The sequence below is a fragment of the Pseudomonas sp. AC463 genome, assembly GCF_979253585.1.
This window is the reverse complement of the sequence record NZ_CEEDDZ010000001.1, coordinates 166,571-224,241: the sequence shown is the minus strand read 5'-3', so window position 1 is coordinate 224,241 and position 57,671 is coordinate 166,571. Positions and strand designations below refer to the sequence as shown.

The window sequence follows — 57,671 nt, the reverse complement described above, 5'->3', positions numbered from 1 at the left end:
ATGGCGTCGCGCACGCGCAACGACAGGTTCTTCGCCGGGCCGCTCTGGATCACGTATTTGGCTTCCACATCGGTTTCATGGTGCGCGCCATCCGCGCCGTAGTCGCCGGCATAGGCGCTGCCAACCGGGGTGTGCGTGCCGTTGATGTCGGAGCCGTTGATGTAGCGGGTCATGAAACTCAGCCCCGGCACGCCATAGCTGGCCATGTTCAGGTCATAACGAATGCCCCAGGACTGTTCGCCCGGGCCGTTGAAGTCGCCCCATTGCACCGAGTTGGCCAGGAACACCGAGTCGCCGCCTTCACCTGCGCCGTTATTGCCAGTGCCGATGTAGTCAAAGGGCGTGTCGCCGTGCACCTTCTGGAACGACAGCGTCAGTGTATGCGCCTGCAGGAACGAGTACGCCGCCGCCAGCGAATAGGTGGTGTTGTTGATCGCACCGGCCTTGGCACTGCCGGTGTCGAGGGTGCGATACAGGTTGCCGTCCAGGGCCAGCGACTGGTCATGGCCCAGCGGGATCACGTAGTTGAGGTTGGTGTAGTACTGGCGCCAGATGTCTTCCAGCTCGCCGGCGTACAGCGTGGCGCTCAGCGACGGAGTGAAGGTGTATTTGCCGCCGACAAAGCTTGCACTGTTGGCGGGGATATTCGCGTAGGTGGCGTAGATATCGTGGTCATGGTTGCTGGTCATGCCGCTGTTGGTGCTGGTGAAATGCCCGGCCTCCAGGTCCAGGCCGGCGATTTCGCTGCTGGTCAGGTCAAACCCGGTGGCGGTTTGCGGCAACAGGCGGGTGCCGCCGGTGGCGAACACGGGCGCGGTGGGCTGCATGTCGCCGAATTTCAGCTGGGTCTTGGAGATCTTAATCTTCACCGCCGCGCCGACGGAGCCGTAGGCGTCTTCCGGGTCGCCATGCCGATCGGTAGGCAGGTTGCCGGTGCCGGCATCGGCGTGGGTGGCGTCGAGTTTCAGCCCGCCGTAGGCGTAGGCGTCCACGCCAAAACCGATGGTGCCCTGGGTGAAACCCGAGGCGTAGTTGAGCATTGCGCCTTGGGTCCAGTCGATGTTGTCGGCCCGGCCGCCTTCGCGGTTGCGGTTCATGTAGTAGTTGCGCAGCAACCCGGTGACGCTGCTGCCCTCGATAAAACCCTTGGCGTCGGCCTGGTCCGAAACGGCGTCGGCAAACGCGACTTGGCTGATACTGGCGCACACCGCCAGCGCTAACAGGCTGCACTGTTTGATCATGTTCTTATTTCCCCGGAATAATTAACGCGCACAGAAACACCGCACTTATTGGATGGCGCACAGGTTGTTTGGGCAGGGTTTTTCAGGTGAGGTGCTACAGGTTTTTATTGTATTCGACGTATTTGTCGAAGCTGATTGCAGGCACAGTTTGCGCGGGCTGCAGCCGGGTGCGGGATGAAACTCGATTAATTAAACTTCACATTATTTAACCGCCCAGCGGTGTAGCGTTGAGTCCGTCTTAGCCGCTCTGCTTCGACAAAACCCTTTGGTTGCCGCCGCAGATTCTGCGGCGGATTTTTTCGTGGGGAGTTTTTGATCTGCCGGTTAGTTGAACTAACGGGGGAGGAGGGCAGAGGGGTGATCGCCCCCCTTTTAGCGCCCGGGTATTACTCTTTTACGTCCATGAACTCTTCGGCCCAGGCCACGTAGCTTTCCGGCAACGTGTAGGTGTGCGTCAGTTCGGTGGCGCTGAGGTTCGAGGTGCTATGGGTCAACTGGCGCTGGGCGCGCAGGCTGTCGTAGGTGGCCTTGATCGCGGCAAAGTAGGCGCCATGGCCGGCAACCACCACACGCACGCCCAGGCTGGCGAGGCGTTGGCTGTCATTGAGCTTGGGGTTGCCGTAGGTGACGAGCATCAACGGGACGGTGAGGTGTTCGGCGATCTTTTCCAGGTGCTCGAAATCGCTGACACCGACCATGCAAATCCCGTCGGCACCGGCTTTCTGATAGGCCAGGGTGCGTTCGATCACCGCTTCAGTGGGCAGCACACCGGCGTTGGTCCGCGCAATGATCGACAGCTCGGGGTCGACACGCGCTTCCAGCGCCGCGCGGACTTTGCCGATGCCTTCGCCGATGGAGATCAGGTCGGTGGATTTGCGCCCGAATTGCGCGGGCAGCAAGGTGTCTTCGATAGTGAGTGCCGCGACGCCGGCGCGCTCGAGTTCTTCAACGGTGCGCATCACGTTCAGCGCGTTGCCGTAGCCGTGGTCGGCGTCGGCTATAAAAGGCAGTTGGGCAACGCGGCCGATACGGGTGGCCTGTTCAACGAACTCACTCAGTGTGATCAATGCAAAATCGGGTGCAGCCAGTACCTGCAACGAGGCGACGGAGCCTCCCAGGATGCCAACCTCAAACCCCAGGTCGGCGGCGATACGCGCCGACATCGGGTCAAATACAGAAGCGGTTTCAACGCAGGCGGGTGTTGCAAGCAATTCACGGAAATTACGGCGCAGCGCTGAGTGAGATTTTTTCGGCATGTTCTTTCCTGGCTCTGGTCATCGTCATGTGACGATCTATGTCTATTCGTGGTCGCGCGAGATTACCATGCAGGCGGGCCGGGGATTATGACGTTTGAGAATGGGCTATGCGTAAATCACATACGCTCAGTGGCCGGGTGGGGCCGATGGCGACTCTATAGACCTGCGTGAAACTGCTGCACGTTTGCATGGAGAGTGGTAAGTTGTCCTACAACTTGTCCAATTTTTACCAGTACGAGCGCATCCAGAATAAACATAAAAGGAGCTCCAACGGTCTTATTCTGGAATCACGATGCACAGTATTTCCGCAGTACTCGCTCAAGCATTAATCAGTGGTATAGGGCTCGCTCACCTTGACCCCACCCCGTCTCAGCCGACTTTCGCAGGAGCGATTGCGAACCTGTCGGGCGGCGCACAACAAATCCCCCTCGATGAACTCAACGAGTTTTTCCTGCAGGTTCAACGGCGCAGCGGGGGAGAAGACATTGGCTTGCTGGCCTATCAGAAGGCGCATCCCGGTAATTTGGGGGTTCTGGGCTTTGCGATCATGTCGAGCGCGACGATTCATAGCGCACTTCAATGCATCATCGATTTTTACCCCACCGTGGGCACTGGCTTTTGCCTATATATCGAGGAGCAGCGCGCACAGTTGAGATTTGTCGGAACGTCGGCCGACGCCTCAGGGCCGCCACTGCCCAGGGTGTTTATCGACGCGATCGCGTCGATTACGATGGGCCTGTTGCATTGGCTTACGCCGACGGTACGCATCATGCCGACATTGGCAGAGTTCACCTATCCCGCCCCTCAAGACACCCGGCAACTGCAACAGATGTTCGGGCCCAACCTGGTGTTCTCTTCGACCGTCAATGCGTTAACGTTTATGCGCTGTGACACTGACCTGCCCCTGCCGACATTTGATGCCACCCTGCAGCAAATGCACCATGAATACCTCAAGCGCAAAACCCGTGAGTTAGCCACTGACAGCATCTCCATGCGGGTAAAACGCGTGGTCTTGCAGCACCTGCACCAGACCAGGCCGGTCACGGTCGACGAGGTTGCCCGCGCCCTCAACCTCTCGACACACCAACTGACCCGCGCCTTGGAAATGTCCGGGGCAAGCTTTCAAAAACTGCTGGACCAGGCCCGGTGTCAACAGACGCATCACCTGCTGGTGAATACCGCACAACCCCTCAAGCACATCAGCTACAGCGTCGGTTTCAAAAGCCAGAGTGCGCTCAACAAAGCCTGTGAGCGCTGGTTTGGGATGGCACCGGGGCGCTACCGCCTTTCAACCGCCTCGACCGAACCTACCCACGGTTGACATTGTTTATCCCCATCCCGCTTTCATTTGTCCTCAAGGCCTGATCGTCAAAAGCGCCGACAAAAGCAGAGGAGAATTCGTTTCAAGATTTCTCAAGCGCGGATGGAACAGTTGATGTGGTTAAGACGATTCAGATTGGCAACACGTATGCGTGTGTGTTTTGCCGCAGTGATCCTGACGTTGATCGGCGTGGGCGCCTTCGCCATGCTGCAGTCCCAGGAAATTCGCAACGCCAGCCTGGTGGTTGAAAACGATGCACTGCCGGGGATCGCCCTGGGTGACGACATCACCCTGGCCTTTACCAAAGTGCGATTCCGCGCCCTCAGCCTGCTGACCTCGACCAAGCCTGACGACCTGCCGGCACTGTACGCCGCGTTTACCGCCGAAACCCAAGAGTTCGTCGCCGCCCAGGAAGCCTATCGGCCCCTGATCACCAGTGAGCACGAACGTGATCTGTTCAACACTATTAATGCACTGTATGAAAAGTATCGAACACTCGCCCAACAGGGCCGCGACGCGCTTGGCCAAGGCCTGACCGCACAAGCGAATGCCTTGGTGAGCGGCGACATGGCCAAGGTCGCGCAGGACATGAACAAAGCCCTGGGTGAGCTGGAGCGCCTCAACGACGACGCGCAACGTGTCGCCAGCGCTGCGGGGCAGAAAGCGTACGACACGGCCTTGAGAATCACCCTGATCACTATCGTCCTGGCCGCCTTGGGCGCTACGCTCATCGCCCATCGCCTGACCGTCAGCATTGCCCGGCCGATCACGCAGGCGCTCGAGTGTGCCAACGTGATCACCTCCGGTGATTTGCGCAGCGTCGAGCTCGATGCCGGTGGCGACGATGAAGCGGCGCAACTGCTGCGCGCCATTGTGGTGATGCGTGACAACCTGAGCGACACGCTCTCCAGCGTTTACCAGGTGGCTAACCAATTATCGAGTTCGGCTGAGGAACTGAGTGTGCTGGTTGCCAGCAGCAACACTGATCTTCAACTGCAAAACAGCGAGATCGAGCAAGCCGCCACGGCCATCACCGAGATGAGCCAAGCGGTGGAGGAGGTCGCCCACAACGCGCTGGGGGCTTCGGATGAATCGCGGATTTCGTTGAATCTGGCAAAAGATGGTCAGCAGGAACTCGATTCGACCATGAGTGCCATTGCCCGACTTGACGTTAGCGTCAGCAGTGCTTCAGAGCGAGCGACGCAATTGGCCTCCAACACGTTGGAGATCAGCAAAGTCCTGGAGGTCATTCGGTCGGTGGCCGAGCAAACCAACTTGCTGGCGCTTAACGCCGCGATAGAGGCCGCGCGCGCCGGCGAGGCGGGGCGCGGATTTGCCGTGGTCGCCGATGAAGTGCGCTCATTGGCCCACCGTACCAGCACCTCGACGATGGATATCGAGCGCATGATTGTGCACATCCAAAGCGGTACCCAGGAAACCGTCCGGGCCTTGAGTGACAGCTCGGACCAGGCCACCGCGACGCGTCAGCAAGCCGACTCGGCGAACACCGCATTACTGGGCATTACCAAAACCGTGAGCAACATCGATGAGCGCAACACGATGATTGCCACCGCATGCGAAGAGCAGGCACTTGTCGCCAAAGAGGTGGACCGCAGCATTATTCGTATCCGCGATCTGTCCATTCATTCTGCCGTGCGTTCCGACCAGACCCGTGCTGCCAGCGAAGACCTCGCGCAGATCGCGGTGGACCTTAAACAGCGCCTCGATGGTTTTATCTTCAACTGATCGGTCAACGGAGCCAATAATGACGCCGCCTGAAAGCCCCCTGATCAAAAGCATGGCCAACCTGCGCGACAGTTTCGCCCAGCGCGCCCATGAAATTGACGCCAAACAACAACAAGCGCTGCTTGATGCACTGCACCAGCTGTATACCTCGACCCAGAGCTTGAGCAACCAGTTGCAGAGCCTGGTCAGCGAGCCGGCAAAACCCGCGCGCCCGCCACGCAAGTTGTATCTGGTGAAGTGAGAGGCACCGAAGCCCAGCATCCGTTGGGGGCTGGGTAATACGTCTGGAAGTGCGTGCTAGAGTGCGCATCAATGTCGCGTAATGATGTGAACCATGAATCCTCCGCTGTTTGTTTCTCTGGATGGGCCCAAGGGCGTCGGCAAAACCACGCTGTTGGAGGCCGTTACCGCTGTACTGAGAGCAGACAATAAAAAGGTGATCCGGCTAAGCGAAAGCAAGCGCGATCCCTATAGAGCACAAACCATGGCCATGGTTAATCAGTGCGCCAGAGATCCCAGCCGCGCGTTGGAGGTGCAGGTGTGTGAGCGCCTCGCTGACAGCCGTGCCTGGATCTCCCAACACGTGCTGCCTGAACAGCCGGCCGACAGTATTATCCTGATCGATCGCTGGTATCCGTCGGACGCAGCGTTTCGCCGGGCAATCACGTTCGCAGAGATTCTGCAAATGAACATGGATCGAAACGTGCGAGTGCCAGACCTGCATGTTGGCGTAGTGACCGCGCCGGATATTTCATGGATGAGGGCAGCGGCTCGGAATCGTGGGCTGAGCAGTACGGTGATCCATGAACTGGAGCAACATGTGGCGTGTACGGAGGCGTTCGAGCGCGCGGTTGCAGAGCAGGGTTGGTTTTTATGCCGCAATGAAGGAACACTTGAAGACGCAACGATGCAGGTGGTTGCTGAGATCTATGGCGTGCTCAAGCAGGAAAGGTGAGCGGTAGCCTGATACATAATTTAACATAATATACATTATGCGTAATGTCTTGTTACGTAATCAGGGGCGGTGCCAGTCAGATTTCAACTGGCAAAACCCCTGCCGGATTCACACTTGTGCAAACCCTCCATCCACGAACATTTCACTGCCGGTCATGAAGCTGCTTTCATCCGATGCCAGGAACAACGCCGCCGCTGCAACTTCTTCGGGTTTTCCGATGCGGCTCAGTGGAACCTGGGCCGTCATGTCGTCGATGATTGCATCCTTCTGGCCCGTGCTTGAAAGCGCGTGGTCCAAACCGGGTGTCGAGACCGGGCCTGGTGAGAGCACGTTGACGCGAATCCCTGTGCCTTTCAGGTCCAGCGCCCAGCTTCTGGCGAAATTGCGCAGTGCCGCCTTGGTGGCGCTGTACACGCTGAATGCTGGCGTGCCCATGGTGCCTGTCGTCGAACCCGTCAGGATTACCGAGCTGCCTGCTTGCATCAACGGCAAGGCTTTTTGTACGGTGAACAGCGTACCTTTCACGTTGATACCGAACGTGCGATCAAACGACTCTTCTGTGATCGATCCGATCGGTTGGAAATCCCCCAGCCCGGCATTGGCGAACAGCACGTCGATGCGGCCTTTGCTGGCCTTGACCTGAGTGAAGATGCGATCAAGGTCATCCAGGTTCGAAATGTCGCCCTGGATGGCGATGGCCTCAGGGCCGATCAGGTGCAGGGCCTTGTCCAGTTCGTCCTGCCTGCGTCCGACGATAACCACCTGCGCGCCTTCCGCGGCGAAACGAATGGCGCTTGCCAGGCCAATGCCGCTGTTGCCGCCGGTAACCACTGCAATTTTTCCGCTGAGCCTGCTCATGGTGAACTCCCAAGAATGTGAGGCGCAACTGTAGATCCAGGCTATTCTTTTGAATAGTATGCACCTTTTAGTAAGTACCCCCGAGCGAGTCATAACCATGGCGAATAACAGCTACAATTGCGGGCTCGAAGCGGCTCTGGCGGTGATTGGCGGCAAGTGGAAACCCTTGGTGCTCTTCCACCTGGCGCAGAATGTTCACCGTTACGGCGAATTGCGCCGTGCGATTGGCAGCGTGACGGATAAGGTTTTGATTCAGCAGCTTAAAGAGCTGGAACGCGATGAAATCATTGCTCGCGTCGACTTCCAGGAAATCCCGCCCAAAGTCGCGTATTCCCTGACTCCCTTCGGGCGCTCCCTGGCAGCTGCACTGGGAACGCTGTGCCAATGGGGCACGGAGCATATGCAGACGGTTGAACGCATCAGTGCGCGACGTGCGTCTGCCCTCTCCCCACCCTGAGCCCCTGCCCTGAAATCCAACTCAACTAAATGACTATTTAGTTGAGTTAAATCAATAGGTTATATATTCAAAGCTGAAAACGCCCGACCGATTGCGACAGCTTGCCGGCCAAACCGGCCAACTCGTCGGTGGTCGAGGCTGTCTGCCCTATCACTCGACTATTGTTTTCCGACATGCCCGCGATCATCTCCACTTGATGCGCGATTTCATTACTGGCCAGGCTCTGCTCGCCAATCGTGCGCGAGATATCATTCACCAACTCCGTGGTGTTCAACGTGGCCTGCAGAATTTCGCGGATGGCCCGTTCAACCTCGGCGGTCACGGCCATGCCCTTGTCCACCTGCGCCACGCCCTCCTCCATGCTGGTCACCGCTTCGCGGGTGTTCTGCTGGATACGCCCGACCATGCTGGCGATTTCCTGGGTCGAGGCACTGGTGCGCCCCGCCAGGCTGCGCACTTCATCGGCGACCACCGCAAAACCGCGCCCCTGTTCGCCGGCCCGGGCGGCTTCAATCGCAGCGTTCAGGGCCAGCAGATTGGTCTGGTCAGCGATGCCTTTAATCACCTGGATAATGCTGAAGATCGCCTCGGATTCCTTGTCCAGCGTGCGAATCACCAGGGCCGACTGCTGCGCTGAACGAGCAATGCCATCCATGTCCTTGACCACCTGGTGAATCACCCGGCCGCCATCCTTGGCCAGGGTTTCAGCCTGGTTGGCCATGTCCAGCGCGCGCCCGGCGTGCCGGGTGATTTCCTCGATGCTGGCGGTCATTTCACTCGCTGCGGCGGCCATGGTGCTGGCGGCGGCGCTTTGCTGCTGGCTGCTGCCGGCAACTTCATGGCAGCCGTGGCTGAGTTGCTCGCTCATGCTGTTGACGCCCTGGGCATTGCCGCGCACCACTTCGATCATGCCGCGCAGATCCCGCTGCATCGTGGCCAGGCTGCGGATCAGTGCGCCGGCTTCGTCGTTGCGTTTGGGTTCGACAATCGGCTCGCTCAAGTTGCCCCGGGCAATGCTTGCAGCAATGCGGCTGGCGGTTTGCAGCGGGCCCATGATGCTCAGGATCACCCAGCGGCCCTGCGCCAACAGCAGCAAGAGGCTGGCGATCAGTACGGCGCCGAGGGTGAAATTGGCGGTGCTGAGGGTCTGCCGCGTGGCGCTGCTGGTCTGTTGCGTGTTGGTTTCGATCAATTCACTGAGGGCCGCCATCTGGTCTTCCAGCGTGCTGAAGGCCGTATTGAAGGTGTCCAGTTCGCCGCGCGCGGCCTCGGGATTGTCCAGGGCCAGCGCAACAATGCGCTCACCGGCGCTGATGTAGGTATCGAGGCTGGGCTTGATTTTTTCCAGGCTGGCCTTGAGCGTGTCGTCCAGCGGCAGCGTGAGGTTGTCGCCCAGTACCTGGCGGAAATGCTCGGCATGTTCCTTGAGCGAGCTGCTCACCTCAGCCCGGGTGCTGGTGCTTTTGCCCAGGCCCACCAACATCGCCGACAACACATCGGCGCGCAGCGCGTCGTGCATCATGTCGGCTTCCATATGGTTGCGCAGCACCGTCATGCTCACCTCATTGGCCTGCACGGCGTCGCCCATCCGCGTATTCCCCAGGTACCCGGCCAGGCTCATGACCAGCGAAGCCAGCAGCCCGGTCGCAATCAATAGCATCAAGCGTAATCTGATCGTCATGCTGGTATCCCCGTACCTGGACCGCTGGTTGGAAACCCAACCACTCATAACGTTATCGGCGCAGTGCTGTATTAGTGAAGCCCAAGTTTGCGGATCGGCGTGGATCCCTTAAGCTGACCGGCTTCTGCGCTGCCCGGAACGTCCTAATGTCTCGAAGTATTGCCCATCTGGCCCTGCTGCTGGGGTTGATCACCGCCGTCGGCCCCTTTGCCATCGACATCTACCTGCCCGCGCTGCCAACCCTCGGCGCCAGCCTGCACGCCTCGCCGGCGGCGGTGCAGATGAGCCTCACGGTGTTCTTCATGATCATTGGCGTGTGCCAGCTGTTCTATGGCCCGCTGAGTGATGTATTCGGGCGCAAACCGCCGATCTACGCCGGGCTGGTGATCTTTGCCATCGGCAGTGTCGGCTGCGCGTTGGCGCCAACCATTGAAGTGTTGATTGCGTTTCGCGCCGTGCAGGCCTTCGGCGCGTGCGCCGGCATGGTCATCCCCCGGGCGATCGTGCGCGACCTGTATACCGGCCACGAAGCCGCACGCCTGATGGCGTTGCTGATGCTGGTGATGAGTGTCTCGCCGATCCTCGCGCCGTTGGCCGGCAGCCTGGTGATCGCGCTGTGGAGTTGGCGCGAAGTGTTCGCCGTGCTCGCAGTGGTCGCCGTGGCGTGCCTGGTGATGACCATCGTGCAACTGCCGGAAACCCACCCGGCCGAACGCCGCCTGGGCAAGACCCTGGGCACTGCGTTCAGCAGTTATGGGGCGTTGCTGCGTGATCCGGTTTTCATCGGCTTGTCCATCGTCAGCGGGTTTGGCCTGGCCACCTTCTTTGTGTTTATCGGCAGCGCGCCGTTCGTGTACATCGAATACTTCGGCCTCACGCCCACGCAATTCAGCCTGTGCTTCGCACTGAATGCCGCGTCGTTTTTTGCCATGAGCCAACTCACCGCACGTCTCAGTGCACGCTTTGGCCTGGCGCCGCTGATTCGCTGGTCAGTGATGGCGGTTGCCGCCGTCATGGCCCTGCTGGCGGCCACCACCCTGTTGGTCGACAGCCTGGCCCTGATGATGACGTTGCTGTTTATCGGCTTCGGTTTCCTTGGCCTGCTGTTGCCCGCGGCCGGTGTGTTGTCCCTGGAAGATCACGGCGCAGTGGCAGGCTCCGCCTCGGCCCTGCTGGGCGCGATTCAGATGATCACGGCGGCGGTATCCATGAGCCTTGTCGGTGTATTTGCCGACCACACGCCCGCGCCCATGCTGATCGGCATCGCGCTCTGCGCGGTGGCGGCGATGCTCACGGTTCTGTGGACGTTGCGCCGCCTGCCGGCCCACTTGGCGAGCGCCCCGCCCTCCTCCTGATACCACCGGCAGGCCCGACGGGAACCGCTCGTCGGGCCTCAACCGCATCCATTACAACTATCGCCAAGCCCATCATTACTAAACCCATAGCGCCTTTGAAAACCTATGGAGATCGCAATGACTGATTACCCACGCCCGCCATTCGCCCCCCAGGCCCAAGCCGTACCCGGCACCCAGAAAAAAATGGACCCGTACCCCGACTGCGGCGAAAAAAGCTACCAGGGCTCAGGCCGCCTGGCCAACAAGATCGCGCTGATCACCGGCGCCGACAGCGGCATTGGTCGTGCGGTCGCCATCGCCTTTGCCCGCGAAGGGGCCGATGTGGCTATCGCCTATCTGGATGAGCATGAAGACGCCAGGGAAACCGCGCGTTGGGTCGAAGAAGCCGGGCGCCAGTGCCTGCTGTTGCCTGGCGATATTGCGCAAAAGGCCACCTGCCAGGCGTTGGTGGACAAGACCGTCGAGCAGTTCGGCCGCATCGATGTGCTGGTCAACAACGCCGCGTTCCAGATGACCCACGAAACCCTCGAAGAGATCGAGGATGAGGAATGGGTGAAGACCTTCGATATCAACATCACGGCGATGTTTCGTATCAGCAAGGCCGCGCTGCCGCATATGAAGGCCGGCAGTTCAATCATCAACACCAGTTCGGTCAACTCCGACATGCCCAAACCGACCTTGCTGGCGTATGCCGCTACCAAAGGCGCGATTGCCAACTTTACTGGTGGCCTGGCGCAGTTGCTGGGCCCCAAGGGCATTCGCGTCAACAGCGTGGCACCCGGCCCGATCTGGACGCCGCTGATCGTGGCGACCATGACCGATGAAGATGTGAAGAGCTTTGGCAGCGAAACCCCATTGGGTCGTCCGGGGCAGCCGGTTGAAGTGGCGCCGATCTATGTGCTGCTGGCCTCGGATGAAGCCAGCTACATCTCCGGCTCGCGTTACGCCGTGACCGGCGGCAAACCAATACTCTAAAGCCTTATACAAAACCAATGTGGGAGGGGGCTTGCCCCCGATAGCAGTCTGTCAGTTGATAAATACATTGACTGATCCACCGCTATCGGGGGCAAGCCCCCTCCCACATTTGTTCAGTTAAACGTTGCAGCGGCACTACAAGTCAAACCTGTCCACCGCCCGCCGCCGCTCATTGTCGTCGCGCACGTCATAGCTGGCAGTGGTCTGGATATTGGTGTGGTGCGCCAGTTTCTGCGCGATCGACAGATCATGCTCCTCAATCACCCGCGTGATGAAGGAGCGGCGAAAGTCATGGGGCATGATCTTCACCCCTACCTGTTCGCCACGCTGGCGGGCGATGTAGTAAATCGCGTGTTTGGTGATGCGCTCGCGGGTGATGTGGCTGCCCCGGCGGATGCGGTTGAACAGGAAACTGTCGTCCTGCTCGCCCTCTTTGAGCTGCTCACGCCGAAACGCCAGCCACGCCTGTAACTTGGCGAAGGCCCAGTCGGGCGCATATTTGATCAGTTCCTTGTTGCCCTTGCCGATCACCCGCAAGCTGCGCTCGTCGAAGTTGACCTGCGCCAGGTCGAGGTTGACCGACTCGGACTTGCGCATGCCCGAGCCATATAAAATCCCGATCACCGCCGCGTCGCGCAGGCCCTGGGGGCGTGGGTCGGCGGCGCAGACCTCCATCATTTCGCGGATCAGCGTGCGCCGCAGGTTGCGGCCCTGGCCCAGGCGGCTGCCGGCAGCGGCCTTGACCATGCGCATGCGCAACAGGTGTTCCTGGCTGATCAGGCTCAACCGCCAGGCTTCATTCATGACCCCGCGCACCGCATTCACGTACAGCGACGAGGTATTCGGCGCATAGCCGTCCTCGCGCAAGGCGGCCACCAGGGCGATCACGTGTTCGGGTTGCAGTTGGTGCCAACCGATGTCTTCAAGGTTGATGTCTTCGAAGCCCAGGCGGTCGGCGGCATCCTGCAGCACGTAGCGCATGGTCAGTTGGCTGGAGGGCGCCAGGCGGGTGAGGTAAAGGGTCAGCGGGTTGCGGATAGACTCAGTCAATGTAGATCAGCCTTTGGATTAAATACCTCGAACAAGCCATTGTTTAATCGAGGTATTTAGTGAATTGGCGAAGGCTGAGTCTATCCCAGGAGCAGCCTCGCTACCAAATCACGGCGCGATGTCTTCTTCCTCGACGGGGTCTTGCGGCTGGGTTTGGGTCTGGCTCCACTCGGTGTCCTGCTTCTGCATCAGCGCGAACCAGTGCTGGCGCATAAAGGTCAGGTAAGCCTGCGGGGCCTTGGCAAAGTCCTTCTCATCGCCATAGCAACCCGGCAATGGCAGCTCGGTGCCCTGCTCCTTGTACTGGCTCACCAACGCCTGCTGGCCGGCAATGCTGCAATCCTTGGGCAGCGGCATGCCGCGCAGCGCACCGGCCTCTTCGTCCCACCAACTTGCGCCGACCCGGTCGACACCACGCAGGCGATACTTCTGCGACTTGCCCACATGCATGATCAGCTTGAATTCATTCGGGCTGACATCACTGGTGCAGGTGCGCGAATAGCCCACGGTGGCCTGGGTGATGCCATCGCCGCTGAGGTCGGTGACTTTGGTGGCGGCCATGTCGAAACGCAGCGACGCGTCGAACTCGCAATGCTGCACGTCGTCGTAGAGCATCCACACGCGCTTGGGGCGATTGCCGTCGATGAGATACTGGGCCGCGTAGACAAACGCCGACTGGGTGCCGTCGTCATCGCGCTCGCTGACTTGTTCGGCGAGCACCAGCAGGTTCTTGCCCTGCTGATCCTCCCAGGTATAGGCCGCGACTTGCTTGCCGCGCACTTCAACGCCGTCCGGCACCTGATCGATGCTGGTCAGCGCTACCGCGTCATCGGCGCGCACCGTGGCGACACACGCCACGCTCATCAACAACCCCATCAACACTGGCCGCAACTGGCCGCGTAAAAGCTGCACGCTATTCATCCGACTACCCTGGCAAGAGACGGCTTACTTTACCGGCACTTGAGGCGCATTGCAGAGAAGATTCTTGAATAAAATTTGCCGGTGCTGGCGCCTTGGCGCCGTTGAACCAAATACCCTACAGACAGTTCCTACTGTGCTGTGCAACTAAAGGCCGTAATGCCTTAGTTATCTAGCTGAACCCTAGCTGTCTACCTGTCAAATAAACGAGTTTTTCATCTGCCTTTCATATCTGTTCCACATTTTTACGCTTAATCTTAAACACAGCACTTCATGGCAAACTCCGCTTTACCGACTAACCTTTTGATTATGCTTCACCTTTCACGCCGCCTTTACATTTGCGGGCTGCCTGTTTGCCCAATGATTGCTGCTGTTTTCACGCGCCAAGTTGCTCTAACCCCGAGGTCTTGAATCTTTGAAACCCTACCCTATTCATTGCGTGTCGATCGTTATACCGGTCTACAACGAACAAGACAGCCTGCCTGAATTGCTGCGCCGCACCACGGCAGCCTGCAAGCAGTTGGCCTACGAATACGAAATCATCCTGGTGGATGACGGTAGTCGCGACAACTCCGCCCAACTGCTGGAAGACGCCGCCACGCAAGACGGCAGCCACGTGGTGGCGGTGATCCTCAACCGCAACTACGGCCAGCATGCGGCGATCATGGCCGGTTTCGAGCAATGCCGGGGCGAGGTGGTGATCACCCTCGACGCCGACTTGCAAAACCCACCCGAAGAAATCCCGCGCCTGGTCGAACAAGCCGCCCTGGGTTACGACGTGGTGGCCACCGTACGCAACAACCGCCAGGACTCGGCCTTTCGCCGCTGGCCGTCGCGCCTGATCAACCTGGCCGTGCAACGTTCCACCGGCGTGGCCATGACCGACTATGGCTGCATGCTGCGCGCCTACCGCCGCACCATCGTCGACGCGATGCTCGCCTGCCGCGAGCGCAGCACCTTTATCCCGATCCTGGCCAACGGCTTTGCCCGCCACACCACCGAGATCCTGGTGCACCACGCCGAGCGTGAACACGGCGAATCCAAATACAGCGCCATGCGCCTGATCAGCCTGATGTTCGATCTGCTCACCTGCATGACCACCACCCCGCTGCGCCTGCTGTCCATCGTCGGCTTCAGCCTGGCGGCGCTGGGCATGCTGTTCGCCTTTGCGCTGATCGTGCTGCGCCTGGCCTTTGGTGCCGAATGGGCCGGCGACGGCATGTTCGTGCTGTTTGCCGTGCTGTTCGTGTTCACCGGTGGCCAGTTCATCGGCATGGGCCTGCTGGGTGAGTACCTGGGCCGCATGTACAGCGATGTGCGTGCGCGCCCGCGGTTCTTTATTGAAAAAGTGCTGCGCAACCAACCGGCAGCACCGGCACCTGTGGTCGTCGTTGACGGCCTGACGTCCTCCCATACCTCCACCTCTTCCGATCAGGTTCAGTCATGAGTTCAAAAGCTGTTGTATTCGCCTACCACGACATTGGTTGTGCAGGCATCGAAGCCCTGCTCACTGCGGGTTACGAAATTGCTGCCGTGTTCACCCATGCCGACGACCCCAAGGAAAACAACTTCTACGGCTCCGTGGCCCAACTGTGCGCGCGCAACGGCATCCCCGTGCACGCTCCGGAAGACGCCAACCACCCGCTGTGGATCGAGCGCATCGCCAAGCTCAACCCGGACTATCTCTTCTCCTTCTACTACCGCAATCTGCTGAGCGAGCCGCTGCTGGCCACCGCCAGCAAAGGCGCGTTCAACCTGCACGGCTCGCTGCTGCCCAAATACCGTGGCCGTGCGCCGGCCAACTGGGTGCTGGTCAATGGCGAAACCGAAACCGGCGTGACCCTGCACCGCATGGTCAAGCGTGCCGATGCCGGCGCCATCCTGGCCCAGCAAAAAGTCATCATCGAGCGCAACGACACCGGCCTGAGCCTGCACGCCAAGCTGCGTGACGCGGCCACCACGCTGCTGCGCGACGCTCTGCCGCAACTGGCCCAAGGCAAACTGAGCGAAACCGCCCAGGACGAAAGCCAGGCCACCTACTTCGGCCGCCGCAGCGCCGCCGATGGCAAGCTGGACTGGAAACAACCGGCTGAAGCGCTATTCAACATGGTCCGCGCCGTGACCCAACCTTACCCAGGCGCCTTCTGCGCGGTGGGCGAGCACAAGCTGATCGTGTGGAACGCTGAAGTCGTCAAAGGCAACGAAGGCCTGGCGCCAGGCCGTGTAATCAGCGTCAACCCGCTGCGCATCGCCTGCGGTGAAGACTCGCTGGTGGTCAAGTTCGGCCAGCGCAACGCCACCGGCCTGTACCTGGCCGGCCCGTCCCTGGCCGATGAGCTGGGCCTGGTCGACGGTTCGGTACTGCGCGGCGCCGAGTCGGGCCGCAAGCCTCGCCGTACCCGCGTGCTGATCCTCGGCGTGAACGGCTTTATCGGTAACCACCTGTCCGAGCGCCTGCTGCGTGACGACCGTTACGAGGTCTACGGCCTGGACATCGGCTCCGACGCCATCGAACGCCTGCGCAGCCACCCCAACTTCCACTACGTGGAAGGCGATATCAGCATCCACACCGAGTGGATCGAGTACCACATCAAGAAGTGCGACGTGGTCCTGCCGCTGGTGGCCATCGCCACGCCGATCGAATACACCCGCAACCCGCTGCGCGTGTTCGAGCTCGACTTCGAAGAAAACCTCAAGCTGGTGCGCTACTGCGTCAAGTACAACAAGCGCGTGATCTTCCCGTCGACCTCCGAAGTCTATGGCATGTGCCAGGACCAGTACTTCGACGAAGACACCTCCAACCTGGTGGTCGGCCCGGTCAACAAGCAACGCTGGATCTACTCGGTCTCCAAGCAACTGCTGGACCGGGTGATCTGGGCCTACGGCGACAAAGGCCTGAAGTTCACCCTGTTCCGTCCGTTCAACTGGATGGGCCCGCGCCTGGACCGCCTGGATTCGGCGCGTATCGGCAGCTCCCGTGCGATCACTCAGCTGATCCTCAACCTGGTGGAAGGCACGCCAATCCGCCTGTTCGACGGTGGCGAGCAGAAGCGCTGCTTCACTGATATCGCCGACGGCATCGAAGCCCTGGCGCGCATCATCGATAACGACAATGGCGTGTGCGACGGCCAGATCATCAACATCGGCAACCCGGAAAACGAAGCCAGCATCCGCCAGTTGGGCGAAGAGCTGCTGCGTCAGTTCGAAGCCCACCCGCTGCGCGGCAACTTCCCGCCGTTTGCCGGTTTCCGCGACGTAGAAAGCAAGGCGTTCTACGGCACCGGTTACCAGGACGTGGCGCACCGCAAGCCCAGCATCGAAAACGCCAAGCGCCTGTTGAACTGGGAGCCGAGCGTGGAGATGAGCGAAACCATCGGCAACACCCTGGATTTCTTCCTGCGTGAAGCCATGCTCGAAATCGCGGACAAAAAGTAATGAAAGCAGGCTTGCGCATCGACGTCGACACCTACCGTGGCACCCGTGAAGGCGTGCCGCGGCTGCTCGAAACCCTGGATGAAGCGGGGGTGAAGGCGACGTTCTTCTTCAGTGTCGGCCCGGACAACATGGGGCGCCACTTGTGGCGCCTGATCCGCCCGCAGTTCCTGTGGAAGATGCTGCGTTCCAACGCCGTGGGCCTGTATGGCCTGGATATTTTGCTGGCTGGCACCGCCTGGCCGGGCAAACCGATCGGCCGCGACCTGGGCCACCTGATGCGCCAGGCCAAGGCCGCCGGGCACGAAGTCGGCCTGCATGCCTGGGATCACCATGGCTGGCAGGCCAACACCGGGCGCTGGAGCGAAGCGCAGCTGATCGAACAGATCCGACGCGGCGTCGACACCCTGAGCGACATCCTCGGTGAACGCGTCGATTGCTCTGCGGCCGCCGGTTGGCGCGCCGATGAGCGCGTGGTGCAAGCCAAGCAAGGCTTCAACTTTCGCTACAACAGCGATTGCCGGGGTACCAGCCTGTTTCGGCCGACATTGGCCGATGGCAGCGCCGGTACGCCACAAATTCCGGTAGACCTGCCGACCTTCGACGAAGTCGTCGGGCCGGTAGTGGCTGCCAAGGACTTCAATGACTTCATCCTCAATCGCTTTGAGGAAGACAAGCTCAACGTCTACACGATCCACGCAGAAGTAGAAGGGATTCTGATGGCCAATGATTTCCGCCAGTTGCTCGCCCAGGCCGGGCAGCGCGGTATTGACTTCACTCCGCTGGGCGATTTGCTGCCTGCCGACGTCACCACCCTGCCCCGGCAACAGCTGGTGCGCGGAGCCTTGAGTGGTCGTGAGGGTTGGCTCGGAGTGCAACAGGCATGATCCGCCGCTGGGCGCTGCCCCTGCTCCTGCTGGCCTTTGGCGTGTTTTATCTGCTGCCGCTGGCCACCCACGGCCTGTGGATCCCGGACGAAACCCGCTACGCGCAAATCAGCCAGGAAATGCTGCTGACCGGCAAATGGGCGTCGCCGCACTTCATGGGCATCCGCTACTTCGAGAAACCGGCGGCCGGTTACTGGATGATCGCGCTGGGCCAGGCGATCTTCGGGCAGAACCTGTTCGGCGTGCGCTTTGCCTCGGCCTTGAGCACTGGCTTGAGCATCTTGCTGGTGTACCTGGTGTCGCGCCGGTTGTGGAATGACCCGCAAAAAAGCCTGATCAGCACCGTGCTCTACATGAGCTTCGTCAGCGTGGCGGCGTTGGGTGGCTATGCCAACCTCGACCCGCAGTTCACCTTCTGGGTCAACCTGACCGGCGTGGCCCTGTGGTTCTGCTTCGACAGCTCCACCCGCAATGGGCGTCTGGGGGCCTGGGCGTTGCTGGGGTTTGCCTGCGGCATGGGCTTTATGACCAAGGGTTTCCTGGCGTGGCTGCTGCCGGTCCTGATCGCCCTGCCCTACGCGATCTGGCAGAAACGCTTTCGCGAACTGCTGGGCTATGGCCTCGTGGCCGTGGTCGTGGCGATTGTGGTCAGCCTGCCGTGGGCCCTGGCCGTGCACCTGCAGGAACCGGACTACTGGAACTTCTTCTTCTGGCATGAGCACATCCAGCGCTTTGCCGGCGAAGACGCCCAGCACAGCGAGCCATTCTGGTACTACCTGCCGCTGCTGGTCGCGTTCTGCCTGCCGTGGGTGGCGCTGCTGCCGTCGACCCTGAAACAGGCGTGGCTGCACAAGCGCACGGCAAAAACCGGCTTTGTGTTGCTGTGGCTGTTGATGCCCCTGGCGTTTTTCAGCCTGGCCAAAGGCAAGCTGCCCTCCTACATCATGCCGTGCCTGCTGCCCCTGGCCTTGCTGATGGGCTCGACGCTCGCCGACAAACTCGCCGAGGGCCGTGGCCGCGTATTGCGCATCAACGGCTGGCTTAACCTGATCCTCGGCATTGTGGTGTTGCTCGCCCTCACCTGGTTCCAATTGAAGAAGCCGGTGTACGAACACGGCCAGGAAACCCTCAGCCTGGTGCTGGTGTTTGCCTTTCTGTTCGGCTGGATCATCGTCAACCTGCTGCAGGCCGCACGCCCGCTGAAACTGTGGGCTGCACCGGCCATCGGCGGCTGGCTGATGGTCGCGCTGCTGCCGGCCGCCTTGCCCCATTCGGTGGTCTACAACAAGACCCCGGATCAATTCATCATCGACCACCTGCAAGCGCTGCAGCCGACCACCGCCCTGCTCAGCAATGACCTCGGCGCGGCTTCAGCCCTGTCATGGCGCCTGGGGCGCCCGCAAGTAACGCTCTACAACACCGTCGGCGAAGTGAAATACGGCCTCGCCTACCCGGATGCCGGCCATCACAAGGTGGACACCAGCCAGGTTCAGCAGTGGATGAGCGAGGCGCGCAAAAAAGGTTCGGTTGGCGTGGTGATGCGCGTTAAAGGTGACGACGAAATTGCCGAAGTCGCTTTGCTGCCCGATGACGGTCAGCGCTATGAGCAAGGCAATATCGTGATTCTGATCTTCCCCCAGGTGACGCAATGATCACCCTGCTGCTGTTATTGGCCGCCTGCCTGCTGACCTGCATGGGCCAGATGTCGCAGAAGTTCGCGGTGGAAAGCTGGCGCGAGCTGCCTGAGGGCTGGGCGCTGAAACTGCGCTCGCCATGGCTGTGGGCCGCGCTGGTGTGCCTGGGCCTGGGCCTGCTGGTATGGCTGCTGGTGTTGCAACGCCTGGAAGTGGGCATTGCCTACCCCATGCTCAGCCTGAATTTTGTATTGGTCACGTTAGTGGCGCGCTTTGTGTTCCATGAGCACATCGACGGCCGCCATTGGCTGGGCGTGGCGCTGGTGATTGGTGGCGTCGTATTGCTGGGGCGTCACGTATGAGCCGGGCCACAGGCTTTGCCCTGGCCCTGGGCAGCGTCGGCCTGGTCAGCGCGGCCCAACTGGGCATGCGCTGGAGCATGACGCGCCTGCCGCTGCCCAACGAATGGCTCAGCGCGCACATCGATCTGGGCGCGCTTGGCGTAGTGCTGCTGGCGATCCTGGCCTATGCGCTGTCGATGCTCTGCTGGCTCGGCGCACTCAAGCACCTGCCGCTGGGCCGGGCCTATTCGCTGCTGAGCATCAGCTACGCGCTGGTGTACCTGCTGGCCGCCAGCCTGCCGGTCTTCAACGAAGATTTTTCGCTTTCAAAAACCCTGGGGGTGGCCTTGGTCATCCTCGGTGTGCTGGTCATCAACTCTCGTCGTGCTAGCGCTTCAAGTCCCAGGAATGCCCCATGAAAATCAGTGTATTTGGTAGTGGTTACGTCGGCCTGGTACAGGCCACCGTATTAGCCGAAGTCGGTCACGACGTGATCTGCATGGATGTCGACAAGAACAAGGTCGAGTCCCTGCAAAAGGGCCATGTGACGATCTTCGAGCCAGGGCTGGCAACCATGGTCAAGGAGAACCTGGAAAGCGGGCGCCTGCGTTTCACCTTTGATGAAAAACTCGCCGTCGAGCACGGCGAAGTGCTGTTTATCGCGGTGGGCACGCCGTCCGATGAAGACGGTTCGGCCGACCTGAAATACGTGCTGTCGGTGGGCGATGCCGTGGCCCGCCATCGCACCGAGCCGGTGATCCTGGTGGAAAAATCCACCGTGCCGGTGGGCACTGGCGACACCCTGCGCGCCCACATCGAAAAAGCCCTGCGTGTGGCCGGCCGGCACCTGGAGTTCGATATCGTCTCCAACCCGGAGTTTCTCAAGGAAGGCTCCGCCGTTGCCGACTGCCGCCGCCCGGACCGCATCATCATCGGCTGTGAGCGCGAAGAAGTACGCGAGGTGATGCGCGACCTGTACGCGCCGTTCAACCGCAACCATGACCGCATCATCTTCATGGACCTGCGCAGCGCCGAGCTGACCAAGTATGCCGCCAACTGCATGCTGGCGACCAAGATCAGCTTTATCAACCAGATCGCCGAGCTGGCCGAGCACCTGGGCGCAGACATCGAGTCCGTGCGCCTGGGGATCGGCGCCGACTCACGCATCGGCTACCACTTTATCTACCCCGGCTGCGGCTACGGCGGTTCGTGCTTCCCCAAGGACATGCGCGCGTTGATCCACAGCGCCAAGCAGGCCAACTGCTCCAGTGACTTGCTCGAAGCCGTGGAAGCGATCAACCAGCGCCAGAAGAGCAAACTGTTCGAACGTATCAATGCGTTCTTCAAGGGCAACCTGCGCGGCAAGACCTTCGCCCTGTGGGGCCTGGCCTTCAAGCCCAACACCGACGACATGCGCGATGCCCCCAGCCGCGTGCTGATGGAAGCTTTGTGGGCCGCCGGCGCCAACGTGCGCGCTTTCGACCCGGAAGCCATGCAGGAAACCCAGCGCATCTATGGCGACGAAGCCCGCCTGATGCTGATGGGCACCCCGGAGTCGACCCTGGCCGGTGCCGACGCGCTGATCGTGTGCACCGAGTGGCAGCAGTTCAAGGCGCCCGATTTCGACCTGATCCACCAGCGCCTGAAAACCCCGGTGATCTTCGACGGCCGCAACCTGTACGACGGCGAGCGCCTGTCGCGCAAAGGCTTTCAGTATTTCCCGATTGGCCGAGGGGACTCCTGCCAACTGCCGATTCCCCAACAGCAGTGGCTGCCGCAGGTCGTGGAAGCCTGATACGTGAACAAAGCGCAACCGCCCCTGCTGACTGCCACGATCCGCCGCCAATCCCTCGGCTTGGGCGTGCTCGCGTTGTTACTGTTTATCGCCGGCAGCTGGCACCAGGCGATTATCGGCTTCGACTCGCGTTTTGTGCTGTTCGCCCAGGAGATGCTGCGCCATGGGCCGGGGTTTTTCCCCACGACCTATGGGCAGCCGTACGCCGATTACCTGGCCACCTCGACGCTGATGACCTGGCTGCTGTCGTTGCCCCTGGGCCAGGTCACCAGCCTGACGGCCTGGTTACCTACGGCAATGGCGTCGGCGGTGATCGTCATGCTGGTGTATCGCCTCACCGCGCCGTACTCCCCGCGCTGGGGCCTGCTGAGCATCGCCGTACTGTTGCTCAGCAGTACGTTCATCAGCGAAACCCGCTCGGTGTCCCTCGACCAGATGCTCGCCGCAATTACCCTGGCGGTGTTCTACCTGGGTTATGCGCATGATCACTTCGGCGCGGGTAAACGCCTGCACTGGTTGTACCTGCTGCTGATTCTCGGCTTCGCGATCCGTGGGCCGATCGGCCTGGTGGTTCCTACCGGTGTGCTGTGCAGCTATTACCTGATCAACCGCCAATGGCGCCAGCTGTTCAGCTTCGGCTTGCTGGCGCTGGCACTGCTGCTGGCGTGTATCGGCCTGTTGCTGCTGATGGCCAAGCTCAGTGGCGGCGAAAGCTTCATGCAGGACGTCATCCGCATGCAGTTCCTGGGGCGCATGGACGGCAGCGAAGGTTCCAGCGGCGTGTTGTATTACTTCACCAGCTCATTGGGCAATTACGCCATGGCCTATCCGCTGGCGCTGCTGGTACTCCTGGCGATCGCACTGGGTGGGCGGCGCACGCCCGAGCCGGCGCTGCAGTTGGTGCTGTATTGCGCCGCTGCAGGCCTGTTGGTGATGCTGGGGCTGTCGATTCCCCAAGCCAAAAAGGCGCGCTACATACTGCCGATGCTACCCATGGCAGCCATGATTGCGGCGTATCCGTTCCAGGTCACCGAGGGCCGCCTGTTCGCCTGGTTGCGGGGGCTGATGCTGGGGCTGTGGACGCTGCTGCCGACATTTTTGATCGTGGTTTTGGCATTCGCGCGCCGCCGTTATCCGCAGCCGTTGAGTGACCTGGGGCTGGTGTTCGCTGTGTTGGGAGCGCTGCAGGCCTTGGCGTTGCTGGCCTTGCTCAAGCCAAACCTGCGGCTGCTGGGTCCGGCGTTTATTGCGGTGCTGGGGGTGTGGGCCACGTATATCGGCGTAGTCGAGCCATTGGTGCGCACTGTCTACGACACCCGTACCTTTACGCTGCGCGTGCACGAGCAGGTGATGCAACAACGGGCGCCGGTGGTGCTGCACGGCCTGGGCAAAGACGCCAAGGCAATCAAATACATGGTCAACCTCGACTGCGACCAAGTGCCGTTGTTTACCCGGCAACAGGGCGACCTGGCGCCCTTACAAGGACCTGCCTGGCTGGTAATGAGCCAGGCGGATTACCAAGGGTTGACCGACCCGCGCTTTCGAGAACTCACCCCGGTCCTCACCGGTGAGTTCGACAAAGACCCCTACGTGCTACTGCACTTGGCCCAAACACCACGACCTTGAGTCTCGCGTCGGCGCGGCCCGCGCGGAAAGCTCCTACACAGCTATGCGTAATGACTGGTGCCTTTTCCCTTTCCCGTGTTCGAACGCCAAATGTAAACTCCGATTGCCGAGTGCGGTATCTATCTACCGCCACGTGCCATGGATCACAACAAGCACGCTAGAGGACAACGCCGTGCCAGATGATATATCGCTCGACACCCGCGATGAAGTACACGTTGGCTACCTGCCCGGTCCGCCATTGCATCGGCTGATGGAACTGCGCAATGCCCTGCTGGCGTTGAATGGGCCACTGGGCAGTGACCCAGGGCTGCAGGCAAACTTGCGTAAACACTGGTTCAACGAAGAAACCAGTGACCGCGTTCTGGGAAAGCTCAACACTGCTATTTCTCGTTGATCCGTTTTTGCCAGTCGTTTACCCGACCCTGCATCCTGGATGCTATTTCTTCCTGCACCTCTCAATGTCGCTTTGGGTTTTCAGTTGGGTGTCGATTCCAAGGCGATATCTACAGTAGTCGAGGATCCACTTCCGATCCTCGCCGGTGAGGTGTTCAACTTGTCTGATTTCGCCGTCATTGGCATGGATGTTGTAAAACTTCATTTGAAACGTAGGGTGTTTTTTGATGAAAAACACCGCAGTGACGTCGCCATCCTCAAGAGCATCGTAATAGCCAATGTAGAGCGTCGACAGCAACGCCGATACGCCTGCGATCAATAGTTTTTTCATTCTCTCGGTGCCGGCGGCTGCAGCAACTGTGTCTCGATCCTGATATTTCTCACCAACTCCATTCCAATGTTGCCGGGGCAAATTTTTCCTTCGGACGCCTGTCCTGGGTATTCCCGGTGACCACCAAGGTGCTTGATAACGAATACGCTTTTCAGGGATTCGATCAAATGCATCAGCGCGACAATTTGAACAGCCGGAATCAGGTTGGTGCTGCCGTAACCCATGCTGTCAAGGAACACACGGCCCTTGGCTACCCAGTCGCCTCCCTCGTCCGGTGTTGTCAGGTTTTCCAGCAGTACAATACCAATCACCCCAGTATTGAACTTGAAAACACTCGACCCCTGAAGCCGAATGTCGCGACCTTCGAAAATCTGCCCGGTGCAATCGATTCCATAGTGATAGCCGATGTCGTCATACTTCTGGCTCAGGTGGCCTTTTTGAACTGCCTGCATCTGCTCTGCACCGGGCGCGCAGCTATGGCTTCGCCCTGCATGGTGCAAGGCAATCATGGTGTAGTCCCAATCCATAACCATCTCAGGCTTGCCTTTCAGTGCTCCCCATGACGATCGATCAACGAACGTTGCACTTCGTGAGCGGATTTTTTTGATAATCGCTTCACGGGTAGCGGCGCGGTCGTTGACGGTGATAGAAACGAAGGTTGCTAACTGGTCGGGCGTCACTTCTTGCGCCTGGGCTGTTGTCGTGAAGGTTTCGGTGCTCATCCGACCTCCTCCGAGAACTCAGTCAGCTCACGAGCGGGAGCTTGGAAAACTACATGAAGTGCAATCACGGAGTTCGCCGTAGGTGCTTCCACGATGGCAATGCCGTTGGCATCAGTGAGTCCTGCCTTTCGATGCCCATCAACCAGAACTATGTACGCCCGGTGAGCTAATGGCCGACCTGTATCGCTATCAGTGATGGAAAACGATCTCGCAAAGCTTTTTGAGCCTGATGCGCAAGCACTAAAGCGTGAAGCGTGGGCAGTTACGTGCATCGGACTTGAAGTTGCGGTGGTGTACTGACTGGTAGAGCCATAAACCACATGGTCAGGACATCCGCAAAGCACTCTATCGCCCGTGGCGGCATAAGGCTGCCTCTCCGACCAGTCGAACGCTGTTCCAAATATGGGAAAGGCCCCTTTGCATTGACTGCATTGAGCGAGGTCAGCCGTTTGAGCAATGGCTTTGTTACCTTCAAACCACGTTGCCGTGGCTGAAATAACTTTGCCATATGTGGTTTTATCCCCAAGACAAACTAATGCTCTCAATCAGAATCCCTCTGTAATGACGTATTGAATCACTCGACCCCGACTTGGTTTTCGGGGCTTCGAGATTATCAGCGCACTCAAAAAAGCAGACGTAGGAAGCATCTGAATTTGCGCAAATACCGAGTTCTGGGAAAGCTCAACGGAGCTGTTTCTCCATGATCCGTCGGCCCGTATTGGCCCAAGACGTTTAAATCCATTTTTATTGTATTTAACCCTCATTAATATGCATTGGAACTGTGTTGAACGGCGCGGCACACTGCACAAGTTCCTTCCCCCAATGTTGGAACTTTCAAAGGGCTTTTCCGGGCAACCAGACAAGCCTTTTTTTTGCCCGCCGTTTATGGATTGCCTTTCAATGCTCGCTCGCTGGTTCCCCGCTGCCATCAATACCCGCCCCACCGAATGGAGTCGCGCCGCCATTGGCATGGCGCTGGGCACCCTGTTCAGTGTCTGGTTATGTGCCCAGGTCTTTGGCATGGAGGTGGCACTGCACTTGCTGGGTCCGCTGGGGGCGTCTGCGGTGTTGCTGTTTGCGGTGTCGTCCGGTGCGCTGGCCCAACCCTGGTCGATCATCGGCAGCTACTTGTGCGCCGGTGTCGTGGCCTTGCTGGTTGCACGCGTGCTCGGGCGCACCCTCGGCGGTGCCTGCCTGGCGGCGGGTATGGCGGTGGTGCTGATGTGCTGGCTGCGCTGCCTGCACCCGCCGGCCGGCGGCCTGGCCATGACCCTCGTACTCGCCGACCCGGCCTCTGCTGCTCTTGGCTGGCATGAATTGGGCGCAGTACTGCTGGGCGCCGGCGCCCTGCTCGCCTGCGCCCTGGCCTACAACAACGCCACGCGCACGCGTTATCCCAAGGGCGCAACCGAGGCCCCGGCGGTTGTGCTGCCGGACCTGGCTGCCGGTCGGGACCCGGCAATCACCGCCGCGGACTTGAAACTGGCGCTGGCCGACATGGAGCAGTTCTACGACGTAGCCCCCACGGAACTGGAACAGTTGATCCACGCGGCAGAGCACCACGCGCGGCGCCGCAGCATCGGTGAGGTACTGGCAAGCCGGGTGCCCTGAGCAGCGCCTCGGCGCTCTGCATAAATGCAAAAACGACCTGCATGATTCCGGGTTGTACTGGGCAAATTTGCACTGGTACGATCGCGAGAAGGTTCGTCCGCGAACATCTTGATAAAGAACAATAAAAGCAGGGAGTTACAGATGACTGCTCAGGTTTCAGCCGAAGCAAGCAGCACCGATGTACCGCAGGACGACGTACTGGCCGAAGTACGCAACCATATCGGCCACCTCACCCTCAACCGCCCCGCCGGCCTGAACGCCATCACCCTCGGCATGGTCCGCAGCCTGAGCCAACAGCTGCAAGCCTGGGCGGATGACCCCCAAGTGCATGCCGTGGTCCTGCGCGGCGCCGGCGAAAAGGCCTTCTGCGCCGGTGGCGACATCCGCTCCCTCTACGACAGCTTCAAAGCTGGCGACACCCTGCACCAGGACTTCTTCGTTGAAGAATATGCACTGGACCTGGCCATCCATCATTACCGCAAGCCCGTATTGGCCCTTATGGACGGCTTTGTGCTGGGCGGCGGCATGGGCCTGGTGCAGGGCGCGGACCTGCGTGTGGTCACCGAACGCAGCCGCCTGGCCATGCCTGAAGTGGCGATCGGTTACTTTCCGGACGTCGGCGGCAGCTACTTCCTGCCGCGTATTCCCGGCGAGCTGGGCATCTATCTCGGTGTGACTGGCGTGCAGATTCGTGCGGCCGACGCGCTCTACTGCGGCCTGGCGGACTGGTACCTGGACAGCCACAAGCTCAACGACCTCGACCACAAACTCGACCACCTGCAATGGCACGAATCCCCACTCAAGGATTTGCAGGGCGCACTCGCCAAGCTGGCCGTGCAGCAATTGCCTGACGCGCCGCTGGCGGCCCTGCGCCCGGCCATCGACCATTTTTTCGGCCTGCCGGACGTACCGAGCATTGTCGAGCAGTTGCAGCAAGTCACCGTTGCCGACAGCCATGGATGGGCGCTGCACACCGTCGACCTGATGCAGACACGCTCGCCCCTGGCCATGGCCGTGACCCTGGAGATGCTGCGTCGCGGCCGTCGCTTGCCGCTGGAGCAATGCTTTGCCCTGGAACTGCATCTGGACCGTCAATGGTTCGAACGCGGTGACCTGATTGAAGGGGTTCGCGCGCTGATCATCGACAAGGACAAACAGCCACGCTGGAACCCGCCGACACTCCATGGGTTGGACAAAACCCATGTCGAGAGCTTCTTCCATCACTTCGAGCAGGTTGCGAACTAAATCATGCAAGACATTGAATACACAGAAGAACAAGTAATGATCCGCGACATGGCGCGCGACTTTGCCCGTGGCGAGATTGCCCCCCACGCCCAGGCCTGGGAGAAAGCCGGCTGGATCGACGACGCGCTGGTGGCGAAGATGGGCGAACTCGGCCTGCTGGGCATGGTGGTGCCCGAAGAATGGGGCGGCACCTATGTCGATTACGTGGCCTATGCCCTGGCGGTTGAGGAAATTTCAGCCGGTGATGGCGCCACTGGCGCGCTGATGAGTATCCATAATTCAGTCGGTTGCGGGCCTGTCCTCAACTACGGCACAGATGCGCAAAAACAAACCTGGCTGGCTGACCTCGCCAGCGGCCAGGCGATTGGCTGCTTCTGCCTCACGGAACCCCAGGCCGGCTCCGAAGCCCACAACCTGCGCACCCGTGCAGAATTGGTGAATGGCCAATGGGTGATCAATGGCGCCAAGCAGTTTGTCAGCAACGGCAAGCGCGCCAAGCTGGCCATCGTATTTGCCGTGACCGACCCCGAGCTGGGCAAAAAAGGTATCTCCGCATTCCTGGTGCCCACCGACACTGCGGGGTTTGTGGTCGACCGCACCGAACACAAGATGGGCATTCGCGCATCCGACACCTGCGCCGTAACCCTCAACCAGTGCACGGTGCCCGAAGCCAACCTGCTGGGTGAGCGCGGCAAAGGCCTGGCCATTGCCCTGTCGAACCTGGAAGGCGGCCGCATCGGCATCGCCGCCCAGGCCCTGGGCATCGCCCGTGCGGCGTTCGAAGCGGCGCTGGCCTACGCCCGTGACCGGGTGCAGTTCGACAAGGCAATCATCGAGCACCAAAGCGTGGCCAACCTGCTGGCCGATATGCAAACCCGCTTGAATGCCGCCCGCCTGCTGATCCTGCACGCCGCGCGCCTGCGCTCTGCCGGCAAGCCATGCCTGTCGGAAGCCTCCCAGGCCAAGCTGTTCGCCTCGGAAATGGCCGAAAAGGTCTGCTCCTCGGCGATGCAGATTCATGGCGGGTATGGGTATCTGGAAGATTACCCGGTGGAGCGCTACTACCGGGATGCGCGGATCACGCAGATTTACGAAGGGACCAGCGAGATTCAGCGGATGGTGATTGCCAGAGAGCTGAAAAACTACCAGCTCTAACTGACACCCCAGAAAGCAACTGTGGGAGGGGGCTTGCTCCCGATTGCGGTGGGTCAGCTAGCCATAAGCCGACTGATACACCGCCATCGGGAGCAAGCCCCCTCCCACATTTAGATTTCCAGTGTGGGTGAGGTCGAAGTTATTTGTCCTTGAACTCCGGCGCACGCTTGGCCACGAACGCGGCCATGCCTTCCTTCTGATCCAGCGTCGCAAACGCCGCGTGGAACACCCGGCGCTCAAAGCGCACGCCTTCGGACAGGCTCACTTCAAACGCGCGGTTCACGCTTTCCTTGACCATCATGCTGATCGGCACCGACTTTCCAGCGATCAGGGTGGCAACTCTCAAGGCCTCTTCCAGCAGCTCATCGGCCGGCACGATGCGCGCCACGATCCCGCAGCGCTCGGCTTCCACCGCGTCGATAAAGCGCCCGGTCAGGCACATTTCCATGGCCTTGGCCTTGCCCACCGCGCGGGTCAGGCGCTGGGTGCCGCCCATGCCCGGCAGCACGCCGAGATTGATTTCCGGCTGGCCGAACTTGGCGCCGTCACCGGCCAGGATAAAGTCGCACATCAGCGCCAGCTCGCAGCCGCCACCCAGGGCGAAGCCGTTGACGGCGGCAATGATCGGCTTGCGGCGGTTGGCCACGCGATCGCTGTCGCTGAACAAATCGTCCAGGTAGATCTGCGGGTAGGTCAGCTCGGCCATTTCCTTGATGTCGGCGCCGGCGGCGAAGGCTTTTTTCGAGCCGGTTAACACAATGCAGCCGATCTGCGGGTCGGCTTCCAGGCCGTCCAGGGCCTGGTTCAACTCGCTCACCAGCTGCGCATTCAGCGCGTTCAGGGCTTGTGGGCGATTCAGGGTAATCAGCCCGACGCGGCCCTGGACTTCGAGCAAAATGGTTTCGTAACTCATGTATCGGCTCCTTAGAGATTGCGTGAGATGACCATGCGTTGGATATCGCTGGTACCTTCGTAAATCTGGCAGACCCGCACATCGCGGTAGATGCGCTCCAGGGGGAAGTCGCTCAGGTAACCGTAACCACCGAGGGTTTGCAAGGCGGCGGAACAGACTTTCTCGGCCATTTCCGAAGCGAACAGCTTGGCCATGGACGCTTCCACCAGCGCCGGCTTGCCGCTGTCCCGCAGGGCGGCGGCGTAATGCACCATCTGCCGCGCGACCGCGATTTGCGTGGCCATGTCGGCCAGGCGAAACGCCACGGCCTGGTGTTCGATCAAGGCTTTGCCGAAGCTTTCGCGTTCGCGGGCGTAGTCGCGAGCCGCCTCAAACGCCGCGCGGGCCATGCCGACGGACTGCGAGGCAATGCCCACGCGGCCGCCTTCGAGGTTGGCCAGGGCGATCCTGTAGCCTTCGCCCTCCTCCCCAAGCCGGTTGGCCACGGGCACTTTCAGGTCTTCAAAGAGGATCTGGCAGGTGTCCGATGCATGCTGACCGAGCTTGTCTTCTACCCGCGCCACGCTGTAACCCGGCGAATCGGTGGGCACGATAAACGCGCTGATTCCACGCTTGCCGGCTGCCGGGTCGGTCACCGCAAACACAATCACCACCCCGGCGTTTTGCCCGGAGGTGATGAACTGTTTGCAGCCATTCAGCACGTAGTGGTCGCCTTCGAGGCGCGCGCGGGTTTTCAGGCTGCTGGCGTCGGAGCCGGCTTGCGGTTCAGTGAGCGCAAACGCGCCGAGCATGGCGCCGCTGGCCAGGGGCTTGAGAAATTGCTCTTTCTGCTGATCGTTGCCGAACTTAAGGATAGGCACGCAGCCCACCGAGTTGTGCACGCTCATGATGGTCGAGCAGGCGCCGTCACCGGCGGCGATTTCTTCCAGGGCCATGGCGTAGGCCAGGTAGCCGGTGTCGCAACCGCCCCACTGTTCGGGCACCAGCATGCCGAAAAAGCCGAGCTCGGCCATTTCGCCGATGGCTTCCTTGGGGAAACGGTGCTCGCGGTCCCATTCGGCGGCAAAGGGTTTGAGACGCTCCTGGGCGAACTGCCTGGCCGCATCGCTGATTTGCAGTTGTTCGTCATTGGGCAGCATAAAAAATCCTCAATACAGGCATTCAACGGCCATGGCCGTGGCTTCACCGCCGCCGATGCAGATGGCCGCAACACCACGCTTGAGGCCTTTCTGGCGCAGGGCGGAGAGCAGCGTCACCAGGATGCGCGCGCCGGACGCGCCAATCGGGTGGCCGAGGGCGCAGGCACCGCCGTGCACGTTGACCTTGGCATGCGGGATTTCCAGCTTGCTCATGGTCAACAGGCTGACCACGGCGAAGGCTTCGTTGATTTCAAACAGATCGACCTCATCGAGTGTCCAGCCCGTCTTGCTCATCAACTTACGGATCGCTCCCACCGGCGCCACCGGAAACAGCCCCGGCTCGTCGGCAAACGCGGCGTGCCCGTGGATCACCGCCAGCGGCTTGAGGCCGCGCTTGTGCGCCTCGGACGCGCGCATCAGCAACAGGGCCGCTGCGCCATCGGAAATCGAACTGGAGTTGGCCGCCGTCACCGTACCGCCTTCGCGGAACGCCGGTTTCAGGCTGGCGATCTTGTCCGGCCTGGCCTTGGGCGGCTGCTCGTCGTGCAGGATGGTTTTTTGTTCCTTGCCGACGGTGACCTGCACGGGGACGATCTCGGCGACGAAGTTGCCATGGGTGATGGCTTCCTGCGCACGGGTCAGCGAGGCAATCGCGAAGGCGTCCTGGGCTTCACGGCTGAAGCCGTTATGCAGGGCGCAGTCTTCGGCGAAGGTGCCCATCAGGCGGCCCTTGTCGTAGGCGTCTTCAAGGCCGTCGAGGAACATGTGGTCAAGCACGCGGCCGTGGCCCATGCGGTAGCCGCTGCGGGCGCGGTCCAGCAGATACGGCGCGTTGGACATGCTTTCCATGCCACCGGCGATTACCACCTCGACACTACCGGCCAGCAGCGAGTCATGGGCCAGGATCGCCGCTTCCATACCCGAGCCGCACATCTTGTTGAGGGTCGTGCAGCGGGTGGACTTGTCCAGCCCGGCGCCGAGTGCAGCCTGCCGTGCCGGCGCCTGGCCGAGGCCAGCCGGCAGCACGCAGCCGAACAGCACTTCATCCACGGCATCGGTGGCAATGCCGGCGCGCTCGACCGCCGCGCGGATTGCAGCAGCGCCGAGCTGCGGCGCAGTGAGGCCCTTGAGGTCGCCCTGGAACCCGCCCATGGGCGTGCGCACGGCGCTGACAATCACGATGGGATCAGTCATGGGGAATCTTCCTTACTTGGCAGCCATGCGCAAGGCGCCGTCGAGACGGATCACCTCGCCATTGAGCATGCTGTTTTCAATGATGTGCCGCACCAGCGCGGCGTATTCGGCGGGCTTGCCCAGACGCGGCGGGAACGGCACGCCGGCGGCCAGGGAGTCGCGCACCTCGGGGGTCATGCCGGCCATCATCGGGGTTTCGAAAATGCCCGGGGCGATGGTCATCACGCGGATGCCGAAGCGCGCCAGTTCACGCGCGGCCGGCAGGGTGAGGCTGGCAATCGCGCCTTTGGAGGCCGCATAGGCGGCCTGGCCGATCTGCCCGTCAAACGCGGCGACGGAGGCGGTGTTGATAATCACGCCACGCTCGCCTTCGGCATTCGCCTCGGTTTCAGCGATCGCCGCTGCGGCCAGGCGCAGCAGGTTGAAGCTGCCGATCAGGTTGACGTTGATCACCTGGGCAAAGCTGGCCAGCCCATGGGGGCCGGTTTTGCCGAGGATTTTTTCGCCGCGCACGATGCCGGCGCAGTTGACCAAGCCGTGCAGCCCACCAAAGGCTTCCACAGCGGCGTTTACGGCCGCTTCGGCGGCGGCTTCCTGGCTGATGTCTGCCACCGCGCTGCGTGCATTGTCACCAAGCTGCCGGGCTTTGGCGGCCACGGCGTCGGCGTTCATATCCACCAGCATCACTTTGGCACCGGCGGCTACGAGCATTTGCGCGGTGGCCGCGCCGAGGCCCGAAGCGCCGCCGCTGACCAGGAATACCTTGTTTTCAATCTGCATTATTGTTTCCTTGGACTGTGCACGATTGGGCCAGATGGTCGCTCTGCAGCCGCATAGCGGCAATGGTCAAAGCCTTCAATATCGTTGACTGGTTTGGCCAATCATCGATCCCGCTGATCGGCCGGTCAGCCCAAGCGATTGGACGGCAACCAGGCGGCCTTCTAACCTGTGGGCCTGCGCCACCAAAGAAGCCCCGCGATGATCGTACGTCCCAAACCCAACCTGCTCGGCATCCTGTTTTCCCTCAAGGGCTCGATTGCCAAACGCATCGCCCTGCGCAGCCTGCTGGTGACCCTGCTGGCCTCGGTGATTGTGCTGGTCGAAACCCTGCACCCGGCGTATTTCTCCAAGGTCAACGCTACGCCTTTCACCCTGCTCGGGCTGTCGCTGTCGATCTTCATGAGCTTTCGCAACAACGCCTGCTATGACCGCTGGTGGGAGGGCCGCAAGCAGTTGGGGCAGATGATCATTGACGTGCGCTCGCTGATCCGCGAAACCCAACTGCTCATTGACCCGGCCGAGCGCGCCGGCCTGCTGCGCGCCCTGTGCGGTTTTGCCCACGGCCTGATCGCACGCTTGCGCCATGAAGACGAAGCCCGGGCGATCACGCCATGGGCGGCGGTGGACAAACACCACCCCAACCTGCCGGACAACGTGCTGCAACAGGTAGGCGCGCGGTTTTCCGCGCTGACCGAGCAAGGCGTACTCAGTGAATGGCGCTACACCCAGCTGGAAGCGCGGCTGGTCAGCCTCAGCCAGGTGCAGGCTGCGTGTGAGCGAATCAAGACCACGCCGCTGCCCTTCCCCTACACCCTGTTGCTGCATCGCACCATCTACCTGTTCTGCATCCTCCTGCCGTTCGCCATGGCCGAACCCCTGGGCTGGCTGACACCAGTGTTCACCGCCATCGTCAGCTACACCTTCTTTGGCCTGGATGAGATCGGCGATGACCTCGAAGATCCGTTTGGCTTCGATGAAAACGACCTGCCGTGTAATGCCCTGCTGCGCACCCTGGAGCGCGAAGTGCTCGCGGCGCTGGGCGAAACCGATTTGCCGCCGGCCCTCGAACCGGTGGACTACGTGCTGACCTGATGCGGGTTTGACACCTGCCCTGGTCTGACCGAAGCTGACGGCTTTGCTCTTGCTGGACGCCTGCATGTCAAAGTCACGCCGTTACGCCATCGTCGGCCTGTGCGCCCTGTTGTTTATTGTGCTGCTCACCTGGTATTTCTCCCGCGCCACCCCGGTGGCCGTGCCGCCGGCCATTGCCCACGGTTACTCCAAAGCCTTGAAACAGGCGCATAACGGCGAGCCCGGCGCGGCCCGTGTGCTGTACCAGCAATTGGGCCGCCCGGACCTGTCGCCCGAACGCCGCGCCGCGCTGCACGCCGAATTGCCCAACTACCCCAGCCCCCAGGCCTTGAAACTGGCGGATAAAGACCTGGCCAGCGAGTCACCGCTGGTGCGCGAGGCTGCCATTCACAGCATCGTCGGCCTGGTGCCCAGTGGCCAGCGCACGCTGCTGCTTGGCCCGGCGCTGGATGATCCCGACCAGGGCGTACGGTTTGCCGCTGCCAATGCCTTGCTCGGGCTGTCCCCCGACACCTTGGGCCTGTACTTCGGCCCGTTGCAGCAGGTGCTGGATGAGTTCGTAAAGACGCTCAAGGCGCAGCCGGAAACGGCCGAGGGCTGGATTCAACTGGCGCGCCTGTATATCCACAGCGCCCTGCTGCCCGACGCGCAAAATGCGCTGGAACAGGCCATGCGCTTGCAACCCGATAACCTGCAAGCCGGGGTGGCGCAGATCGAATTGCTCGACAAGCAAGGCAAGACCGACGAATCCCGCCAACTGCTGGCGCGGCAGCTGGCGGCGCACCCCGAGTCGGCCTACCTGCAACATGCCCTGGGCATGTGGCTGCTGCACCATGGCGAGCGCCCCTATGCGCTGCTCGGCTTGTCCAAGGCGGTGGAACTTGAGCCGGACAACCAGGATTACCGCTACGACCTGGCCACCACCCTGCACGCCCAGCATGAACAGGAAGCTGCCCAGCGCCAGCTGGAAGAAATCCTTCAGCGCCACCCGGCCAATCGCAAGGCGCGCGTGCTGCTGATCAACTACTGGAAAGAAAGCGGCCAGTTGCAGAACGTGCAAGTGCTGCTCGCCCAGCTTGAACAGCAGAATCCGGATGACCCCGCACTCCAGCAGGGTCTGTAGTTTTAGCAACAGGTTGGAACCGTGGCAAAGCGCTACGGTCAAGAGAGTATGGCGCTCCGATATCAACGGCGCGCATCCTCTACTCGTATGTGACCTGAGGGCACTTCTTGTCTACATCCAACGCGCAGTTATCCGAAAAAGCGGCCACCGGCATCGAAGGTCTTGATGACATTCTTTCCGGCGGGCTATCGCGTAGCCACCTGTTCCTGCTGGAAGGTGAGCCTGGCACCGGTAAAACCACGGTCGCCCTGCACTTCCTGCAGGCCGGGGCAAAAGCCGGAGAGCGTTCGCTGTACATCACGCTCTCCGAAACCGAGCGCGAATTGCGCCAGGGCGCCAAGTCCCACGGCTGGGACCTGGATGACAATATCCATATCTTCGAACTGACCCCGCCGGAAAGCCTGCTCGACGCCGAGCACCAGCAGAGCCTGCTGTACTCCTCCGACCTGGAACTGGGTGAAGCCACCCGCCAGATCTTCGAGGTAGTGGAACGGGTCAAGCCGACCCGCGTGGTTATCGACAGCCTCTCGGAAATCCGCCTGCTGGCACAAAGCTCGTTGCGTTATCGCCGGCAGATCCTGGCGATCAAGCACTACTTTGTGCGCTACGACGCCACCGTGCTGCTGCTGGATGACCTGACCACCGAATCCCTCGATAAAACCGTGCACAGTGTGGCCCACGGCGTGATTCGCCTGGAAGAACTGACCCCCAACTACGGTGCCGAACGGCGCCGGGTGCGGGTGGTGAAATACCGCGGCCAGAAGTACCGTGGCGGCTTCCACGACTTCACCATCATGCAAGGCGGCGTGCACGTGTTCCCGCGTCTGGTGGCGGCCGAGCACCGCGGTGGCTACCTCCGCCAGACCCTGACCAGCGGCATTCCTGCCATGGATTCACTGTTGGGCGGCGGCATCGAAACCGGCTCCAGCAGCCTGATCCTCGGCCCGGCCGGTACCGGCAAGTCGCTGATCTCGATGATCTTCGCCGCCGCCGCCGTGGCCCGTGGTGAAAAAGCCGCGCTGTTTATCTTCGATGAAGAACTGGGGCTGCTGTTCGAACGCATGAAAAACATGGGCATCGACCTGGCGGCGCTACAGGAAACCGGCAACCTGCTGATCGAGCAGGTGGACGCCGCCGAGCTGTCCCCCGGCGAGTTCTCGCACCGCGTGCGCCGTTGCGTCGACGAGCGCGGGATCAAGACCGTGGTGATCGACAGCATCAACGGCTACCAGGCCGCAATGCCCGAAGAAAACGCACTGATCCTGCATATGCACGAACTGCTGCTGTACCTCAACCGCCGGGGCGCGGCGACTTTCATGACCGTCGCGCAACATGGGCTGGTCGGCGACATGCAAGCGCCGGTCGACATCACCTACCTGGCCGACACCGTGATTCTGCTGCGCTACTTCGAGGCCCTGGGCAAGGTGCGCCGCGCCATCTCGATCATCAAGAAACGCACCGGCTCTCACGAATCGACGATCCGCGAATACCGTATCGGCAGCCGTGGCCTGACGGTCGGCGAGCCGCTGGACAACTTCCAGGGCGTATTGCGCGGGATCCCGACCTACATGGGCGCCGGTTCCCCTCTGCTCAAGGATGAGGGCGTGTGACGGGCCTTTCACCGGTCTCCGAACGCGCAATCGTACTGGCGCCGATGGGCCGTGATGGCGCGCTGGCGCTGATGATGCTCAAAGAAGCCGGCTACAACGGCATCGTTGCCAGCCACCTGCCGATGCTCTGCGAAGCCCTGGACCAGGGCGCCGGCTTGTTGATCATCGCTGCCGAAGCCCTGCGCGGTGTCGATCTGGAACCGCTGCTGGAGCACTTGCACCGGCAACCGGCCTGGTCGGACCTGCCCATTGTGCTGATGACCCATCACGGCGGCAGCGAGCAGAACGGCTCGTCACACCTCAGCGGCCTGTTGGGCAACGTGACGTTCCTGGAGCGGCCCTTCCACCCGATCACGCTGATCAGCCTGGTCAGCGCCGCCCTGCGCGGCCGCCGCCGGCAATATGAAGCGCGCGACCGCCTGATCGACCTGAGCCAGAGTGAGTTGCGCCTGCAGCGCACCCTGGAAACCCTCGAACAACAAGTCGAAGAGCGCACCGCGCAGTTGCGTCACAACGAAGAAGCCTTGCGCCAATCACAGAAAATGGAAGCCGTCGGCCAATTGACCGGCGGCATCGCCCATGACTTCAACAACATGCTCACCGGGATCATCGGCAGCCTGGAGCTGCTGCGCCGGCGGATATCCCGAGGCAAGCTGGACGACCTCGACGGCTTGATCGACCTGGGCGTCACCTCGGCGAATCGCGCCGCCGGGCTCACCCACCGGCTGCTGGCGTTCTCGCGTCGCCAGTCGCTGGACTCCAAACCGGTCAACCTCAATGAGCTGGTCACGTCCATGGGCGAGCTGCTGCAACGCAGCATCAACGAAAGCATTTCCCTGGACATGCGCCTCACCGGCGAGCCCTGGACCGCCGAAGCCGACCCCAACCAGCTGGAAAGCGCCCTGCTCAACCTGGTCATCAACGCCCGCGATGCAATGCCCGGCGGCGGCAAGCTGGTGGTGGAAACCACCAACCGCCGGCTCGACAGCGTATTCACCGCCGCCTATGGCACTCTCACTCCTGGCGACTACGTGGAACTGAGTGTCAGCGATAACGGCTGCGGCATACCGGACACCGTGATCGGCCGGGTCTTCGACCCGTTCTTCACCACCAAACCCATCGGCCAGGGCACCGGCCTGGGCTTGTCGATGATTTATGGCTTCGCGCGCCAGTCCCATGGCCATGTGACCATCCATAGCGAAGTCGGCAAGGGCACCACGGTGAGCCTGTTTCTGCCGCGCTTTATCGGCCAACCCACCGCCGATGTGCGTGCGGACCCTGCCCTGCTGCCGTTCGCCAATGCCGGCGAAACCGTCTTGATCGTTGAGGACGACCCGGCCGTGCGGGCGTTGGTCAGCCAGGTATTGAGCGAGCTGGGTTACGCCTTTGTCGAGGCTGGCGATGCTGACAGTGCGTTGCCAATTATCGAGTCCACCCAGCGCATTGACCTGATGATCAGCGATGTGGGCTTGCCGGGCATGAACGGCCGGCAACTGGCCGAAATCGGCAGGCAGCTTCGACCCGACTTGAAGGTGTTGTTTATTACCGGCTACGCCGAGCACGCGGCGGTACGAGGCGGGTTCCTCGACCCGGGCATGCAGCTGATCACCAAGCCGTTTACCTTTGATTTGTTGACGGCGAAGGTGCGGGAGATGATCAGGTGCTAGGGGCCGCGCATTTTCAGACGGCCAGGTTCGCTACGTTGGCGTTGAGTGTGCTGGCGGGTGTGTAGGCAAACTGCCAGCCGCTTTGCCCGTTGAGCCCGTCGAGGAAATCCTGAAGGCCTTTATGCTTGCCATCGCCCAGGTGATAAACGGTCATGCTGCCGCTTAACTTGGACGGGTTGCCATGTCTGGCCATCGCCGCGTCCAGATCCTGGCTATTGGTGTTGAACAGATAAAGCTTATTGTTTACGTCTTTCTGGATGTAGACCGTGTGGCCGAACTCCCCTCCCTCATGCGCACGTTTGAAGTTGAGCAAACCGGACTCCTGGATGTCCGCAGGATTGAACCTGGTTTTGAGACTGTCTGACTGAATGCCCATGATGTTCAGGTAGCGTTGTGAATAGTTAGTGCCTCGCTGACCTTTTCTGGCGGCTTGCACAGCGTCGAAGACTTCAGGGGCAAGGGTCTTTTCGGCCTGCCCCACACGTACTGAGGCTTCGTAACAAATCAGGCCATGATTGCCTGGCGTCTTGTACTGGTGTTCCCAGCCCGCTTTCAAACGATCATGAGAGAGGGTCGCAAATGCGCGCTCATCGAGTGGGACTTCATAGAGCTTTTTGAACGCGCTTTGGTTGATGCTATTCAGCTCTCTCCATTCGTCGTCATGGGTGAATATCTTGAACTCCAGACGTTTGGGATCTACGCCATGGGATCGGTAAGGCGTGGGAAAGGTTGTGTCATTGAATAACCGGGTCAGCCCTTTCTCCATTGCCTCGGGGGTATTGAAGTAGGCAACGCCAGCATTCGGATCATAGAAATAGTATTTTTTCGCCGAGCCCTTAACGATCACACCCGCCGCCATTGCATGCCCTGGTGTATCGATCATCACGGATTTAGTGCCGGGTGATTGTGCCAACTCCTCCACCAACTGGTCGTGGGTCACCTGCCGCGCAACCTTGTGCGCATGAAACGCCGTTTCGCCGCCCGTCTGAGCTTGCAGGCTTTTAAGCGAGTGCATGAACTCCCTGGACGCAGGTGCATCAGGACGGGCCGAGGCTTTGTACATGTTATTAATCAGTACTTTGTCTTTGCCTTGTTCTATGGCCGTGGCGAACGTGCGCGAAAGCGCTGCACATTGGCCATCGGAAAACTGCGCTGTCGAACTCAGGTAACTGGCTTGCGGCATTGCAAACACAGTACCGAATTCAGGTTCGATGTTGTCGATGAACCGGGTCGCGCCTTTTGCCCCGTGCTTGAAGGCCAAATTATCGTACTGCTTGACGAGTGAGCCCATCATGCTCGCCGTGAGGTCTTTTTTTTGCGCCAACGCCATTAATTCCAGGGGCTTCATTTCGCGTGAAAAAAGGCTGGAGGCTTTCGGCACCTCGGTAGCGTGATAAGCCGCTTCGAACTGTGCTTTATCGGGCCCGAACTTATGCTTGTTGAGCGCCGCGGTCCATTTATCCACAATGGTTTTTTGGTCGGGCTTCAACACTTTTCGACCCACATCCCAGTCTCCAAAAGCCGCAGCGCTCTTCATGGAGGGCACGAAGTCAACCAGCGCTGAACCGTAGGGTTGCTGCAAGACAGCGTCGTAGGCATGCCACTTTCCGCCCGTTAGCACGGCGGTCCCGCTGTGTACGACATGGCCTTCGCGCTTGTAGGTGCCTAAGGCTGATGCATCAAAGCGCTTGGCCGCAGCGACAAGGTCATAATCGCCTGCTGCTCCACGAATTTTATTCAGGTGTTTGAGGCCAACATTGCCGACCTTTTTTACTCCGCGTCCTACGCCAGTGATAAGGCTGGTGACACCGTCCAATGGATTGAGGAGACTCACCGCGGCCTTGCCAATGATTGAGGCGACTCGCAGGGCTTTGGCCCCTTTTGCTACGGCGCCCAGCGCCTTGCCTACCGTCGCGGCACCCAGGGTGACAAAACCCAGAGCGTCCAAGGCAAGCTCGCCCAAACCTTCGGCAAAGTTACCTTTGGAGAAATTCACAATGGCGGAGCGCAAGGGAATCAGGTTAAGCAGAAACTCACGATACTTTACGTAGTCTGGAACTTCGGTCTCCAGCGTTGTAGCCCCCTTCGAATAGGCCTTGATCTTCTCCGTCAGGCCTGCATACACATGCTCGGTCACAAAGTTCGCGATGTTATTTGTGCGACGGGAATCATAGGCGGGTTCTTGGGGTAAATCCGAGGGGTTCATTTCGGCAACTTTGGTGGTATATCGGTGGCTGCCTGGAATCCTGGCGTAGCTAGGCACACTGATCTCATCCGTATCACTGCCTGGAAGCACTTGTTTTCGCAGCCCATCAGGGGCCCCCACTTTGAAGTTCTTCTCGAGATCGGCTCGCCTGTAAATATTCGCCTTTTGAGGGTTTATCTCATAAAACCTGACTTCTGAGCCTATTTGGCAACGTGCAACCAGCGGCTTGTTACTAATGGGCTGCCCGCGTTCAACATGGTTCCGTCCAGGGGTAGAGTCGTAAATAAGCTCCTCGCGGTAAAATTCAACCTTGCCTTGCACTAAAAACTTAAGGTCGTCTGCCGGAAGGCGGGAAATTAAATATTTAACCGTTGTTTTTGTACCCAGCTTCAAGTCATCAATGTGGCTTTGTATTTTGTCGGTGTAGAGTTTGTTGGTGTCCGGGAAACCCGCCGACGTTCCAAGCAGTTCAAAAAACTTGACCTTGTTCGAAAACAAATGCCATTGGTTTTTTGTATTGTCGAGTGCGCCACTCCTGCTCCCTGGCTCGGGGGCGTCGAATAGACGGTTAGAGATATAAAGGTCCAATAACGAATACGGACCGGGAAAATCTTTATTTGGATACTTTAACGTTATGAACCTGGTGTTGATCAGTTCATTAAAATCAGCCTTCTCACCCTGCGCCTCGCGCAGCTTTTCATTGCCCGCCCTTGGGATACCGAGCTTGCTTATGATCGACTTGAGGTAAGGCAGGTTTTCGCTTTGATTAAAGCCGAGCGCGTCATAGAGCTGGTCAGCCGCCATGCTTTCGCGCATAGGAATGGGGGCACCCTGGACCTCCAATGCGGCTACAAGCTCTGCCATTTGCTTCTGGAATGCAGCCAGGACGTCTTTCTGTTGATTCGCTGTGTAATCGTCTGATGGGCTCAGCGGGATGAGCCTATTGGCCACTCCCCAGTCCATGAGCGCGGTCAACTTGGCCTTCTGCTCTGCCCGCAGTTGCTGCAGGGTGAGAGCGGCAACATCGCCTTGACGCAAAATGTCTGCATATTTCATCGTCGCGGTGGCGCCTGGCGCTTGCGCCTCGATTCGCCCCACGGCGGTGCTCAAGGTAAGCCAGGCCTGGGAGCCATAGGTCACGTTCACCGGTATATCTTTAACCAAAAACTCCGGCGCACGGCTTGAAAGCAGCAAGTGAGCGGCGATAAGCGCCGTTTGATCGTTGACCCGCTCGTGTCCAGTGCGAACAGGTGCTGCCTTTAAATGGTTGGCCAATCGCTTGACGATAGCCGACGCCGTCAAGCCCGAATTGTCGGGATGGATGAGTTCAAACCCGGCTACGTTACCTCTTGAACCTGAAGCTTCTCCCTGGGGATCGTACACTTCATGAATAGCGGCCAAGAGGTAATCAGTGGCGCTGGTGGAGGTCGGCACAGCGCCGACGCTGGCTTGCAACTCCCTGCCAAGGGCCTGGGCTTTAGGCGAGTCGAGTATGTCCTGGATCGCTTCACGCAGATTGCCCAGTTCATGGCTCTGCCAAGGCCGATTATCGCTCAGCTCCCCCAGCAAGCCACCGGAACCGGGGTTCGTTATACCGGCCAGGACACCCTGGTAGATCTCTAATCTTTCCTGGCGGGTCGGCGGGTTTGGCCAACCGAGGGCACCCGAGAAATCACCTTTTTCGGGCGTAATGGGCGCAGGCGTTCGCAACGCTTCAATCATGGCCTCAAGTTCACCCGGCGTCTTCGGCACGGTCCACTTATTATGGTTTATATAGTCCTTGAGACTCACGGTGTGCTGTATAGCTGATGCATCGCCCGCAGCGTTATCGGTGAGGGGATAGACGCTGAGGGTGGTGGTTTTAAGATAATCAATAAGTTGCTGCGGGGTTTCGCGAGGAGCTGACGTCAGCAAGTCGGCCAGCTTTAATGTTTCATTGCGGCGCGATAACGCAATTGAAAGTCCCGGCGTCGTGTGTGCGGGGAACTCGGAGAGGTTAAGCCGTCGCGTATCACGCCGCTCAGCCTCACTGTCATTGGATAGCTGATTTCTCTGTGCGTGGGTTGGGGCGGGGTAATGATCGTGAAGACTTGAATAATCAGGTGTGAACGCGGAGGCCGAGCGGAAACCAATCTGACTCATTAAATACCCTTGCCCATATCATTTAAGTAATTGCCCCCGATTGAACAGTTTCTTTTCAGGGGCACTTACTGATTGGCAAGCGATGTAAATATGATCCAGAGATGTGTGTATTGGGATATTTCCCCGTCAGCCCATCCAGCAATGAACGCCTACGCCAACAACCGCTGGATATGCTCTTGCAGCGTATCCAGATCGAACGGCTTGGCCAGGATCGGTGCGTTGCGCGTGATAGGGCTGTTGCAGTCGAGGATTTCCTGCGGATAGCCGCTGATAAAAATCACTTTCAGCTCCGGCCGCACTTTGAGTGCCGGCTCGGCGATCTGCACGCCGGAGATACCACCCGGCAGGCGGTAATCGGTGACCATCAGGTCCAGGTGCGGCTTGGTCGCGAGGATTTCGAAGGCTTCCTTGCCATTGATCGCTTTCAGCACCCGATAGCCGAGGCCTGCCAGGTACTCACCCAGCACGAACATAATGGATTCGTCGTCCTCGACGATCAGAACGACATCTTGTGCATCTTCACTCATGGGAAGCCTTTGTCCGGTCAATTGCTGCAATTACGACCATGGGGTCACGTAGAAGGTTGCGTCGAGGTGACGATTGATTTCATGCCGCCGATTCAAGGGGCAGGCACACCCGGAACAGGGCGCCCTCACCTATCTGGCTCTCGACCTCGATGGTGCCGCCATGGGCCGCAACGATCTGCTCTGAAATAAACAGCCCAAGGCCCAACCCGGCCGCTACCTGGCTGGCGGATACACGCTCGAACTGCTGGAAAATACGCTTCTGGTTCTCTTCACTGATCCCGATGCCGTGGTCGCGTACTTCCACGCGGGCCTCGCCGTGCTCGCTGTACACCCGCACATTCACCGGGCTTTTGGCGCCGTAGCGCAAGGCGTTGGTCAACAGGTTGGTCACCACCTGCTCAATGCGGAACTCATCCCAGTTACCCTCCACAGGGCCTTCGGCAACCAGTTGCATGGACGAATCGGCAGCCGCCACTTGCGGCGCGAAGTTGTCCACCAGGTTGCTGACCAGTTGCGCCAGGTCGAAACGCCCGGGGCGAATCGACAGCTTGCCGGTGCGGATGCGCGACACATCCAGCATGTCTTCGATCAAGCGGATCAGGCTCTGGATCTGGCGTTCATCGCGGTCGACCATGGCGTGCATCTTGTCCAGGGTAAACGCGGCGGCGTTATCGCGGGCCAGGTGCATCTTGCGCAGCTGGGTTTCCAGGATCAGACCATTGAGCGGCGTGCGCACTTCATGGGCGACGATCGACATAAAGTCATCACGCATGCGCACCGCCTGCTCCAGCTCGGCCTGAGTGGCCTGCAGACGCGTGAGCAACAGCTCCTGCTCGCGGCGGCTGCGCTCCAGGGCTTCGACCTGTTGCTTCATGGCCTTGCTCTGGCGGTACAGGTCGACGAACACATTGACCTTGCTCTTGACCGCGTGGATATCCAGCGGCTTGTGCAGGAAGTCCACGGCGCCGCTTTCATAGCCCTTGAACGCGTAGTTGAGTTCACGGCCGGCGGCACTGACGAACACGATCGGGATGTTCTTGGTCTTTTCGGTGCCGCGCATCAGCTCGGCCAGCTCAAAACCATTCATGCCGGGCATCTGCACGTCGAGAATGGCCATGGCGAATTCATGTTCCAGCAACAGGGACAACGCCTCGTCGGCGCTCAATGCCTTGAACACCTGGCGGTCCTCGCGCTTGATCAGCGCTTCGAGGGCCAGCAGGTTTTCCGGCAGATCATCGACGATCAGCAGTTTGGCCTGGACAGTACTTAACATGGGGAAGATTCCAGCAAAGCCAGTAACGAGCCAATTTGGCTCAGCGTGAGAATATGGTCAGGGGTGTGCAAGGCCAGCGCCGCCCGTGGCATCACGGCAATGCGTGCTTCGACGGGGTCTTGCACGACCGTGGTGCCGCCCGACTGCTTGACGTGGGCCAGCCCGCGCGCGCCGTCGTGGTTGGCACCGGTCAGCAGAATCGCGAGCAGGCCCTTGCCATAGGCATCGGCGGCGGAGGCAAACAGGAAATCGATGGCCGGGCGCGAGTGATGCACGCGGTCTTCCTGGCTCAGGGACAAGCTGCGGTCGTGCTCCACCGACAGGTGATAACCGGGGCCGGCGAAATACAGCGTGCCCGCCTCGATCACTTCCTTGTCGCGCGCTTCACGCACCGGAATGCGCAGACGCCGCGCGAACACTTCCGCCAGCTGGCTGCGGCGCTCGTCCGGCAGGTGCAGCACGGCAATGATCGGCAGCCCGAAGCCTGCGGGCAGCGCGCCGAAAATACTCAGCAACGCCTCCACGCCGCCGGCAGACGCGCCGACGACGATGGCTTCAATCCCGCGAATCGGGCTGGCGTGAGCGTCGTTCATGATTTGCGGTAGATCCGTTCCTGTTTGACCAAGGGTTCGAATTGGGTGGCGTAGCCGGAAAAATCCAGGGTTTCCTTGCTGCCCAGCACCAGGAAGCCGCGATGACACAGCGACTCATGGAACAACCCAAAGGCGCGATCCTGCAACTTTTTGTTGAAGTAAATCAGTACGTTACGGCACGAAATTAATTGAGTTTCTGAGAATACACTATCGGTCGCCAGGCTGTGATCGGCGAACGTGACATTCTCGCGCAGCGTCTTGTCGAAAATCGCGTAATCGTAAGCCGCTGTGTAGTAGTCGGCAAATGAACGCTGCCCACCGGCCTGCTGATAGTTCGCAGTGTAAGCCCTTACATTCTCCAGGGAGAAGATACCCTGTTTGGCTTTGTCCAGCGACGCCGGGTTGATGTCCGTGGCGTAGATGATCGTGCGCTCCAGCAGCCCTTCTTCACGCAGCAGGATGGCCATGGAGTAAACCTCCTCCCCCGTGCTGCACCCGGCGATCCAGATCTTGATCGACGGGTAGGTCTTGAGCAGCGGCACCACTTCCTGGCGGATCGCGAGGAAGTGCGACGGGTCGCGAAACATCTCGCTCACCGGAATCGTCAGGAATTGCAGTAACTGCATGAACGCCGCCGGGTCATGCAGCACCCGCTCCTGCAGCGCCGAAATGGTCGCGCAGTCAAACTGGCGCAACGCATGGGCCACGCGGCGCTTGACCGAAGCGCCGGAGTAATCACGAAAGTCATAGCTGTACTTGAGGTAGATCGCCTCAATCAGCAGGCGCAGCTCAATGTCGCTGCTTTTGTCCAAAAAACGTTGCTCCACTTAAATACGTTCCATCTTCGGTAGCCAAACGCGAATCAGCGAGAACAGGCGGTCCAGGTCAATCGGCTTGGCCAGGTAATCGTTGGAGCCCGCCGCGAGGCAGCGCTCCTGATCGTCCTTCATGGCCTTGGCCGTCACTGCGATGATCGGCAGCTTCTTCCAGCGCGGGTCCTGGCGGATCAGCGCGGTCGCCTCGTAACCATCCATCTCCGGCATCATCACGTCCATCAGCACCAGATCGATATCGTCGACTTCATTGAGTTTGTCGATGGCTTCACGGCCGTTACGCCCGATCACCACCACGGCGCCTTTGTGCTCAAGGGCGCTGGTCAGGGCGAAGATGTTGCGCACATCGTCGTCCACCAGCAGGATCTTGCGCCCCTCGAAGACCTTGTCGCGGCTGCGGGCGGTCTTGAGCATCTTCTGGCGGTCATGGGACAACTGCGATTCGACTTTGTGCAGAAAGAGTGTCACTTCGTCCAGCAAGCGCTCCGGCGAGCGCGCGCCCTTGATGATGATCGAGCGCGAGTATTTGCGCAGCTCGGCTTCTTCATCGCGGGTCAGGTTGCGCCCGGTGTAGACGATCACCGGCGGGAACGAGCAGATGTCCTCGGTGGCCATGCGCTTGAGCAGCTCGTTGCCGAGCATGTCCGGCAGCTTGAGGTCGATGATCATGCAGTCGTAGACGTTGGTGCGCAGCAGGTCCAGGGCCGCCTGGGCGAAGCCGACGTCGGTGATCTCGATGTCATCGTCGCCGATCAGGCGGGCAATGCTGTCGCGTTGCAGGTCGTCGTCTTCCACCAGCAGCACACGCTTGACCTTCTGGGTCAGCTTGGCTTCCAGGCGCGCGAACACGTCCTTGAGCTCTTCACGGGTGGTGGGCTTCACCGCGTAACCGATGGCGCCCATGTGCATGGCGGCTTCGACGCGGTCTTCCACGGAAATCACATGCACCGGGATATGGCGGGTGTTGGCGTGTTCCTTGAGGCGCTGCAGCACGGTCAGCCCGGAATGGTCGGGCAGGCGCATGTCCAGCAGGATCGCATCGGGGATGTATTCCTTGGCGAGGCTGTAGCCCTCGTCCGCGCCATGGGCCACCAGGCAGTGGTAGCCCAGCTCATGAGCGAGGTCGAAGAGGATACGCGCGAAGTTCGGCTCGTCTTCCACCACCAGGATGCAGCGTGTGGTGAACGGGGCTTTGTCGCGGTCGTCGGCGAAACGCGGGATCCGTTCGGCATCGGCCACCGGCAGCGGCGAAATCGCGATGGGCTTGGGTGCCGGGGCCGTCACCACCTGGCGCGGTTGCTCGATGGCCGGCGCGTCTTCCGCGCGTTCTACGTACTGCTCCGGCAACACCAGGGTGAAGGTGCTGCCCTTGCCCGGCTCGCTGGTCACGCTGATATAGCCGCCGAGCAAGGTGGCCAGGTCGCGGGAGATCGACAGGCCGAGGCCGGTGCCGCCATAGCGGCGGTTGGTGGTGCCGTCGGCCTGGCGGAAGGCTTCGAAGATGCTCTCCTGCTGGTCCGGGGCAATCCCGATGCCCGAGTCACGCACGGTAAAGGCAATGCCCTCGCCCGGCGCGCGGGATACCGACAGGCTCACGTCGCCCTGCTCGGTGAACTTGACCGCGTTGGACAGCAGATTCTTGAGGATCTGCTCCAGGCGCTGGCGGTCGGTAAACAGCATCGCCGGCGCATCCGCCTGCACTTGTACCTGGAAGCCCAGCTTGCGGTCGGCGGCCAGCGGTTCGAACATGCCGCGCAGGCCATCGACCAGGCGCGCCACGCTGGAGTTTTCCGGGCGCACTTCAAGCTTGCCGGCTTCGACCTTGGAAATATCCAGGATGTCATTGATCAGGTTGAGCAGGTCATTGCCGGCCGAATAGATCGACTCGGCAAACTTGACCTGTTCAGCGCTGAGGTTGTCCTGCGGGTTTTCCGCCAGCAACTTGGCCAGGATCAACGAGCTGTTCAGCGGCGTGCGCAGTTCGTGGGACATGTTGGCGAGGAATTCGGATTTGTACTTGCTGGAGCGCTGCAACTCTTCGGCGCGGTCTTCCAGCTCCACCTGAGCCTGGTTCAACTCGACGTTCTTGCGGTCCATGGCGTCGCGCTGGTCGGCGAGGGTCTGGGTCTGTTCGGCCAGTTGCTCGTTGGTCTGCTCAAGCTCGGCTTGCTGGGTTTCCAGGTGGGCCTGGGACTCCTTGAGAATGCGCGACTGCTCCTCCAGCTCTTCGTTGGCGGTCTTGAGTTCTTCCTGTTGCACCTGCAGCTCTTCGTTGAGCTGCTGGGTCTCGGCGAGCACTTCCTGCAAACGCTGGCGGTACCGCGCGGCTTCGATGGACGTACCGATATTGCCGGCAATCAGCTCCAGCAGCTCTACATCGCGATCATCCAGCGGGCGCAGGAAGCCCAGCTCAATCACGCCGTTGACGCGGTCGTCATCACTGGTCGGCACCACCAGCACACTGCGGGTATTGCCCTCACCCAGGCCGGAGCTGACCTTGAAATAATCCACCGGCACGTCGTCCAGGCGAATCAGGCGATTGAGCTGCGCGGCCTGGCCGACGATGCCTTCGTCGTTGTAGATCGCCTGCTCAAGCTGTTCCTGCTCGCGGGAAAAGCCATAAGTGGCCACGCGCTTGAGGCCGCCGTGTTCTTCGCGCACATACACCGCCGCGACCGCCGAGCCCATGTATTGGGCAAAGAACTGCAGGATATTGCGCCCCAACATGTTCAGGGTCAGTTGGCCCAGCACCTGTTCGGCCAGTTCGGTCTGGCCGTTGCGCAGCCAAGCCTGCTGTTCCAGGCGCCGCGCAATCTTCTGTTGTGACGCGAGGTTTGCGCTGTAACTTTCTGATAGAGCAAGTAAATTCTTTCTGCCGATATAGGCCAAAAAGCCACTCAGGCCGAGCACGAAGGCCAGGTACAAAGTGACACTGATCACCGTGGTCTTGGTGACATCCTGATTACGTGCAATACGAAAAGACTGCTCCATCGCTACCGCATCGGCATATTCCTGGCGAATCGAGTCGGTGAGGCCCTTGCCTCGACCGGCCTTTACCGCGCCGCGATAATCGCCGCTCTGACGCTGCAGGTCGATCATCGACTGGGCGTACTTGTTCCACTCGTTCTGCATCGCCTCCAGGCGTTTGAGGCGGTCCACTTGCTGCGGGTTGTCAGCGACCAATTCCTGCAGGTTGCGCAAGTCGCCAATGATCCGCGGCTTGGCCACTTCGTACGGGTCCAGGAAATGCTCGTCGCCAGTGATCAGGAAGCCGCGCAGGCCGGTTTCCAGGTCCACCGTCAACTTGGACGACTCGTTGAGGTTATTGATAACCCGGTCGGTGTGTTCCACCCACTGGATCACCGACAGCAGATAAGTGATCAGGCAGACGAAAAACACCGCGCTGAGCACGCCCACACCCAGGGGCAACGCCACATTGCGGCCGAGCAGTGTACGGAAGCTCTTTTCATCGACTGTCGACGCGGGAGTCATGGGCATGCCTTGTCCAAGAGGGAAAAACGCAGAGTTTGCCCGAACTTGAGGGGCCAGGGCTATGTTTCTGCGTTGATTTGGCGCAAATGCCTACGTAGTACACGCAAATCTCTTGCTGGCTTTGCACGAGATTCATCAGCGTACTTTCGCAATACCTAGTAATTCTTATCGTCGGCGGCCCTAGGAATCTATACCGCGGTTTTCATCACACAGGGGGAGCCCTCGAACTCACACGGAGCGTTAGTGGGGGGCGTAAACATCCCCCTACAGAGCATTATCTCGATGACTACCGTTAATCATTCCCTCCTCTCCTCATCCCAGGGCAGGTTCGTAATTGCCACCCCGATACCCCAGGGCAGGTTCTCAATTGCCGCCCCGATACAGGCGCCGTTAAACGATAAGGCCAACGTGCGCGCCCATGGCGATGACCTGCTGGCGAGACGTTATATGTTGGAGGCCCCTCGGAACATCGCCGGTACTCTGGTGGAAGTCCCGGCAGACTCAACCTTCGGCCACTGGCGCCATCAGTTGGCGAAAGCGCTGATGTCTGAAAAATTCCAGGCGTGGGCCGCCATCCAGGGCATAGAGCTGAGAAGTATGGTCATTTACCCCTTCACAGATAACTTCTCGGCCAGGGTCCATGGCAAGCGAAGCTCTTTCAGCCTCGTTGATTACCCTGAGGTGGCCGAAGCGCTCAGACCCATCCTGGCTGCCGCAAAGGTTTTGACCTGCGGCCAATTAGAGAACGTTCACTACTCGGATGCATTCTCCAGAACGGCCACCGTTGAAACCGTTGCGCAGTTTTATAATGTGGCACATGGCACCGAAGGTTATGCGGCGCTATGGCGTACCGGAGGTTTCCCGGTAATCGCAGAGACAGACTCAGGTAGATCTGCGGCAATACGAGGCGAGGCTGCGCTGGCCGCACAAGGCAGTGCCCTCACTATCGAGACGCCCCCCGCAACAAATGTGCGGCAACAGGTGGCGGCCCCGGAATATGTGGCTGACGTGGCTGGCATGCTCAGGCGAATCGCGGGGATCTGTGCGGGCCTACCCAGCCCCGACCTCGCTATTGCAGGCTTTATGTACAAGCCAACTCAAATGCCTGATGGAAAGACTCAAAACTTTGCGACAGTCCTACGGGGCTTGGGTTTTAAACTGCCCACAAGCCTCAAAACCCTTAATGCGCTTGCCAATTCCTTGGACCAACAAAGCCCACTAAGTGAGCGTGCACGCAACGACCGTCAACTGGCGCAACGCTACATAGAGCAGGCAGCGACAAACGTCCCCGGCGCGTCCGTTGAGGTGCCTGGCGGCTCAACGCTCGGACAATGGCGTCACCAGTTGGCGAGGGCGTTGCAGACCCCGAAACTGATGGAGTGGGCCAGCCGCCAACGCGTTGAACTGAATACTATGGTGCTGGACCCCACCACCCATAGTGTCTCGGCAAGCGTCAATGGCGAGCGTCGTGTTTTCAATCTCGTTACTGACCCTGAATTGGCCGAGGTGATTGCACCGGCCATGGCTGCCGCTAAAGTATTGACCAGCGGTCAAGCGAACAGCGTTCAATACGCGGATGCATTCTGCGCAACGGCCACCGTTGAGACCATCGCGCAGTTTTATAATGTGGCACATAACACTGCAGGTTATGAGGCGCTGCAGCGATTCGGTAGTTTCCCAAGGTTCGAAGAAACGGATACAGGCAGATCTCCTTCGGTACGCGGTGACGCCGCGCTGGCCACACAACGCCAGAGTGTGCAGGACATGGTCGCCGCGATAGTGCCTTCCTTTGTACCGTTAAACCCATCGCAGCCTTTTACGCAAGCGGGCGAAGATGCGCTCGTTGCCGAATACAATCGCCATCTGCCGGACTTTCGCAACAGCGGTAATGCCCGTATCGGGATTCCGGGCCAGTCGAAGTTGGGTAAGTGGTTAGAGGTTTACCGTGCCCATCTTGAAACGCCGACGGTCAAGGCGTGGATGCGTGAACAGGGGATAACCAACTCGGTAAGAATCGATCCCGCTACGGGCGTGATGTCGACAACGATAAATGATGTCAAAAAGACTTTTACCTTGAACGATGCATCGGGTTGGGCAGAGATTGCGGGGCCTATTCTGGCAATCGCCAAGATCATCGTACCTACCCCGAACCAGACGTTGAATATTTCGCTCTTGCGTAACACCGTGTTCGTAGACTTTGAGGTGGTGGGGGCTTTCTATGGATTCCCCAGTAATCCAGCGGGTCACTCACTCGATAACTTGAATGCCGCTGCTCCAGATGAAACCCTGCGCCCCGCCGCTCAACGTTCGGAGCAGGCGCTTGATCGACACAAGCTGGCGCTATTACCCGGCAACCTCAGCCTCACACAAACGCCAGCCACAGTGCTGCGTAAACAGCAGGGCAATCGCGAGAACCTGCGTAACCTGGCCGCAGAGCTTCAGGAGATCGCCACTTCGGTGAAGGAACAAGGCGCGCCAGCACAACGTGTAATCGCGGAGCAATTGGCAAACCGGCACCTGACAGCACACCCAGACTCCACCCTGGCCGGCGGTAAAGTGGTTTTCCCCGACCTGTCCACCTTGATCAGCCATTGCGGTTTTCACGTCCCTAAAACGCTGGATGAAGTGACCTCCTTGGCACAGCGCCTCTTCGTCATGGGCTCCACACCGCCCTTGGGAAATCTAGGCGGTGGGCTGTCGTGGCCGGTACCGATGGCATCCTCTGATGAAAACAAACTCGCCCGTTTTCTATCCTCCAACACTACTGGTCTCCCGGGCTTACCTTTACCCAACGATGGTAAGGGCGTGCTGGGTTACTTGTTAAGCGGTAGCTCAGTCACGCCGGAAGACTTGAAAAACCCGGCCGGCGCGCTGATGAAACTGCTCGACAGCCCCAAGGCCGAACGCCTGGGGCTAGCCCTGCAGACGCACTTGGATGGGTTCTCCACCGACACCAGTGTTTACGACTACATTTTAAGCGCCATTCACCTCGGCCTCGATCCAAATAAGCTGGAACAACCTACAAGCAACAAAATCGCTGGCTTTGATATGGCTCAGCAACAGTACTGGGGCAAGCCGCCCTCTGTGGTTCTTGCCGATTTGAAACAGCATTTGATCGACACTAACAAGACTGACGCAACCGCCGCGCCGCTGGCTGCTCATATAGTGTTGGCGAGCACAGCCCCACAATTTCTGATTAAAGATATTCCTGCCAACGTGACCATCGGCAGCAGTGCTTGGGCGTTACTTGCAATTGCAGCCGCCAGGATCGAAGCGCAGACGCCCGGGCGGGTGCAAAACATGACGTACGCTGCGGTGCTTGCCGCGGCGGACTCCATCAATACCGATAACTACGCCACTCAAGCGGCCAAGTACGAGGCCCTGAAAGACTGGGGTGTCATCAATGGCGTGTTGCCGCGCTCCTCCGACAACCCGTCGCGGTCCCAAATGGAAAAAGTCCGTGAGGCCTTCAACAGTAAGTTGACCTCGATAAAGAACGCGTCGCTGTCGATGCAAACGCTTATCCCCACGCGCAAGGAGGCAGCTCTCGATACCCTTAAGGAACAATTTCCGACGGTTGATCCAACGGTTTTCGAGGCCAAGGTCTTGATGCAACGCAGGGTGGCCGGTGGCCGTACTTACCCCGCGGAGCTGGTGAAGCGCTCCATGCTTGATATCGTGATGGAGGGCGAAAAGCTCGACGATAGCCATACGTGGGTCTCCACCATCGGTAGCGTTCCAATCCAGAAATTCAACACCTACGCTCACTCATCAAACATCGGTGACGCAGGCAAGCTGTTCAAGCAGCGGTTTAAGGCGGCTATAAAAACGCAGGCCGAGGGTCACCGCGACACCGTCAAATACCTGATTTCAAATTTGCCTGTGGCAGATCGCAAGAATTTTGAGTTCGGGAAAACCGAGTTCTTTCACACGAACGACTACCAGATAGGACTGGATTTGACATCCCCGCTTGCCCTGAAAAAACGCGGGCACACGATGATGGTTAAAACCACTCTCAACAATGAGGTCAATATTTATGAAATCAACACCCACACGGGTGTTATCGAAAAGCGAAACGACCTTAAGCGTAAACTTACAGCGCCTTACACGCCTGAACATCTGCAGGAGCGAAAGGCGAATATTGTTTCTCGAACAGCACTTTTTGATCCTGACAATGGCATGCGCGCCAGCGACTCGGCTGAAAAACCCATCACAACTGAAACCCCCAACAACTACGGTTCCAGCCGAACCGACTATGTTGCAGAGGTCTTCGTAAAATCGCTGGGCCTAAACAATGAGGACTTACTGACCCAGGCCAAGGGCGTGACATCTTTCGATAACGGCCGGGTGCTGGGTACCGCGCTTGATGAGTTCTGTCTCAACTTGATTCCGTTTCGCTCTGCCGTCGTCAACTTTATAAACGGCAACGTCGTAGACGGACTGCAAGACGTTGTACTAGATATATTTGGGCTGTGCACATTCGGCGCGGGTAAAGTTGCGCAAGCCGCAAAAACCGGCAGCAAAGTCCTGAGTAGTTTGAGCAAAACCGCCAAAGTCGTGAAATATTCCAAGTTCATCGGTGCAGCGCTTATTGATGCGGTCAACCCACTTGGCGGGGTAGGCGATTTGTTAGTGGGAGGCGCGAGGTTGGTCGGTAAAGGTGTGGCCCTTAGCACTAAGCTTTTCAACAATCTCAGGGGAGCAAGCGGCAGTTACGACCTGTTAAAGGCTGTCAGTAAAATCAATGGCGTCGCGGCAACAGGCTCCTTCAAGGTTGCAGATCAGACCGTTGAGGGCGGCGCGGTCCTGCACAAAGGTAAATGGTACAGCCTTGACCCAACTACTCAGCGGCCCTATGGCTGTGCACTCAAAGATTTCCAGCCCACTACGATTGCCGGCAACGGTGAAATAAACAGCAACTTGATCAATTGGCTGTCGGCGGTGGTAGCGCCAAATCCCAAAACACCAGACCTTCCTGCAGTGTTCAGACGCACCTTGGACAACGCAAAACTCAATCATGCAGTCGATTTCAACAGGGGTTATAGCACCACAGGCAAGGCCGCCACTGAGGGCCTCGAAAAAATCCCCGGCTATTACCCGTCGATGAAAGTTACCGATCTGAAAGAGTTGGCAGTTCACGCTGACCGCAATGCCGAAGAGATCGGCCGACTAACAAAGCTGATCGAAAACCGACAAGCCTCCAAGAGCCTCGAGGACGCCGGAATTTTCAACCAGGAGGTCGTTGCCGCAGGCGGTAAATCGACCGGCATGCCACAAAATCTCTACTTGGCTCAAGCCGACATAGCATCAAAAGGCGAATGTGCAGCCTTGGTGGACACCATGGCGTTGGCTATTCAACACGGCGCCAAGGATGTGCTGATCGCTAACTTTTTCAAAGCGGCCTCAAGTAACTCTACTCCTGCCTCCATTGCCTGGCGCAAACAGCTAAATGAAATACATCAGACTCTGCGTGTTGATTTTCATGGAAGTGAAGCGGTTACCCAAGTTCCATACACTGAGATTATCAAGCGTTTGGGGGAGGCACAAAAACCAACCATGATCAAGATCAGCACCCAGGATCACGGACTGCTGGGGGGCATGACCATCGACGATAACTTCAATAAGGAATGGTTTTTCTTCGACCCGAACTTCGGTATCGCGACGTTCCCCAACCAGGCTGCGATGGAACGCGGCTTGGAGTCCACGTTAAACAGTGGACGGGCTGCTTCCACGCTTAAGCCGATTAGTCTTGAGAAGGGTGTACCGGAGTTCCACATCAGCACGTTCAATGACGGAGATTTTCTGATGTCGGTCCCCTATAACAACCCGTTCGCGCTATTCAACCAGCCGCTTTGAGTCACTTGCGGCAATGGTGCCAGGGCAAGGCACCATTGCCGCAACGCGTTTTATTGAAGCTGCCGCGCCGCATGCAACGCGACAATTTCCCGCATTCCCGTCACAATGCGCCAGCCAACGGAACTTGCCTAGATTGATGCGACTCATTAGAGAATGGTCTTTCAACCGCCCAAGACCTCCTTCTTTCTTTTCTCGGGAATTTTCATTATGTCTGCTGCCCCCTCCACCATCCTAGTAGTCGAAGACGACGCCATCGTGCGCATGCTGATCGTCGATGTCCTCGAAGAACTGGAGTTTTCGGTGGTCGAAGCGGCGGACGCTGAAGAAGCCTTGAAGATTGTCGAAACCACCAGCCAGGTCATCGACCTGATGATGACCGACGTGGGCCTGCCGGATATGGACGGCAAGCAACTGGCGACCAAAGTGCGTGAATTGCGCCCCGCCCTGCCCATTCTGTTTGCCAGTGGCTACGCGGAAAACATCGACGTGCCGGCCGGCATGCAAGTCATCGCCAAGCCATTCTCCATCGATCAACTGCGCGACAAAGTCAAATCGATGCTTCCCGCCTAAACAACTAATTCCTTCGGATTGCTAGCGCGTCTGGATTTAGCTGCTAATTTCAATCGACATGTCCTACAGCATTCGTGCATCAGGACAGCCCGAGCACGCTATCGGGCCAGTCGCCATGGAATTGGGGAATTGTCATGCTCAGGTCACCGCTTGCTCCGGCATTGCTGCTGACAGCCTTCGCATTGCCGACGTTATCGGCCCACGCCGATAACGCCGAGACAGCCAACAAGAGCAACAACCCCCTGAACCTGGCACCCGGCGCAAACCTGCAGGACTACTACACCCCCAAGCTGTACGACAGCAACGCGCACACCAATGACCTGCTGCTGCGCGGCACCCTGCCCATTGCACCGTCGGACTTTATCGGCGTGCCGCAACTGCTGCGCGCCACCCTGCCCCTCAGCACGCGGCCCGATCCCCATAGCGGCTACAGCACCGGCATCGGCGACCTCAACCTGTTCGATATCTTCCTGCTCAAGACCGACGGCGTGCAGCTGGGCATTGGCCCGCAGATCACCGCGCCGACTGCCGAGCACGATGAGCTGGGCACCGGCAAATGGCAGGCGGGCCTGGCGGCGGTCGCCATCGATGCCTCGCCACGCGGCTTGCTCGGCGCACTGGTGCAGTACCAGAGTTCATTCGCCGGCGACCATGACCGCGCGCATGTCGAGAGCGCCACGCTGCAGCCCTTCATCATTCATAACCTGCCCAAGGGCTGGTACCTGCGCTCCACCGGCACCTGGACCTTCGACCTGAAAAACGACACCCATTACATCCCCATCGGCTTCGGTGCGGGCAAGGCGTGGAAATCCGGCAGCAACATCCTCAACGCCTTTGTCGAACCGCAATGGACCGTGGCGCGCAAAGGCGACGACCTGCCTCAGTTCACCTTGTTTGCAGGGATTAACGTGACGTTCGGCAAATAAAACGGTTAACTCGGCGCTTTCATCCCACGCCCTGTAAAAGAACCCTGGAAGGACGCAACAACATGATTGGAAAACCGACGCGCCTGCTGTTGGCGAGCCTCTCGATACTGATGAGTACCGGCGCCTGGGCCGACTTCAGCGCAACCCCGAGCGAAGCCCGGGCGATTGCCAAGGAAGCCTACCTGTATGGCTACCCGGTGGTAGAAATGTACAAGACGCTGTACACCCAGGCGGTCGATAAAGGCGGTGCCAACTTCAAGGCGCCGTTCAACCATATCGGCAATACCGCCCAGGTGTTCACGCCCAAGGACACCGCGTTCGTCACCCCTAATTCCGACACGCCCTACTCCTTCGTCTGGCTGGACCTGCGCAGCGAGCCCCAGGTATTGACCCTGCCCAAGATCGAGGACAACCGCTACTACTCGGTGCAGTTGGTCGACCTCTATACGCAGAACTTTGCCTACCTGGGCACCCGCAGCACCGGCAACAACGGCGGCCACTACATGATCGCCGGCCCTGACTGGAAAGGTCAGCAGCCAGTGGATGTGGACCGTGTGGTCTACAGCGAGAGCAATATTGCCTACGCCCTGTACCGCACGCAGCTGTTTGACGACAAGGACCTGAACAAGGTCAAGCAGATCCAGAACGGCTACAAAGTGCAGGCACTGAGCAGCTACGTGAAGCAAGCCGCCCCGGCCAAGGCGCCGAAGATCGACTGGCCCAAGCCCATGGCCACCATGACCGAAGGCC

At 59.7% G+C, this 57,671-nt stretch carries 46 protein-coding genes and 1 pseudogene (2 of these 47 running past the window's edge); 27 read left to right on the top strand and 20 right to left on the bottom strand.

Annotation, left to right across the window (positions count from 1 at the left end; all coding sequences use genetic code 11):
• Positions 1 to 1,241 carry the 5' portion of an OprD family porin gene (locus AC0IYH_RS01085; protein ID WP_116627975.1) on the bottom strand. Its footprint begins 82 nt before the window's first position, so the window shows 1,241 of its 1,323 coding nt (coding positions 1-1,241); its start codon is at positions 1,239 to 1,241; its stop codon lies beyond the left edge, outside the window.
• Positions 1,242 to 1,627: 386 nt separating this feature from the next.
• Positions 1,628 to 2,497 carry an isocitrate lyase/PEP mutase family protein gene (locus tag AC0IYH_RS01080; RefSeq protein WP_116627974.1) on the bottom strand — a complete coding sequence of 290 codons (870 nt, stop codon included), beginning with the start codon at positions 2,495 to 2,497 and terminating at the stop codon, positions 1,628 to 1,630.
• Between the two features lie 292 nt (positions 2,498 to 2,789).
• Between AC0IYH_RS01080 and AC0IYH_RS01075 the strand changes: the two genes are divergently transcribed.
• The 4 genes from AC0IYH_RS01075 (at position 2,790) to AC0IYH_RS01060 (ending at position 6,519) form a co-directional block, all read left to right on the top strand.
• Positions 2,790 to 3,818, top strand: a complete 1,029-nt coding sequence (locus AC0IYH_RS01075) for an AraC family transcriptional regulator (RefSeq protein WP_116627973.1) — start codon at positions 2,790 to 2,792, stop codon at positions 3,816 to 3,818.
• Positions 3,819 to 3,965: 147 nt separating this feature from the next.
• Positions 3,966 to 5,564 (top strand): methyl-accepting chemotaxis protein, encoded by a 1,599-nt coding sequence (locus AC0IYH_RS01070; protein WP_471832728.1) that lies wholly within the window; start codon positions 3,966 to 3,968, stop codon positions 5,562 to 5,564.
• Between the two features lie 19 nt (positions 5,565 to 5,583).
• Positions 5,584 to 5,805: a hypothetical protein gene (locus AC0IYH_RS01065; protein WP_116627972.1), complete on the top strand. Its 222-nt coding sequence runs from the start codon at positions 5,584 to 5,586 to the stop codon at positions 5,803 to 5,805.
• Between the two features lie 93 nt (positions 5,806 to 5,898).
• Positions 5,899 to 6,519 (top strand): dTMP kinase, encoded by a 621-nt coding sequence (locus AC0IYH_RS01060; protein ID WP_471832727.1) that lies wholly within the window; start codon positions 5,899 to 5,901, stop codon positions 6,517 to 6,519.
• Positions 6,520 to 6,627: 108 nt separating this feature from the next.
• Here AC0IYH_RS01060 and AC0IYH_RS01055 read toward each other — a convergent pair whose 3' ends face one another.
• A complete protein-coding gene (locus tag AC0IYH_RS01055; RefSeq protein WP_471832726.1) occupies positions 6,628 to 7,377 on the bottom strand; it encodes an SDR family NAD(P)-dependent oxidoreductase in 750 nt (249 codons plus the stop codon).
• 97 nt (positions 7,378 to 7,474) lie between these two features.
• Between AC0IYH_RS01055 and AC0IYH_RS01050 the strand changes: the two genes are divergently transcribed.
• Positions 7,475 to 7,834 (top strand): winged helix-turn-helix transcriptional regulator, encoded by a 360-nt coding sequence (locus tag AC0IYH_RS01050; RefSeq protein WP_471832725.1) that lies wholly within the window; start codon positions 7,475 to 7,477, stop codon positions 7,832 to 7,834.
• Between the two features lie 67 nt (positions 7,835 to 7,901).
• On the opposite strand, the gene AC0IYH_RS01045 is transcribed toward AC0IYH_RS01050, so the two are convergent.
• Entirely contained in the window at positions 7,902 to 8,627 is a 726-nt protein-coding gene (locus AC0IYH_RS01045) for a methyl-accepting chemotaxis protein (protein WP_471832847.1), read from the bottom strand.
• A gap of 132 nt (positions 8,628 to 8,759) precedes the next feature.
• A pseudogene (locus AC0IYH_RS01040) lies at positions 8,760 to 9,515 on the bottom strand (MCP four helix bundle domain-containing protein); the annotation flags it as partial.
• A 146-nt stretch (positions 9,516 to 9,661) separates the two neighbouring features.
• Between AC0IYH_RS01040 and AC0IYH_RS01035 the strand changes: the two are divergent.
• Together AC0IYH_RS01035 and AC0IYH_RS01030 are read left to right on the top strand one after the other, a co-directional pair.
• The gene (locus AC0IYH_RS01035; protein WP_471832724.1) at positions 9,662 to 10,870 is read left to right on the top strand and encodes a multidrug effflux MFS transporter; all 1,209 of its coding nucleotides are present in this window, start codon (positions 9,662 to 9,664) and stop codon (positions 10,868 to 10,870) included.
• A gap of 117 nt (positions 10,871 to 10,987) precedes the next feature.
• Positions 10,988 to 11,845: a glucose 1-dehydrogenase gene (locus tag AC0IYH_RS01030; RefSeq protein ID WP_471832723.1), complete on the top strand. Its 858-nt coding sequence runs from the start codon at positions 10,988 to 10,990 to the stop codon at positions 11,843 to 11,845.
• Positions 11,846 to 11,980: 135 nt separating this feature from the next.
• On the opposite strand, the gene AC0IYH_RS01025 is transcribed toward AC0IYH_RS01030, so the two are convergent.
• Positions 11,981 to 12,895 (bottom strand): tyrosine-type recombinase/integrase, encoded by a 915-nt coding sequence (locus AC0IYH_RS01025; RefSeq protein ID WP_122772152.1) that lies wholly within the window; start codon positions 12,893 to 12,895, stop codon positions 11,981 to 11,983.
• A 108-nt stretch (positions 12,896 to 13,003) separates the two neighbouring features.
• Positions 13,004 to 13,816 (bottom strand): M949_RS01915 family surface polysaccharide biosynthesis protein, encoded by an 813-nt coding sequence (locus tag AC0IYH_RS01020; RefSeq protein WP_116627964.1) that lies wholly within the window; start codon positions 13,814 to 13,816, stop codon positions 13,004 to 13,006.
• Positions 13,817 to 14,228: 412 nt separating this feature from the next.
• Here AC0IYH_RS01020 and arnC point away from each other — a divergent pair, with 412 nt between their 5' ends.
• From arnC to AC0IYH_RS00975, 9 genes are all read left to right on the top strand, one after another.
• Entirely contained in the window at positions 14,229 to 15,260 is a 1,032-nt protein-coding gene (arnC, locus tag AC0IYH_RS01015; RefSeq protein WP_116627963.1) for an undecaprenyl-phosphate 4-deoxy-4-formamido-L-arabinose transferase, read from the top strand.
• The gene (gene arnA, locus AC0IYH_RS01010) at positions 15,257 to 17,248 is read left to right on the top strand and encodes a bifunctional UDP-4-amino-4-deoxy-L-arabinose formyltransferase/UDP-glucuronic acid oxidase ArnA (protein WP_471832722.1); all 1,992 of its coding nucleotides are present in this window, start codon (positions 15,257 to 15,259) and stop codon (positions 17,246 to 17,248) included. Before arnC ends, arnA begins: the two co-directional genes overlap by 4 nt.
• Positions 17,248 to 18,132, top strand: a complete 885-nt coding sequence (arnD, locus tag AC0IYH_RS01005; protein ID WP_471832721.1) for a 4-deoxy-4-formamido-L-arabinose-phosphoundecaprenol deformylase — start codon at positions 17,248 to 17,250, stop codon at positions 18,130 to 18,132. The genes arnA and arnD overlap by 1 nt, the downstream gene beginning before the upstream one ends.
• Entirely contained in the window at positions 18,129 to 19,784 is a 1,656-nt protein-coding gene (gene arnT, locus AC0IYH_RS01000; RefSeq protein WP_471832720.1) for a lipid IV(A) 4-amino-4-deoxy-L-arabinosyltransferase, read from the top strand. The genes arnD and arnT overlap by 4 nt, the downstream gene beginning before the upstream one ends.
• Positions 19,781 to 20,128 (top strand): 4-amino-4-deoxy-L-arabinose-phosphoundecaprenol flippase subunit ArnE, encoded by a 348-nt coding sequence (gene arnE, locus AC0IYH_RS00995; protein WP_471832719.1) that lies wholly within the window; start codon positions 19,781 to 19,783, stop codon positions 20,126 to 20,128. The genes arnT and arnE overlap by 4 nt, the downstream gene beginning before the upstream one ends.
• Positions 20,125 to 20,526 carry a 4-amino-4-deoxy-L-arabinose-phosphoundecaprenol flippase subunit ArnF gene (gene arnF / locus AC0IYH_RS00990; protein ID WP_122772147.1) on the top strand — a complete coding sequence of 134 codons (402 nt, stop codon included), beginning with the start codon at positions 20,125 to 20,127 and terminating at the stop codon, positions 20,524 to 20,526. The genes arnE and arnF overlap by 4 nt, the downstream gene beginning before the upstream one ends.
• Positions 20,523 to 21,902, top strand: coding sequence for a UDP-glucose dehydrogenase family protein (locus tag AC0IYH_RS00985; RefSeq protein WP_116627957.1), 1,380 nt, complete (start codon positions 20,523 to 20,525; stop codon positions 21,900 to 21,902). The genes arnF and AC0IYH_RS00985 overlap by 4 nt, the downstream gene beginning before the upstream one ends.
• Before the next feature lie 3 nt (positions 21,903 to 21,905).
• On the top strand, positions 21,906 to 23,528 hold the full coding sequence (locus AC0IYH_RS00980) for an ArnT family glycosyltransferase (protein ID WP_471832718.1): 1,623 nt from the start codon (positions 21,906 to 21,908) through the stop codon (positions 23,526 to 23,528).
• A 172-nt stretch (positions 23,529 to 23,700) separates the two neighbouring features.
• On the top strand, positions 23,701 to 23,922 hold the full coding sequence (locus AC0IYH_RS00975) for a hypothetical protein (protein ID WP_471832717.1): 222 nt from the start codon (positions 23,701 to 23,703) through the stop codon (positions 23,920 to 23,922).
• Between the two features lie 42 nt (positions 23,923 to 23,964).
• On the opposite strand, the gene AC0IYH_RS00970 is transcribed toward AC0IYH_RS00975, so the two are convergent.
• The 3 genes from AC0IYH_RS00970 to AC0IYH_RS00960 are packed head-to-tail and all read right to left on the bottom strand — an operon-like array spanning position 23,965 to position 25,519.
• Positions 23,965 to 24,252 (bottom strand): hypothetical protein, encoded by a 288-nt coding sequence (locus tag AC0IYH_RS00970; protein ID WP_471832716.1) that lies wholly within the window; start codon positions 24,250 to 24,252, stop codon positions 23,965 to 23,967.
• On the bottom strand, positions 24,249 to 24,974 hold the full coding sequence (locus AC0IYH_RS00965) for an N-acetylmuramoyl-L-alanine amidase (protein ID WP_471832715.1): 726 nt from the start codon (positions 24,972 to 24,974) through the stop codon (positions 24,249 to 24,251). The genes AC0IYH_RS00970 and AC0IYH_RS00965 overlap by 4 nt, the downstream gene beginning before the upstream one ends.
• The gene (locus AC0IYH_RS00960) at positions 24,971 to 25,519 is read right to left on the bottom strand and encodes a PAAR domain-containing protein (RefSeq protein ID WP_471832714.1); all 549 of its coding nucleotides are present in this window, start codon (positions 25,517 to 25,519) and stop codon (positions 24,971 to 24,973) included. Before AC0IYH_RS00960 ends, AC0IYH_RS00965 begins: the two co-directional genes overlap by 4 nt.
• 355 nt (positions 25,520 to 25,874) lie before the next feature.
• Here AC0IYH_RS00960 and AC0IYH_RS00955 point away from each other — a divergent pair, with 355 nt between their 5' ends.
• The 3 genes from AC0IYH_RS00955 to AC0IYH_RS00945 all read left to right on the top strand — a co-directional run bounded on the left by AC0IYH_RS00955 (position 25,875) and on the right by AC0IYH_RS00945 (position 28,985).
• Complete coding sequence (locus AC0IYH_RS00955) at positions 25,875 to 26,585, top strand: HPP family protein (protein ID WP_116627954.1); 711 nt, start codon at positions 25,875 to 25,877, stop codon at positions 26,583 to 26,585.
• A gap of 141 nt (positions 26,586 to 26,726) precedes the next feature.
• Positions 26,727 to 27,830 (top strand): enoyl-CoA hydratase/isomerase family protein, encoded by a 1,104-nt coding sequence (locus tag AC0IYH_RS00950; protein WP_471832713.1) that lies wholly within the window; start codon positions 26,727 to 26,729, stop codon positions 27,828 to 27,830.
• Between the two features lie 3 nt (positions 27,831 to 27,833).
• Positions 27,834 to 28,985, top strand: coding sequence for an acyl-CoA dehydrogenase family protein (locus AC0IYH_RS00945; protein WP_471832712.1), 1,152 nt, complete (start codon positions 27,834 to 27,836; stop codon positions 28,983 to 28,985).
• A 139-nt stretch (positions 28,986 to 29,124) separates the two neighbouring features.
• Here AC0IYH_RS00945 and AC0IYH_RS00940 read toward each other — a convergent pair whose 3' ends face one another.
• Genes AC0IYH_RS00940 through AC0IYH_RS00925 form a run of 4 tightly spaced genes read right to left on the bottom strand, consistent with a single transcriptional unit; the run spans position 29,125 to position 33,011 of the window.
• Positions 29,125 to 29,898, bottom strand: coding sequence for an enoyl-CoA hydratase (locus AC0IYH_RS00940; RefSeq protein ID WP_471832711.1), 774 nt, complete (start codon positions 29,896 to 29,898; stop codon positions 29,125 to 29,127).
• 11 nt (positions 29,899 to 29,909) lie between these two features.
• Positions 29,910 to 31,037 carry an acyl-CoA dehydrogenase gene (locus tag AC0IYH_RS00935; RefSeq protein WP_471832710.1) on the bottom strand — a complete coding sequence of 376 codons (1,128 nt, stop codon included), beginning with the start codon at positions 31,035 to 31,037 and terminating at the stop codon, positions 29,910 to 29,912.
• A 9-nt stretch (positions 31,038 to 31,046) separates the two neighbouring features.
• Complete coding sequence (locus tag AC0IYH_RS00930) at positions 31,047 to 32,231, bottom strand: acetyl-CoA C-acyltransferase (RefSeq protein ID WP_471832709.1); 1,185 nt, start codon at positions 32,229 to 32,231, stop codon at positions 31,047 to 31,049.
• Positions 32,232 to 32,243: 12 nt separating this feature from the next.
• Positions 32,244 to 33,011, bottom strand: coding sequence for an SDR family NAD(P)-dependent oxidoreductase (locus tag AC0IYH_RS00925; protein ID WP_116627948.1), 768 nt, complete (start codon positions 33,009 to 33,011; stop codon positions 32,244 to 32,246).
• Between the two features lie 198 nt (positions 33,012 to 33,209).
• Between AC0IYH_RS00925 and AC0IYH_RS00920 the strand changes: the two genes are divergently transcribed.
• From AC0IYH_RS00920 to AC0IYH_RS00905, 4 genes are all read left to right on the top strand, one after another.
• Complete coding sequence (locus AC0IYH_RS00920; RefSeq protein ID WP_471832708.1) at positions 33,210 to 34,103, top strand: bestrophin family protein; 894 nt, start codon at positions 33,210 to 33,212, stop codon at positions 34,101 to 34,103.
• A 64-nt stretch (positions 34,104 to 34,167) separates the two neighbouring features.
• The gene (locus AC0IYH_RS00915; RefSeq protein ID WP_471832707.1) at positions 34,168 to 35,226 is read left to right on the top strand and encodes a tetratricopeptide repeat protein; all 1,059 of its coding nucleotides are present in this window, start codon (positions 34,168 to 34,170) and stop codon (positions 35,224 to 35,226) included.
• Between the two features lie 107 nt (positions 35,227 to 35,333).
• Positions 35,334 to 36,836, top strand: coding sequence for an ATPase domain-containing protein (locus AC0IYH_RS00910; RefSeq protein WP_116627945.1), 1,503 nt, complete (start codon positions 35,334 to 35,336; stop codon positions 36,834 to 36,836).
• Entirely contained in the window at positions 36,833 to 38,503 is a 1,671-nt protein-coding gene (locus AC0IYH_RS00905; RefSeq protein ID WP_116627944.1) for an ATP-binding protein, read from the top strand. The genes AC0IYH_RS00910 and AC0IYH_RS00905 overlap by 4 nt, the downstream gene beginning before the upstream one ends.
• Positions 38,504 to 38,516: 13 nt before the next feature.
• On the opposite strand, the gene AC0IYH_RS00900 is transcribed toward AC0IYH_RS00905, so the two are convergent.
• The 6 genes from AC0IYH_RS00900 to AC0IYH_RS00875 form a co-directional block, all read right to left on the bottom strand.
• Positions 38,517 to 42,851 carry a DUF8038 domain-containing protein gene (locus tag AC0IYH_RS00900; RefSeq protein WP_471832706.1) on the bottom strand — a complete coding sequence of 1,445 codons (4,335 nt, stop codon included), beginning with the start codon at positions 42,849 to 42,851 and terminating at the stop codon, positions 38,517 to 38,519.
• A gap of 149 nt (positions 42,852 to 43,000) precedes the next feature.
• Entirely contained in the window at positions 43,001 to 43,378 is a 378-nt protein-coding gene (locus AC0IYH_RS00895) for a response regulator (RefSeq protein ID WP_101270558.1), read from the bottom strand.
• Positions 43,379 to 43,457: 79 nt separating this feature from the next.
• Positions 43,458 to 44,651, bottom strand: coding sequence for a hybrid sensor histidine kinase/response regulator (locus tag AC0IYH_RS00890; protein ID WP_116627942.1), 1,194 nt, complete (start codon positions 44,649 to 44,651; stop codon positions 43,458 to 43,460).
• Complete coding sequence (locus AC0IYH_RS00885) at positions 44,645 to 45,244, bottom strand: chemotaxis protein CheB (RefSeq protein ID WP_122772138.1); 600 nt, start codon at positions 45,242 to 45,244, stop codon at positions 44,645 to 44,647. The genes AC0IYH_RS00890 and AC0IYH_RS00885 overlap by 7 nt, the downstream gene beginning before the upstream one ends.
• Entirely contained in the window at positions 45,241 to 46,071 is an 831-nt protein-coding gene (locus tag AC0IYH_RS00880) for a CheR family methyltransferase (RefSeq protein WP_177411958.1), read from the bottom strand. The genes AC0IYH_RS00885 and AC0IYH_RS00880 overlap by 4 nt, the downstream gene beginning before the upstream one ends.
• On the bottom strand, positions 46,072 to 49,569 hold the full coding sequence (locus AC0IYH_RS00875; RefSeq protein WP_471832846.1) for a response regulator: 3,498 nt from the start codon (positions 49,567 to 49,569) through the stop codon (positions 46,072 to 46,074).
• A 447-nt stretch (positions 49,570 to 50,016) separates the two neighbouring features.
• On the opposite strand from AC0IYH_RS00875, the gene AC0IYH_RS00870 reads away from it, so the two are divergent.
• The 4 genes from AC0IYH_RS00870 to AC0IYH_RS00855 form a co-directional block, all read left to right on the top strand.
• Positions 50,017 to 55,425: a hypothetical protein gene (locus tag AC0IYH_RS00870; protein WP_471832705.1), complete on the top strand. Its 5,409-nt coding sequence runs from the start codon at positions 50,017 to 50,019 to the stop codon at positions 55,423 to 55,425.
• A 207-nt stretch (positions 55,426 to 55,632) separates the two neighbouring features.
• On the top strand, positions 55,633 to 55,995 hold the full coding sequence (locus tag AC0IYH_RS00865) for a response regulator (RefSeq protein ID WP_116627938.1): 363 nt from the start codon (positions 55,633 to 55,635) through the stop codon (positions 55,993 to 55,995).
• A 134-nt stretch (positions 55,996 to 56,129) separates the two neighbouring features.
• Positions 56,130 to 56,921: a hypothetical protein gene (locus tag AC0IYH_RS00860; RefSeq protein ID WP_471832704.1), complete on the top strand. Its 792-nt coding sequence runs from the start codon at positions 56,130 to 56,132 to the stop codon at positions 56,919 to 56,921.
• 62 nt (positions 56,922 to 56,983) lie between these two features.
• On the top strand, positions 56,984 to 57,671 hold the beginning of the coding sequence (locus AC0IYH_RS00855; protein ID WP_471832703.1) for a DUF1254 domain-containing protein. The gene runs 713 nt beyond the window's last position; only the first 688 of its 1,401 coding nucleotides appear in the window; it begins with the start codon at positions 56,984 to 56,986; its stop codon lies off the right edge, out of view.

Coding starts and splice junctions, on each gene's coding strand:
- AC0IYH_RS00860 (WP_471832704.1), top strand. CDS start 56,130: ATGCTCAGGTCACCGCTTGCTCCGGCATTGCTGCTGACAGCCTTCGCA.
- AC0IYH_RS00870 (WP_471832705.1), top strand. CDS start 50,017: ATGTTGGAGGCCCCTCGGAACATCGCCGGTACTCTGGTGGAAGTCCCG.
- AC0IYH_RS00965 (WP_471832715.1), bottom strand. CDS start 24,974: ATGAGCACCGAAACCTTCACGACAACAGCCCAGGCGCAAGAAGTGACG.
- AC0IYH_RS01055 (WP_471832726.1), bottom strand. CDS start 7,377: ATGAGCAGGCTCAGCGGAAAAATTGCAGTGGTTACCGGCGGCAACAGC.
- arnA (WP_471832722.1), top strand. CDS start 15,257: ATGAGTTCAAAAGCTGTTGTATTCGCCTACCACGACATTGGTTGTGCA.
- AC0IYH_RS01030 (WP_471832723.1), top strand. CDS start 10,988: ATGACTGATTACCCACGCCCGCCATTCGCCCCCCAGGCCCAAGCCGTA.
- AC0IYH_RS00940 (WP_471832711.1), bottom strand. CDS start 29,898: ATGAGTTACGAAACCATTTTGCTCGAAGTCCAGGGCCGCGTCGGGCTG.
- arnT (WP_471832720.1), top strand. CDS start 18,129: ATGATCCGCCGCTGGGCGCTGCCCCTGCTCCTGCTGGCCTTTGGCGTG.
- AC0IYH_RS00875 (WP_471832846.1), bottom strand. CDS start 49,569: ATGACTCCCGCGTCGACAGTCGATGAAAAGAGCTTCCGTACACTGCTC.
- AC0IYH_RS00865 (WP_116627938.1), top strand. CDS start 55,633: ATGTCTGCTGCCCCCTCCACCATCCTAGTAGTCGAAGACGACGCCATC.
- AC0IYH_RS00890 (WP_116627942.1), bottom strand. CDS start 44,651: ATGTTAAGTACTGTCCAGGCCAAACTGCTGATCGTCGATGATCTGCCG.
- AC0IYH_RS01050 (WP_471832725.1), top strand. CDS start 7,475: ATGGCGAATAACAGCTACAATTGCGGGCTCGAAGCGGCTCTGGCGGTG.
- AC0IYH_RS00885 (WP_122772138.1), bottom strand. CDS start 45,244: ATGAACGACGCTCACGCCAGCCCGATTCGCGGGATTGAAGCCATCGTC.
- AC0IYH_RS01020 (WP_116627964.1), bottom strand. CDS start 13,816: ATGAATAGCGTGCAGCTTTTACGCGGCCAGTTGCGGCCAGTGTTGATG.
- AC0IYH_RS01080 (WP_116627974.1), bottom strand. CDS start 2,497: ATGCCGAAAAAATCTCACTCAGCGCTGCGCCGTAATTTCCGTGAATTG.
- AC0IYH_RS01060 (WP_471832727.1), top strand. CDS start 5,899: ATGAATCCTCCGCTGTTTGTTTCTCTGGATGGGCCCAAGGGCGTCGGC.
- AC0IYH_RS00970 (WP_471832716.1), bottom strand. CDS start 24,252: ATGAAAAAACTATTGATCGCAGGCGTATCGGCGTTGCTGTCGACGCTC.
- AC0IYH_RS00950 (WP_471832713.1), top strand. CDS start 26,727: ATGACTGCTCAGGTTTCAGCCGAAGCAAGCAGCACCGATGTACCGCAG.
- AC0IYH_RS01070 (WP_471832728.1), top strand. CDS start 3,966: ATGCGTGTGTGTTTTGCCGCAGTGATCCTGACGTTGATCGGCGTGGGC.
- AC0IYH_RS00895 (WP_101270558.1), bottom strand. CDS start 43,378: ATGAGTGAAGATGCACAAGATGTCGTTCTGATCGTCGAGGACGACGAA.
- arnD (WP_471832721.1), top strand. CDS start 17,248: ATGAAAGCAGGCTTGCGCATCGACGTCGACACCTACCGTGGCACCCGT.
- AC0IYH_RS00985 (WP_116627957.1), top strand. CDS start 20,523: ATGAAAATCAGTGTATTTGGTAGTGGTTACGTCGGCCTGGTACAGGCC.
- AC0IYH_RS01075 (WP_116627973.1), top strand. CDS start 2,790: ATGCACAGTATTTCCGCAGTACTCGCTCAAGCATTAATCAGTGGTATA.
- AC0IYH_RS01045 (WP_471832847.1), bottom strand. CDS start 8,627: ATGGCCGCCGCAGCGAGTGAAATGACCGCCAGCATCGAGGAAATCACC.
- AC0IYH_RS00915 (WP_471832707.1), top strand. CDS start 34,168: ATGTCAAAGTCACGCCGTTACGCCATCGTCGGCCTGTGCGCCCTGTTG.
- AC0IYH_RS01035 (WP_471832724.1), top strand. CDS start 9,662: ATGTCTCGAAGTATTGCCCATCTGGCCCTGCTGCTGGGGTTGATCACC.
- AC0IYH_RS00925 (WP_116627948.1), bottom strand. CDS start 33,011: ATGCAGATTGAAAACAAGGTATTCCTGGTCAGCGGCGGCGCTTCGGGC.
- arnE (WP_471832719.1), top strand. CDS start 19,781: ATGATCACCCTGCTGCTGTTATTGGCCGCCTGCCTGCTGACCTGCATG.
- AC0IYH_RS00955 (WP_116627954.1), top strand. CDS start 25,875: ATGCTCGCTCGCTGGTTCCCCGCTGCCATCAATACCCGCCCCACCGAA.
- AC0IYH_RS01065 (WP_116627972.1), top strand. CDS start 5,584: ATGACGCCGCCTGAAAGCCCCCTGATCAAAAGCATGGCCAACCTGCGC.
- AC0IYH_RS00920 (WP_471832708.1), top strand. CDS start 33,210: ATGATCGTACGTCCCAAACCCAACCTGCTCGGCATCCTGTTTTCCCTC.
- AC0IYH_RS00935 (WP_471832710.1), bottom strand. CDS start 31,037: ATGCTGCCCAATGACGAACAACTGCAAATCAGCGATGCGGCCAGGCAG.
- AC0IYH_RS00930 (WP_471832709.1), bottom strand. CDS start 32,231: ATGACTGATCCCATCGTGATTGTCAGCGCCGTGCGCACGCCCATGGGC.
- AC0IYH_RS00945 (WP_471832712.1), top strand. CDS start 27,834: ATGCAAGACATTGAATACACAGAAGAACAAGTAATGATCCGCGACATG.
- arnF (WP_122772147.1), top strand. CDS start 20,125: ATGAGCCGGGCCACAGGCTTTGCCCTGGCCCTGGGCAGCGTCGGCCTG.
- AC0IYH_RS00900 (WP_471832706.1), bottom strand. CDS start 42,851: ATGAGTCAGATTGGTTTCCGCTCGGCCTCCGCGTTCACACCTGATTAT.